49 protein-coding genes and 4 tRNA genes (2 of these 53 running past the window's edge) are annotated in these 57,671 nt (G+C 38.0%); 33 read left to right on the top strand and 20 right to left on the bottom strand.

The window, feature by feature from the left end; genetic code table 11:
• Positions 1-369, bottom strand: the 5' end (the start) of a protein-coding gene (gene cysS, locus A9501_RS00820) for a cysteine--tRNA ligase (protein WP_065264546.1). 1,011 nt of this gene lie to the left of the window's left edge; only the first 369 of its 1,380 coding nucleotides appear in the window; it begins with the start codon at positions 367-369; the stop codon falls past the left edge of the window.
• A gap of 102 nt (positions 370-471) precedes the next feature.
• Here cysS and A9501_RS00815 point away from each other — a divergent pair, with 102 nt between their 5' ends.
• From A9501_RS00815 to gdhA, 12 genes are all read left to right on the top strand, one after another.
• Positions 472-981, top strand: a complete 510-nt coding sequence (locus A9501_RS00815; protein ID WP_065264545.1) for a peptidylprolyl isomerase — start codon at positions 472-474, stop codon at positions 979-981.
• Positions 982-1,035: 54 nt separating this feature from the next.
• Positions 1,036-1,824: a TatD family hydrolase gene (locus A9501_RS00810; protein ID WP_065264544.1), complete on the top strand. Its 789-nt coding sequence runs from the start codon at positions 1,036-1,038 to the stop codon at positions 1,822-1,824.
• Positions 1,825-1,935: 111 nt separating this feature from the next.
• Positions 1,936-3,063 (top strand): acyl-CoA dehydrogenase family protein, encoded by a 1,128-nt coding sequence (locus A9501_RS00805; RefSeq protein WP_065264543.1) that lies wholly within the window; start codon positions 1,936-1,938, stop codon positions 3,061-3,063.
• Between the two features lie 13 nt (positions 3,064-3,076).
• Positions 3,077-3,883, top strand: a complete 807-nt coding sequence (locus tag A9501_RS00800) for a phosphate/phosphite/phosphonate ABC transporter substrate-binding protein (protein ID WP_046938913.1) — start codon at positions 3,077-3,079, stop codon at positions 3,881-3,883.
• Between the two features lie 53 nt (positions 3,884-3,936).
• Positions 3,937-5,106: a cobalamin-independent methionine synthase II family protein gene (locus tag A9501_RS00795; RefSeq protein ID WP_065264542.1), complete on the top strand. Its 1,170-nt coding sequence runs from the start codon at positions 3,937-3,939 to the stop codon at positions 5,104-5,106.
• Positions 5,099-5,563, top strand: a complete 465-nt coding sequence (locus tag A9501_RS00790; protein WP_065264541.1) for an OsmC family protein — start codon at positions 5,099-5,101, stop codon at positions 5,561-5,563. The genes A9501_RS00795 and A9501_RS00790 overlap by 8 nt, the downstream gene beginning before the upstream one ends.
• A gap of 248 nt (positions 5,564-5,811) precedes the next feature.
• Positions 5,812-7,839, top strand: coding sequence for a BCCT family transporter (locus A9501_RS00785; RefSeq protein WP_065264540.1), 2,028 nt, complete (start codon positions 5,812-5,814; stop codon positions 7,837-7,839).
• A gap of 128 nt (positions 7,840-7,967) precedes the next feature.
• Positions 7,968-8,198, top strand: a complete 231-nt coding sequence (gene tatA / locus A9501_RS00780; protein WP_048954155.1) for a twin-arginine translocase TatA/TatE family subunit — start codon at positions 7,968-7,970, stop codon at positions 8,196-8,198.
• A 2-nt stretch (positions 8,199-8,200) separates the two neighbouring features.
• Positions 8,201-8,761, top strand: a complete 561-nt coding sequence (gene tatB / locus A9501_RS00775; protein ID WP_065264539.1) for a Sec-independent protein translocase protein TatB — start codon at positions 8,201-8,203, stop codon at positions 8,759-8,761.
• A 9-nt stretch (positions 8,762-8,770) separates the two neighbouring features.
• Positions 8,771-9,541 (top strand): twin-arginine translocase subunit TatC, encoded by a 771-nt coding sequence (gene tatC, locus A9501_RS00770; RefSeq protein WP_065264538.1) that lies wholly within the window; start codon positions 8,771-8,773, stop codon positions 9,539-9,541.
• 52 nt (positions 9,542-9,593) lie between these two features.
• Positions 9,594-10,616, top strand: coding sequence for a porphobilinogen synthase (gene hemB, locus A9501_RS00765; protein ID WP_065264537.1), 1,023 nt, complete (start codon positions 9,594-9,596; stop codon positions 10,614-10,616).
• 208 nt (positions 10,617-10,824) lie between these two features.
• Entirely contained in the window at positions 10,825-12,174 is a 1,350-nt protein-coding gene (gene gdhA / locus A9501_RS00760; RefSeq protein ID WP_065264536.1) for an NADP-specific glutamate dehydrogenase, read from the top strand.
• Positions 12,175-12,258: 84 nt separating this feature from the next.
• Here the strand turns inward: gdhA and gshAB are convergent, their stop codons facing one another.
• The 8 genes from gshAB to A9501_RS00720 all read right to left on the bottom strand — a co-directional run bounded on the left by gshAB (position 12,259) and on the right by A9501_RS00720 (position 23,550).
• Positions 12,259-14,547 carry a bifunctional glutamate--cysteine ligase GshA/glutathione synthetase GshB gene (gene gshAB / locus A9501_RS00755; RefSeq protein WP_065264535.1) on the bottom strand — a complete coding sequence of 763 codons (2,289 nt, stop codon included), beginning with the start codon at positions 14,545-14,547 and terminating at the stop codon, positions 12,259-12,261.
• 173 nt (positions 14,548-14,720) lie between these two features.
• Entirely contained in the window at positions 14,721-15,434 is a 714-nt protein-coding gene (locus tag A9501_RS00750) for a TerC family protein (protein ID WP_005637559.1), read from the bottom strand.
• 97 nt (positions 15,435-15,531) lie between these two features.
• On the bottom strand, positions 15,532-17,361 hold the full coding sequence (gene uvrC / locus A9501_RS00745) for an excinuclease ABC subunit UvrC (protein WP_065264534.1): 1,830 nt from the start codon (positions 17,359-17,361) through the stop codon (positions 15,532-15,534).
• 1 nt (position 17,362) lies between these two features.
• Entirely contained in the window at positions 17,363-18,127 is a 765-nt protein-coding gene (kdsB, locus tag A9501_RS00740; RefSeq protein WP_065264533.1) for a 3-deoxy-manno-octulosonate cytidylyltransferase, read from the bottom strand.
• Between the two features lie 3 nt (positions 18,128-18,130).
• Entirely contained in the window at positions 18,131-18,304 is a 174-nt protein-coding gene (locus A9501_RS00735) for a Trm112 family protein (RefSeq protein ID WP_179855771.1), read from the bottom strand.
• Positions 18,305-18,308: 4 nt separating this feature from the next.
• Positions 18,309-19,307, bottom strand: a complete 999-nt coding sequence (gene lpxK / locus A9501_RS00730; RefSeq protein ID WP_065264532.1) for a tetraacyldisaccharide 4'-kinase — start codon at positions 19,305-19,307, stop codon at positions 18,309-18,311.
• 72 nt (positions 19,308-19,379) lie between these two features.
• Positions 19,380-21,143 (bottom strand): lipid A ABC transporter ATP-binding protein/permease MsbA, encoded by a 1,764-nt coding sequence (msbA, locus tag A9501_RS00725; protein WP_065264531.1) that lies wholly within the window; start codon positions 21,141-21,143, stop codon positions 19,380-19,382.
• Between the two features lie 40 nt (positions 21,144-21,183).
• Entirely contained in the window at positions 21,184-23,550 is a 2,367-nt protein-coding gene (locus A9501_RS00720; RefSeq protein WP_065264530.1) for a DNA internalization-related competence protein ComEC/Rec2, read from the bottom strand.
• Between the two features lie 258 nt (positions 23,551-23,808).
• Between A9501_RS00720 and dksA the strand changes: the two genes are divergently transcribed.
• The 8 genes from dksA (at position 23,809) to glnE (ending at position 34,057) form a co-directional block, all read left to right on the top strand.
• A complete protein-coding gene (dksA, locus tag A9501_RS00715; RefSeq protein WP_005627987.1) occupies positions 23,809-24,246 on the top strand; it encodes an RNA polymerase-binding protein DksA in 438 nt (145 codons plus the stop codon).
• 163 nt (positions 24,247-24,409) lie between these two features.
• The gene (gene pcnB, locus A9501_RS00710; protein WP_373554062.1) at positions 24,410-25,852 is read left to right on the top strand and encodes a polynucleotide adenylyltransferase PcnB; all 1,443 of its coding nucleotides are present in this window, start codon (positions 24,410-24,412) and stop codon (positions 25,850-25,852) included.
• An 8-nt stretch (positions 25,853-25,860) separates the two neighbouring features.
• On the top strand, positions 25,861-26,343 hold the full coding sequence (folK, locus tag A9501_RS00705) for a 2-amino-4-hydroxy-6-hydroxymethyldihydropteridine diphosphokinase (RefSeq protein ID WP_065264529.1): 483 nt from the start codon (positions 25,861-25,863) through the stop codon (positions 26,341-26,343).
• A gap of 75 nt (positions 26,344-26,418) precedes the next feature.
• Positions 26,419-26,895 (top strand): tRNA (adenosine(37)-N6)-threonylcarbamoyltransferase complex ATPase subunit type 1 TsaE, encoded by a 477-nt coding sequence (gene tsaE / locus A9501_RS00700; protein WP_005635434.1) that lies wholly within the window; start codon positions 26,419-26,421, stop codon positions 26,893-26,895.
• Positions 26,896-26,902: 7 nt separating this feature from the next.
• Positions 26,903-28,273, top strand: a complete 1,371-nt coding sequence (locus A9501_RS00695; protein ID WP_065264528.1) for an N-acetylmuramoyl-L-alanine amidase — start codon at positions 26,903-26,905, stop codon at positions 28,271-28,273.
• Positions 28,274-30,163, top strand: a complete 1,890-nt coding sequence (gene mutL, locus A9501_RS00690) for a DNA mismatch repair endonuclease MutL (protein ID WP_065264527.1) — start codon at positions 28,274-28,276, stop codon at positions 30,161-30,163.
• 7 nt (positions 30,164-30,170) lie between these two features.
• Positions 30,171-31,106: a tRNA (adenosine(37)-N6)-dimethylallyltransferase MiaA gene (gene miaA / locus A9501_RS00685; RefSeq protein ID WP_065264526.1), complete on the top strand. Its 936-nt coding sequence runs from the start codon at positions 30,171-30,173 to the stop codon at positions 31,104-31,106.
• A 5-nt stretch (positions 31,107-31,111) separates the two neighbouring features.
• The gene (glnE, locus tag A9501_RS00680) at positions 31,112-34,057 is read left to right on the top strand and encodes a bifunctional [glutamate--ammonia ligase]-adenylyl-L-tyrosine phosphorylase/[glutamate--ammonia-ligase] adenylyltransferase (protein ID WP_065264525.1); all 2,946 of its coding nucleotides are present in this window, start codon (positions 31,112-31,114) and stop codon (positions 34,055-34,057) included.
• Positions 34,058-34,077: 20 nt separating this feature from the next.
• Here the strand turns inward: glnE and recN are convergent, their stop codons facing one another.
• Positions 34,078-35,754, bottom strand: a complete 1,677-nt coding sequence (gene recN, locus A9501_RS00675; protein ID WP_065264524.1) for a DNA repair protein RecN — start codon at positions 35,752-35,754, stop codon at positions 34,078-34,080.
• A gap of 110 nt (positions 35,755-35,864) precedes the next feature.
• The gene (locus A9501_RS00670) at positions 35,865-36,755 is read right to left on the bottom strand and encodes an NAD(+) kinase (RefSeq protein ID WP_065264624.1); all 891 of its coding nucleotides are present in this window, start codon (positions 36,753-36,755) and stop codon (positions 35,865-35,867) included.
• Between the two features lie 100 nt (positions 36,756-36,855).
• On the opposite strand from A9501_RS00670, the gene grpE reads away from it, so the two are divergent.
• The 4 genes from grpE to A9501_RS00650 all read left to right on the top strand — a co-directional run bounded on the left by grpE (position 36,856) and on the right by A9501_RS00650 (position 41,748).
• Complete coding sequence (gene grpE / locus A9501_RS00665) at positions 36,856-37,452, top strand: nucleotide exchange factor GrpE (RefSeq protein WP_140449484.1); 597 nt, start codon at positions 36,856-36,858, stop codon at positions 37,450-37,452.
• Positions 37,453-37,769: 317 nt separating this feature from the next.
• Positions 37,770-39,893: an anaerobic ribonucleoside-triphosphate reductase gene (nrdD, locus tag A9501_RS00660; protein ID WP_065264522.1), complete on the top strand. Its 2,124-nt coding sequence runs from the start codon at positions 37,770-37,772 to the stop codon at positions 39,891-39,893.
• A gap of 117 nt (positions 39,894-40,010) precedes the next feature.
• Positions 40,011-40,871: an acyl-CoA thioesterase II gene (tesB, locus tag A9501_RS00655; protein ID WP_065264521.1), complete on the top strand. Its 861-nt coding sequence runs from the start codon at positions 40,011-40,013 to the stop codon at positions 40,869-40,871.
• A 10-nt stretch (positions 40,872-40,881) separates the two neighbouring features.
• Positions 40,882-41,748 (top strand): ferritin-like domain-containing protein, encoded by an 867-nt coding sequence (locus A9501_RS00650; RefSeq protein ID WP_065264520.1) that lies wholly within the window; start codon positions 40,882-40,884, stop codon positions 41,746-41,748.
• A gap of 192 nt (positions 41,749-41,940) precedes the next feature.
• Here A9501_RS00650 and trxA read toward each other — a convergent pair whose 3' ends face one another.
• Both trxA and A9501_RS00640 read right to left on the bottom strand, forming a co-directional pair.
• Positions 41,941-42,264: a thioredoxin gene (gene trxA, locus A9501_RS00645; RefSeq protein ID WP_048954178.1), complete on the bottom strand. Its 324-nt coding sequence runs from the start codon at positions 42,262-42,264 to the stop codon at positions 41,941-41,943.
• 149 nt (positions 42,265-42,413) lie between these two features.
• The gene (locus A9501_RS00640; RefSeq protein ID WP_065264519.1) at positions 42,414-43,523 is read right to left on the bottom strand and encodes a methionine biosynthesis PLP-dependent protein; all 1,110 of its coding nucleotides are present in this window, start codon (positions 43,521-43,523) and stop codon (positions 42,414-42,416) included.
• Positions 43,524-43,768: 245 nt separating this feature from the next.
• Here A9501_RS00640 and A9501_RS00635 point away from each other — a divergent pair.
• From A9501_RS00635 to A9501_RS00620, 4 genes are all read left to right on the top strand, one after another.
• Positions 43,769-43,844 (top strand) — tRNA-Gly (locus tag A9501_RS00635).
• Positions 43,845-43,850: 6 nt separating this feature from the next.
• Positions 43,851-43,924: transfer RNA gene (locus A9501_RS00630), tRNA-Cys, on the top strand.
• 27 nt (positions 43,925-43,951) lie between these two features.
• Positions 43,952-44,038, top strand: a tRNA-Leu gene (locus A9501_RS00625).
• A 50-nt stretch (positions 44,039-44,088) separates the two neighbouring features.
• Positions 44,089-44,164: transfer RNA gene (locus A9501_RS00620), tRNA-Lys, on the top strand.
• A gap of 145 nt (positions 44,165-44,309) precedes the next feature.
• On the opposite strand, the gene A9501_RS00615 is transcribed toward A9501_RS00620, so the two are convergent.
• A complete protein-coding gene (locus tag A9501_RS00615) occupies positions 44,310-44,930 on the bottom strand; it encodes a YagU family protein (protein ID WP_065264518.1) in 621 nt (206 codons plus the stop codon).
• 197 nt (positions 44,931-45,127) lie between these two features.
• On the opposite strand from A9501_RS00615, the gene A9501_RS00610 reads away from it, so the two are divergent.
• Positions 45,128-46,177, top strand: a complete 1,050-nt coding sequence (locus A9501_RS00610) for an AI-2E family transporter (protein WP_048954180.1) — start codon at positions 45,128-45,130, stop codon at positions 46,175-46,177.
• Positions 46,178-46,239: 62 nt separating this feature from the next.
• Here the strand turns inward: A9501_RS00610 and xerD are convergent, their stop codons facing one another.
• The 3 genes from xerD to proC are packed head-to-tail and all read right to left on the bottom strand — an operon-like array spanning position 46,240 to position 49,145.
• Positions 46,240-47,133 (bottom strand): site-specific tyrosine recombinase XerD, encoded by an 894-nt coding sequence (gene xerD, locus A9501_RS00605; RefSeq protein ID WP_005636429.1) that lies wholly within the window; start codon positions 47,131-47,133, stop codon positions 46,240-46,242.
• Positions 47,134-47,163: 30 nt separating this feature from the next.
• Positions 47,164-48,330 (bottom strand): 3-phenylpropionate MFS transporter, encoded by a 1,167-nt coding sequence (locus A9501_RS00600; protein WP_065264517.1) that lies wholly within the window; start codon positions 48,328-48,330, stop codon positions 47,164-47,166.
• Entirely contained in the window at positions 48,330-49,145 is an 816-nt protein-coding gene (proC, locus tag A9501_RS00595; protein WP_065264516.1) for a pyrroline-5-carboxylate reductase, read from the bottom strand. Before proC ends, A9501_RS00600 begins: the two co-directional genes overlap by 1 nt.
• 65 nt (positions 49,146-49,210) lie before the next feature.
• Between proC and rdgC the strand changes: the two genes are divergently transcribed.
• A complete protein-coding gene (gene rdgC / locus A9501_RS00590) occupies positions 49,211-50,119 on the top strand; it encodes a recombination-associated protein RdgC (protein ID WP_065264515.1) in 909 nt (302 codons plus the stop codon).
• Between the two features lie 28 nt (positions 50,120-50,147).
• Here the strand turns inward: rdgC and brnQ are convergent, their stop codons facing one another.
• Positions 50,148-51,458 (bottom strand): branched-chain amino acid transport system II carrier protein, encoded by a 1,311-nt coding sequence (gene brnQ / locus A9501_RS00585; RefSeq protein WP_065264514.1) that lies wholly within the window; start codon positions 51,456-51,458, stop codon positions 50,148-50,150.
• Between the two features lie 234 nt (positions 51,459-51,692).
• On the opposite strand from brnQ, the gene nhaA reads away from it, so the two are divergent.
• Complete coding sequence (gene nhaA / locus A9501_RS00580; protein WP_065264513.1) at positions 51,693-52,856, top strand: Na+/H+ antiporter NhaA; 1,164 nt, start codon at positions 51,693-51,695, stop codon at positions 52,854-52,856.
• Between the two features lie 38 nt (positions 52,857-52,894).
• Here nhaA and A9501_RS00575 read toward each other — a convergent pair whose 3' ends face one another.
• Entirely contained in the window at positions 52,895-53,356 is a 462-nt protein-coding gene (locus tag A9501_RS00575; protein ID WP_065264512.1) for an Lrp/AsnC family transcriptional regulator, read from the bottom strand.
• Between the two features lie 118 nt (positions 53,357-53,474).
• Here A9501_RS00575 and rarD point away from each other — a divergent pair, with 118 nt between their 5' ends.
• Positions 53,475-54,353, top strand: a complete 879-nt coding sequence (gene rarD, locus A9501_RS00570; RefSeq protein WP_065264511.1) for an EamA family transporter RarD — start codon at positions 53,475-53,477, stop codon at positions 54,351-54,353.
• Positions 54,354-54,503: 150 nt separating this feature from the next.
• Positions 54,504-55,922 (top strand): sucrose-specific PTS transporter subunit IIBC, encoded by a 1,419-nt coding sequence (locus A9501_RS00565; protein WP_065264510.1) that lies wholly within the window; start codon positions 54,504-54,506, stop codon positions 55,920-55,922.
• Between the two features lie 103 nt (positions 55,923-56,025).
• Here A9501_RS00565 and uvrA read toward each other — a convergent pair whose 3' ends face one another.
• Positions 56,026-57,671 carry the 3' portion of an excinuclease ABC subunit UvrA gene (gene uvrA / locus A9501_RS00560; protein ID WP_065264509.1) on the bottom strand. It continues 1,186 nt past the right edge of the window, so 1,646 of the gene's 2,832 nt are visible here — the last part of the coding sequence; its start codon lies beyond the right edge, outside the window; the stop codon is at positions 56,026-56,028.

The following is a 57,671-nucleotide window of genomic DNA, read 5'->3' as shown; positions in this document are numbered from 1 at the left end:
TTCAATAATTTCTGGAATATGATGGGTTGCACGAGGTTCAAAATCAGGGCGTAAGACATTAAGTGCATCAAAATCTTTATACATTTCTTGCACCATACGATCTACAAGTTGATCGCAAGTTTCTTTGTTTTCTAATGCACGTTTAATGATTTTATCGTCCACATCAGTGATATTACGCACATAAGTTAAATCGTAACCCAAAGAACGTAAATAACGAGCAATCACATCAAAACACACAAAAGTGCGTCCATGACCGATATGGCACAAATCATAAACAGTGACGCCACAAACATACATTCCCACTTTATTTTCGTGGATAGGTTTAAAGATTTCTTTTTCTCTCGTTAAGGTATTGAAAATTTTTAGCATTTTTAAGCTCGTAAAATGAAATAAAAACAAACCGCACTTTTATAGCACTTTTACCTCGATTGTGGAATAATACGACCCTTAATTTTTCAGAAGGAAAACAAAATGGTTACGTTACACACAAACTTTGGCGACATTAAAATTAAATTGGATTTTGATAAAGCTCCGATTACTGCAGAAAACTTCTTAAATTACTGCAAAGACGGCTTTTATAATAACACAATTTTTCACCGTGTTATTGATGGCTTTATGATTCAAGGCGGCGGTATGGAAAGCGGTATGCGCGAAAAAGCAACCAAAGCACCAATCCAAAATGAAGCAAACAATCGTTTAAGTAACAAACGTGGAACCATTGCAATGGCTCGCACTTCAGATCCACATTCAGCGACCGCACAATTCTTCATTAACGTGGCAGACAATGATTTCTTAAATTATCGTTCAAAAGAAATGTTTGGCCGTGAAGTCGTTCAAGAGTGGGGCTATGCGGTATTTGGTGAAGTGGTTGAAGGTATGGATGTTGTGGATAAAATCAAAAAAGTGAAAACAGGCAACAAAGGCTTTCATCAAGATGTTCCAACTGAAGATGTAGTGATTACATCGGTTTCAGTAGAATAATGGTGAATGGCGGATGAATTCCGCCATTTTTTATCGACCTAAAGGACAATGCTCATGCCTTTCTTCGACACTCACACGCATCTTGATTATCTCCAACAATTTACTGGGGAGCCTTTGTCACAGCTTGTTAATAATGCTAAGCAAGCCGATGTGCAAAAAATACTGATTGTGGCAGTGAAAGCAGCTGATTTTAAAACAATCCAAAATATGACCGCACTTTTTCCTGATAATTTGTGCTATGGGCTTGGGCTCCATCCTCTTTATATTCAAGAACACACCGAAAATGATTTGATTCTGTTAGAACAAGCCTTAAAAAATCGTGATGCAAATTGCTCGGCGGTGGCAGAAATTGGTTTGGAACGTGCGATTCCTGATTTGCTCACCTATGAACTTTGGGCAAAGCAATGCCATTTTTTTGAAAGCCAACTTTATTTGGCAAAGCAATTTAATTTACCCGTCAATATTCACAGCCGAAAAAGTCATGATCAAATTTTTACTTTTTTAAAACGTATTCCATTATCTAAACTTGGCGTGGTACACGGTTTTTCAGGAAGCTACGATCAAGCAAAACGCTTTGTTGATTTAGGTTATAAAATCGGGGTTGGCGGCACTATCACTTATGAACGCGCCAATAAAACTCGTCAAGCGATTGCAAAACTACCACTTGACGCCTTAGTGTTGGAAACAGACAGTCCTGATATGCCAGTATTTGGTTTTCAAGGCCAACCTAATCGACCAGAACGTATTGTGGAAAGTTTCAAAGCCCTTTGCTCCTTAAGAAATGAACCTGCTGAATTGATTAAAAAAGTCACATGGGAAAATGCTTGCCAGATTTTTTCTTGATCCACGTCACATTACTGAAATTATTTTGAATTAAATACTAGAAAAAAGAAACCTAGCATAATAATATCCGCCTCGTAGAAAGTTTTTCTCAACACACAATAAGGATATATTATGTCGCAAATCTATACTCAGGTGAGAAAGTTAGCGGAACAGTTTATTGAGCCTTACGCCGACGAACTCGATCAAAAAAAAGAATTTCCTGTTCAGGCATTTAAGGAATTAGGTAAAGCTGGTTGGTTTTCACTTTTAATTCCAAAAGAATACGGCGGAATGGGATTAACCCTAAAAGAACACGCTGAAGTCTGCATGGCGTTAGCTGAAAGTTCAGCCTCTGCTGGTCTCTGTTACATGATGAGTAACGTTGCAGTGAATTGCTTAAATCTATTCGGCAGCGATCAACTCAAACAAAAAATCTTTTCTGACATTGTTCAAAATCAAACCTTTGCCGCACTCGCCTATAGTGAATTAGGCACAGGTACTCACTTCTATATTACCGATGCAACCGCACAATTTAATGCTGAACATGCAGTATTCAATGGCTTAAAATCCATGGTGACATCTGGCAATTATGCCTCTTATTATTTAGCACTTTTGCCTTCCGAAAATGGTGAAACTATTGATAACTGGGTGCTTCCACTTAGTACTCAAGGCTTAACTTTTGAAGCTAATAGCTGGAATGGCTTAGGTATGCGTAGCAATGTCTCTTGCTTTATGCGAATGACCGATATGCCATTAGATCGTAGCTGGCGCATTGGCGAAGTTGGCGCAGGCGCAGAACAAGTATTTGGTGGCATTGCACCAGCCTTTATTTGTGGTTTGGCAGCTGTTTATAGCGGCGTCTGTAAAGCAGTGCTTACTGAAGCAATTAAACATTCAACACACCGTAAATACACATCGGGCACTGCATTAGCTGAAATCGAAACCGTGCAAATTCACTTAGCTAAAATCTATGCAAATACGAATGCGGCTGTATGTGCTACGCGAGATGCAGCTCGTGCAGCCACAGAAGGTGATGCCGATGCATTGGCTAAATTATTAGCTGCCCGAATTATCGCGAGCGAAAACGCGATTACTCTTGCACAAATTGGTATGCGTATTGGCGGTGGTAAGGCCTATAACAAAATGGGGCCAATGGAACGCTATTTACGCGATGCATTAGCAAGTCAAGTGATGGCCCCAAGTGTCGATGTGCTAAATATTTGGTTAGGTAAAGCCATTACAGGTCAACAAATTCCATAAAGTGCGGTGAAAAATGAGTGAGAAATTAAAAATTGGGGCGGTAATCTACGCCCCACAAGTGACAGTGATTTGGGGAATTATTGCAGACTTTTTCGAAAAAGAAGGCTTCCCTATTGAACCCGTGTATTTCAAAGACTACAAAGGACAAGTTGATGCGTTACTCAATAATGAAATTGATGTAGCATGGAACTCTCCCCTAGCGTGGTTAGATGGTTACTTGCGTAGTGGTGGTAAAACCTTAAATGGTGCAATGCGTGATACCGACCAAGATCGTCAAAGCTATTTAGTTGTTAATGATCCAACTATCCAATCGATTGAAGATTTAAAAAATAAAACTATTGCTTTTGGTGCAATTGATTCCCCACAAGCGCGATTAATTCCTATCGAGTTTTTACATCAACATGGCTTGGAATTTGGTCAAGATTATGTAGAAAAACGCTTTGATGTGGGTGTTGGTTTGCACGGCGATCATGTAGGCGGTGAATTAGATGCAGCTAATGCATTAAAAGATCGCCAAGTCGCGGCAACATGGATGTTAGATTTCAACTTTGAACGTTGGACAAAAGATGGCACGCTCGATCCTGCAACAGTTCGAGTACTCGCAAAAACACCATCATTTGACCATTGTATTTTTAGTGGACGCGTGGGATTAGATGAAACCAAATTCAATGCATTCACCGAAACCTTGTTCAAAATGGATTACAACAATCCAGAGCATAAAGAAATGATGGATTTGGAAGGATTAAAACGTTGGGTTGCGGGCAGAACAAAAGGTTTTGCTCAATTACAAGCTGCCAATGAATATTTAAAATTCTTTTAAGATCAATATGTCATGATGGGCGTGCGATAAACGCCCATCATTGTGGATTTTCTATGAAACCTTTCACAACTTCCCTTTTAGGCTCAATGCCTCGTAGCCAAGCACTTTTGATGGCACGTAAAAAGCACGCACTCGGCAAAATAACTACAGCTGAGCTTGAGCAAATCGTTGTTCAAGAAACAAAACAAATTATCGAACTTCAACAACGTACTGACATTGATGTTATCACGAGTGGTGAATTACTTCGTGACAATTACCTTTCTTTTATTGCACAAAAAATTCAAGGCGCGACCTTAATGAGCATGAGTGAAATGCTCGATCACATTAAAGAAAAGCAAATTTTTGAGTCAATGCTAGAAACCTTGGATGTTCCCGCACTTTCCATAAAAAATGCTATTTGCGTAGGAAAAATCAGCTACAAACAATCTTTAGTAGCAGATGAAATGTTGCTACTGAAAAATCTAACTAAGCAGCCAATTAAAGCAACCTTGCCAGGACCTTACTTAATGGCTCGCTCCATGTGGCTTTCGTCTGTGTCAGGGCAACATTATTCATCAAAAGAAGAAATGGCAAAAGATGTTGTTGCTATTTTAAAGCAAGAAATTGATCATTTATGTGAACTAGGCGTAAGTGTTGTTCAATTTGATGAGCCTGTTTTGACAGAAGTTATTTTTAGCCATCATCAAACACGTTCATTTATGTGTGCGGCGTTAAGCGAAAAACAAGATTTTGCAGCGGAACTACAGTTTGCGAAAAGTTTAATTACTCAAATCTTTGAGTATGCAAGAAATAAAAATATCAAAACCGCATTACATGTATGCCGAGGCAACTGGAGCAAAGATGAAAGCGTATTACTGCGCGGGCCTTATACATCACTAGTGGATTTATTTGAATCGGCATTACCTGATATTTTAATGCTCGAATTTTCTACGCCAAGAGCAGGAGAATTAAGTTCGTTATTAGAAAGTGAAATCTTAAGACAAAAATGCATTTTAGGCTTAGGCGTCATCAATCCTCGTTCTGATGAGGTAGAAACCGTAGATCAGATTGTTCAACGAGCAGAAAAAGCCTTAAATTACCTTCCACCAGAGCAAATTTGGCTAAATCCAGATTGTGGATTTGCCACTTTTTCTAACCGCCCTTTAAATGTATTTGACATTATTGAAGCCAAACTTAAGGTATTAAATGAAGCAAAATCAATATTGAGGGAACGTTATGTATAACGTACCTGAAAGTGAATGTTTTACAGCGAAATATCGAGCCGTATTACGCGGAGAAGAAATTAAATTATTCACACCGAATGACAGTATTTCTCTCTATTCACAAGTCAATTTTGATAACCAATCGTTACAAAAAAGTGCGGTGGATTATTTCGCTGTTTCTATTTTAGGGGGCATTTTGAGCAGTGTAAAAGCACATTTTGCTCAACAACGAGCCGATATTGTAGAAATGGAAGGAAAAATTTGGCTCAATCTCGCCAATCCTCTAACCTTACTGGGTGTTCGCGGTTATAATGAACAACCCCAAATAACAGATTGTAAAATCAAGATTTTTATTTCATCTGATTTAGATGATCAAACATTTGATCACCTCACTCAAACTGCATTAAGAAATTGTTTTATCTATAACACATTAAATAAAACGTTTTCTTTTACCGTCTTGTTTGAGCAAGTGTTGTAATTCATTATATTAGTCAAAAATACAACTTAAACACCATCGATATTTTTATAAATTGAAATAATTATTACTTTTTGATATAATAAACGAATTTTTGGAAACAATCCTTCATATTCTACTGAGCGTTTCCTTCAAAATCGCACTTCTCCGTGCTATCATTTGCGATGGTTCCATCTCACCATTTAGGGCTTAAGGCCTTATTTTATTTAATCTGATTTTATTTTTATTCACTTAATTTTAAGGGGGAAGCGTTGTCTTTATCTAAATTTATGGAAAAGCAAACGTCGTTCAATCCTTTAGTGATTGGTGCAACGTTATTTTTTGTGGTGTTACTCGTTGCGATGATTTTAATCGCTCCGGAACAAACGCAAACTTTATTAAATACCGCCAAATCGGGCATTTTTGCCAACTTTAGTTGGTTTTACGTCTTAGCATTCTCAGTGTTTTTGGGCTTTTTAGTCATTTTATCAGTCAGTAGCCTAGGTAATATCAAATTAGGCAATGATGAAGAAGAGCCTGAATTCGGTTTTCTCTCTTGGTTAGCAATGTTATTTGCTGCCGGTATGGGGGTAGGGTTGATGTTCTTTGGTGTCGCGGAGCCGTTAACGCATTACTTATCTGACATTACCACTGGTAGCGCTGAGCATAAGCAACAAGAAGCCTTGTTACACACCTTATTTCACTGGGGAATCCATGCCTGGGCGGTGTATGGCACGATTGCGTTGTCATTGGCTTACTTTGGATTCCGTTATAAATTGCCTTTAGCATTACGTTCTTGTTTCTATCCGCTATTGAAAGAGCGTATTAATGGCAAGTTAGGCGATCTTATCGACATTATGGCGCTACTTGCCACCTTATTCGGTATTATCACGACATTAGGTTTTGGGGCATCACAATTGGGTGCTGGCTTACATCAATTAGGATGGATTAGTAAAAATAGTTTCAGCTTGCAAATTGTTGTAATTGCTGTGGTGATGAGTTTAGCCACATTTTCCGCGATTTCTGGTATAGGAAAAGGAGTCAAAATCTTAAGTGAGCTGAATTTAACATTAGCTTTCTGTTTATTGATTTTCGTATTAGTAGCAGGGCCAACACTTTATTTGTTATCCGCTTTTAGCGACAACATCGGAACTTATCTCAGCAACTTAGTACAATTAAGCTTCAAAACCTATGTTTATGAACAAGAGCATACTGGTTGGTTTAGTGGTTGGACGATTTTGTATTGGGCATGGTGGTGTTCTTGGGCACCATTTGTTGGCTTGTTTATTGCTCGAATTTCTAAAGGACGCACGATTCGCGAATTTATTTTCGGGGTATTGGTGATTCCTAGCATGTTCGGTATCTTGTGGTTTACCGTATTTGGTAATACGGCCATTTGGTTGAATGATGGTGAAGCTGCAGGTACGTTAGGACAAATGATTTCCTCGCCTGAAACGTTGCTCTTTAAATTCTTAGATTATTTACCGCTTTCTGGTGTGACTGGTTTAGTAAGTTTGGTGGTGATTTCTTTATTCTTTATCACCTCGGCAGACTCCGGTATTTATGTATTAAATAACATTGCATCACGCGATAAAAGCCTTGCAGCACCTCGTTGGCAGGCCGTGATGTGGGGTGTATTAATGTCAGTCGTCGCGATTGTTTTAATGCAATCAGGTGGCTTAGCTAATCTACAGGCAATGACCTTGTTAGTGGCGTTACCTTTCGCAATGTTGATGTTATTGATGTGTTTTAGTTTATGGAAAGGCTTGAATGCGGACAAAAAATATTTTGATACCAAAGTTAATCCAACCAGTATTTTCTGGACAGGGGATAAGTGGAAAGAACGTTTGGAACAAATGATGAACCAAACGCAAGAAAAAGATATTTTACGTTTCCTTAAACATACGGTATTACCAGCTATGCGAGAATTACGCCAAGAGTTGATTAGCAAATATGATTTGAGCGTACAAATTAACACGTTATTTGATCAAGATGAGCCTGCAGTCGAGTTAGTCATTCAGAAAGAGTTGATGCGAGACTTTATGTACGGGGTAAAATCTATTGGTCGCGAGGTATCAGAGCAATTAATTAATGATGATAACTTGCCACATATCCAACATAGTATGACCTATGAGCCATACACCTATTTCTTTGATGGTCGAGTGGGTTATGATGTGCAATATATGGATCAAGACGAATTGATTGCTGATATGTTGAAACATTATGAACGCTACTTAAGTTTGTTAGATGATGTGGGACAAGAATTGATGGCGCACGAGCAAACAGAACTGGCTGAATAATAAGACTAAAGTGCGGTTGAAAATAACCTTCTTTTTGACCGCACTTTTAAAATTACCTCTTGAGGCAAATGCATAAAAAGAGTATATTCAAGCCCAAATTTTCAATTTAATTCTAACGGAGTTTTTCTATGTTTGGTTTATCCCCAGCACAAATGATTATTTTATTAGTCGTGATTTTATTAGTATTTGGTACTAAAAAGTTACGCAATGCGGGCTCTGATCTTGGTGCAGCAGTAAAAGGTTTTAAAAAAGCAATGTCTGATGACGAGCCTAAAAAAGATGCTGAGTTTACCCAAATTAAAGACGCTACGACAACCTCTGAAAAAACTGAAACTGTAAAAAATAAAGAACAGGCATAACCGTGTTTGATATTGGTTTTTCCGAACTTGTTTTATTGATGCTGGTGGGCTTAGTGGTGCTAGGCCCTAAGCGTTTGCCCGTGGCTATTCGTACAGTTATGGGTTGGGTAAAAACCATTCGCGGCTTAGCTGCCAATGTGCAAAACGAATTAAAACAAGAACTAAAATTACAAGAATTACAAGATAGCATTAAAAAAGCTGAATCTTTAAATTTACAAACACTTTCTCCAGAATTAAGTAAAACGGTAGAAGAATTAAAAGCACAAGCAGATAAAATGAAATCCGAGCTGGAAGCCAAAGCTGCTGAAGCAGGCACGACAGTAGAAGAACAAATCAAAGAAATTAAAAATGCGGCAGAAAATGGGGACAAATCCAAAGATGCTGTAGTAGCACTGGATTCATCAGAAATTTTGCCGAAAGAAGAAAATCAACTTACTGATTTAACCACGCTTGATGCTCACGAGCAGGCAGAACTCACAGAACGCCTATCTGATTACTATCCCCCAGATGATATTGAAGTCATACCTGTATCGAAATCTCAATCGAAAAAATCTGAATTATAGGGAATTTGTATGAGTAATGTGGATGAATCTCAACCCCTAATTACACACCTTGTTGAATTAAGAAACCGTCTTTTACGCAGTGTGATTTGCGTTGCATTGGTATTTGTTGCGCTCGTTTATTTTTCAAATGATATTTATCATTTTGTTGCAGCTCCCTTAACTAACGTTATGCCAAAAGGCGCAACAATGATCGCAACAAATATTCAAACGCCCTTCTTTACGCCTATTAAATTAACGGCAATAGTCGCAGTATTTATTTCCGTTCCTTATTTGCTCTACCAGGTTTGGGCATTTGTTGCACCAGCTCTATACCAACATGAAAAAAGAATGATTTACCCATTGTTATTTTCAAGCACTATTCTTTTTTATTGTGGGGTGGCTTTTGCTTATTATGTAGTGTTTCCTTTTGTATTTAGCTTTTTTACCCAAACTGCACCTGAAGGTGTCGCAATTGCCACAGATATTAGTAGTTATTTAGATTTTGCATTGGCATTATTTTTAGCTTTTGGCGTCTGTTTTGAAGTCCCAATTGCTATTATTTTACTTTGTTGGACAGGTGTAACAACGGTAAAGGCCCTTTCTGAAAAACGCCCTTATATCATTGTAGGTGCATTTTTTATTGGAATGATTCTAACCCCACCAGATGTATTTTCACAAACGCTACTTGCTGTACCAATGATTCTTCTATTTGAATTAGGTTTATTAGTTGCTCGTTTTTATCAGCCAAAAGAAGATGAAAGTGCGGTTGAAAATACTGAAGAATCAAATAAAATGGAATAATAATTGGGGGGCATCGCCCCCTTTCTCATTATATAAGAAAAAGGACTATAATATGACTCAACAAATTTTTACAGGATTTCCTACCCGCCGCCTACGTCGTTTACGTAAACATGATTTTAGTCGTCGTTTAATGGCTGAAAATAAACTCACCGTAGACGATCTTATTTATCCGGTATTTATTCTTGAAGGTAAAAACTATCGTGAGGCTGTTCCCTCTATGCCAGGTGTTGAACGTCTAACTATCGATCAACTTCTTATTGAAGCAGGTTTGCTAGTTAAATATGGTGTTCCTGTCATTTCATTATTTCCTGTAATTGAACAAGATAAAAAATCTCTAATGGCAGAAGAAGCCTATAATTCAAACGGTCTAGTACAACGCGCAGTTCGAGCATTAAAAAATGCTTATCCAGAATTAGGGGTATTAACAGATGTTGCACTTGACCCTTATACAAGCCATGGACAAGATGGAATTATTGATGAAGACGGCTATGTTCTTAACGACATCACCTCTGATATTCTCATCAAACAAGCTATTTCTCATGCTGAAGCAGGCGCTGATATTGTTGCGCCAAGTGATATGATGGATGGTCGTATTGGCCGTATTCGACAAGCATTAGAAGAAAAAGGATTTATTAACACACAAATTATGGCATATTCTGCCAAATATGCTTCTAATTATTATGGACCATTTCGTGATGCTGTCGGCTCATCAGGTAATTTAAAAGGCGGTGATAAAAAAACTTATCAACTTGATCCTGCAAATGGAGATGAGGGTTTACAAGAAGTCGCATTAGATCTACAAGAAGGCGCTGACATGGTCATGGTAAAACCAGGTATGCCATACTTAGATATGGTGTATCGCGTAAAAACACATTTTGGCGTACCTACTTTCGCTTATCAAGTTTCAGGTGAATACGCAATGCATATGGCAGCCATTCAAAATGGCTGGCTAAAAGAAAAAGAATGTATTATGGAATCACTACTTTGCTTCAAACGAGCTGGTGCCGACGGAATTTTGACTTATTTTGCAAAACAAGTCGCAGAATGGCTTTATTTAGAAGGGAAAAATAAGTAAAACCATAATATTATGATTAATAATTTAGATTTCATCTAAAAAAAAGCAAGAAAATTTAATTTTCTTGCTTTTTTTATTCTCTTTTTATCTTTTTATCACAATAAATATTGCAATATTAAGTCTCTCGTTACATATTGTCACTAAGCCCCATCTAGAGGGTGATTCAAATACATACAGAAAAATACAACATCAATAGAGGAAACACATTATGACAATAATTACATCATTAGACGAATTTCTTGGGAAAATCGCTCAAAGAGATGCTCACCAACCTGAATTTTTACAGGCTGTTCGTGAAGTCTTCACTTCAATCTGGCCTTTCTTGGAAGCAAACCCTAAATACCGTTCAGAAGCTTTATTAGAGCGTTTAGTTGAGCCAGAGCGAGCATTCCAATTCCGTGTGGCATGGACTGATGATAAAGGCCAAGTTCAAGTAAACCGAGCTTTCCGCGTGCAATTCAACAGTGCAATTGGTCCTTTTAAAGGGGGAATGCGTTTTCATCCATCCGTTAACTTATCGATTTTAAAATTCTTAGGTTTTGAACAGATCTTTAAAAATGCCTTAACCACATTGCCAATGGGTGGTGCGAAAGGGGGATCAGATTTTGATCCTAAAGGAAAATCAGATGCTGAAGTGATGCGTTTCTGTCAAGCTTTAATGGCTGAATTGTATCGTCATGTTGGCCCAGATACCGATGTGCCCGCCGGTGATATTGGTGTAGGTGGTCGTGAAGTAGGCTATCTTGCAGGCTATATGAAAAAATTATCAAACCAAGCGGCTTGTGTCTTTACCGGTCGTGGTCTTTCATTCGGTGGGAGCTTAATTCGTCCAGAAGCAACCGGTTATGGATTGGTTTATTTTGCCCAAGCAATGCTTGCTGAGAAAGGGGATAGCTTCCAAGGTAAAACGGTTTTAGTTTCCGGTTCAGGTAACGTGGCACAATATGCGATTGAAAAAGCGATGGAGCTTGGTGCGAAAGTCGTAACCTGTTCAGACTCAGCAGGTTATGTGTATTTGCCTGAAGGATTTGATCGTGAAAAATTAGAGGCTTTATTAGAGCTCAAAAATGTAAAACGTGGTCGAGTAGAAGAATTTGCAAAACAATTTGGTCTTCAATATTTTGCAGGCAAACGCCCTTGGGAAGTGAAAGCCGATATAGCTCTTCCTTGCGCAACCCAAAACGAATTAGAGATTTTAGATGCGAAAGCCTTGATTAAAAATGGTGTGAAATTAGTCGCTGAAGGTGCAAACATGCCAACTACTATCGAAGCAACAGACGCATTCTTAGAGGCTGGTGTATTATTTGGCCCAGGTAAAGCAGCTAATGCTGGTGGCGTAGCGACCTCTGGCTTAGAAATGGCACAAAGTTCCCAACGCTTATATTGGACAGCGGAAGAAGTTGATGCCAAATTGCATCGTATTATGTTAGATATTCATGCTAACTGCAAAAAATATGGTTCTATCGCAGGTCAACAAAATATTAACTATGTAGTAGGAGCTAATATTGCAGGTTTTGTTAAAGTTGCTGATGCTATGTTGGCACAGGGTGTATATTAATTCAACACATACAACATAAATGTTTCTTATCAACCGCACTTTAATTAGTTAAAGTGCGGTTATTTCTTATCACTTAATTTGATACTACATTTCTATATCTGGAAACAACATTTTAATGACGTTTTTAGTCAATCTTCTTGATTTACCTTGATAAGGGAAAATATGCATCATCATCATTGGATTAAAATTAGCTTCAATCACTCCCCAGGAGTTTAAGGATGGTTCAGCTTGTTTTGTTAAATCAGGAATAATTAAATCGACCCCGCAAACTTTAGCCCCCATTGCATGAGCAACTCCTACAGCAATCTGTTTATAACTCTCGTGCATTTTATCAGTCATATCAATAGAATCCCCTCCCGTACTGATATTAGAATTAGCACGTAACTGCACAATTTGGCCAGCCTGAGGTACACTATCTGGTGTTAATCCTTGTTCTTTTAACTGTAATAATTCTATGTCACCTAAAGCGATCTTTTTGAGAGGTGAGCGAGAACCATCTCCCCGTAAAGGATCTGAATTTTTTATCTCGACCAATTCACGCACCGTATTCTTTCCATCACCTATAACATTTGCAGGTACACGCAACAACACTGCAAGCGTTTCATCCCCCAAAACAAAGAAGCGATATTCTGTACCAATTAAATAATCTTCAACCATCACTTCTTTATCTTCGCGAAAAGCAATCTCAATCGCTTTGACAAAATCCTCTCTATGTGTCACACCCTGTTTGAAAATTGTGATGCCTAAACCATAATTTGTGGATTTTGGTTTAATAACAACAGCGCGTCCTTCAAATAAAGCATAATGTGCAACGGCCTGTTCAATCGATGTAAATTCCAAGCTTTTTGGTACATTAAAACCAGCCTTTGATAATACTTTCTTTGTCACTACCTTATTTTCCATAATCAATGGAGAGATATATTGATCATGGCTAGTCATATTACCATTTTTAACATATTCAAGGTGTTCACCAAATTTAAGCGCAAGAAATTGATCATTCTCATCTAAAATTTCAGTCGTAACACCTTTTTGAATTAGGTCAAATAATAAAGCTTGAGTGGAGAGTTCCATATTATCAAATGCAGATAAAGCATAAAAACGTTTAAAAGCTTGAGCTTTATATTGCTTCGCAAGTTTTACCCCCAAAGCTTTATAACTTCCCTCCTGCTCAATCGCTTTGAGCAATTTCCCATTTACTGTTAGACTTGGTTCTGCCAATTGCACCAATTTTTCTTCCGAAATTTTAACCGCTCTTTCATCTGCATTGATAATTTTCAACATATCAATAATTTGGCTTAATATTGCTTCACCTTCTTCTCTAAATGCTGTTTGCTCACGAGGGTCTTCAAGAGATACTTGATATAATCTTTGTTTACCAAGCTCTACTTCTTTTTGACCACTTGTCTCATCAAGCCATAACATTCCTAATAAGAAAATATGAATAAATTTTGCATCATCTAGACTGATACCATATGGCTCAAGTGGATTCAAATCAAACAAACGAAATTCTGCATATTGAACGCCTTTTTCTAGCAATTCACGAGCTTTTTTCGAACCTCGTAAACGAACATTAGAATAAAATTCTTTTTCTGCAATCAAATGACCAGATTTAACTTGAAACTCTAATGTTTCTACATAATTTTCAAGGTTATCATGATTCACCACAACATTAGATGAATTAACGTAACCATAGGGACTAGAACGTAAACTACGTACTAACTGCCCCTCTTTCAAAGGAAAATTCAGTACGCCATTTCGAGAAAAATAATTTGCTTCCACTGTCGGACTTGCAGCAAGTAAATAAACTAAAATCCACTGATAGCGTAGAAAATTATTAGCTAATTTCATATATAGGGCATTTTGAAAATCTTTAAGATGAGCATATTCATCTTGCAACAAGAATATAGCTTTCACAAATTCAGATGACAGTTGGAAATTGTAGTGAATTCCACTTACCATTTGCTTGTATTTACCATATTGTTTAGACAGATGCTCACGATATTTAACATCTTCTTGTTTATCAAGCTGCGCCTCTTGAATCTCATTTTCTGGTGGTAATCCTGCTGGCATACTAAATGGGAAAATGTATTCATTTTCAGGTAAAGAACGCCACACCACCTCATGAATTGCAGAAAGCCAACGAAGGCTATCTTCCAGTTTAGCATTTGGTGGCGTAATCAACTCAAGCTGACTCTCGGCAAAATCTGTTTGAATATAGGGATGATAAGAACGATTACCAAATACACGTGGATGGGGGGTCGTCACAATATTTCCCTTATCGTCAATACGTTGACTTTCCTTTTCTAAACCAAATTGACCTTGCTGAAAAAGTAAACCTAGTTGATATTGTTTAACCCATTGTTGTAATTTCATTATGTACCCTTTCAAATAAAACTTTTGTTGAAATAATATCACACTAAAATAGTCTGCTTTATGTTGAAATGGAACTGAATAGATGATTTAGTTATATAAAAATTAACTAAATAAACTAAAAGGGCCAAGTTCCTCAAATAACAGAACTCAGCCCTTAAATTATTTTTAATCTTCTATTTCATCCGTTTTCTCATTCGAATATTTATCATTTCGACCACAACAGAGAATCCCATTGCAAAATAAATGTAACCTTTCGGAATGTGAATATCCAAACTTTCTGCAATTAAGCTAATTCCTACTAAAACTAAGAAAGCTAAAGCTAGAATTTTCAACGTTGGGTGTGTATCCACAAAATCGCCGATTGGTTTTGCCGCAAACATCATCACGCCAACGGCAATAATAATCGCCAAAATCATAACAGGAAGATGGCTTGCCATACCTACTGCTGTAATTACGGAATCTAAAGAAAATACAATATCTAGCACTGCAATTTGAATTAATACGCCAAAATAACTCACTTTGTTTTTGCTTTCAGATTCATGGTGTTCTTGATGATTTATCGCCTCTTTAATTTCTCCAGAACTTTTTATAATCAGGAATAAACCACCGATTAATAAAATCAAATCACGCCCAGAAATTTCTTGATTAAACACAGTAAATAACGGTGCAGTAAGCTTCATCATCCACGCTAGAGACATTAAAAGTAAAATTCTTGTCAGCATTGCCAAACCAAGTCCAACAATACGACCAGACTGGCGTTGGCGTTCAGGTAAACGTCCAACTAGGATACTAATAAAAATAATATTATCGACCCCTAAAACGATCTCCAAAGCAGCAAGTGTCGCAAGTGATATCCACGCTTCAGGATCAGTAATCCATTCAAACATAATTTTTCCTATAATAGAGTTAAATAAATCCGAAAGTGCGGATCATAATGGCTTTATGATGAAAAGCAATCGTTATTTACATTTAAGATATAATTGATTAATCATTTTTGAGCGTTTCAAAAATCGTTTCGGCAAGTTTAAGCGAAATTCCAGGTACAGAGGCTATTTCATCTAAGGTCGCCTTTTTCACACCTTGTAAACCACCAAGATATTTCAGTAAAGCCTGACGACGTTTAGCACCCACACCTTCAATGGTTTCTAAACCACTTTGTGTAAAGGCTTTTTGACGTTTTTTACGGTGCCCGCTTATTGCGTGATTATGGCTTTCATCACGGATGTGTTGAATCAAATGCAATGCCAAACTATCATCAGGCAAATGAATTTCGCGGTCTTGTTTGCTGATAATCAGTACTTCCTGCCCTGCTCGACGATCCACACCTTTTGCCACGCCAATTAAGTGCGGTCTATTTTTATCCCATTTTACTTGAAGATGTTGGAACACATTCAATGCACGATTTAATTGCCCTTTTCCACCATCAATAAAAATAATATCGGGAATTTTATCTTCTTCTAAATCACGCTCATAACGTTTCTGCAGGGCTTGTTCCATCGCAGCATAATCATCCCCTCCAGTAATCCCTTCAATATTAAAACGACGATAATCAGATTTTAGTGGACCTTCTTGATTAAAAACAACACAAGATGCTACTGTTTGATTTCCCATCGTGTGGCTTATATCGAAACATTCCATACGCTTAATTTCAGGAAGATTTAACAGCTCGCACAACGCTTGATAACGCTCTGACATTCGTGAAGATTGTTTAAGTTGTACATTTAAAGCCGCTTTAGCATTAACCTGTGCGAGCTGTAAATATTTACTCTTATCGCCTTTTACACTTTCTTGAATCGTTACTTTTCTGCCCGCTTGATCAGTAAGAAGTTGCTCAAGCTCTGATTTTTCAGCTAATTGACGATCGACAATAATACTATTCGGGATACTTCGTCCTTGATGACCTTGTAAATAAAATTGCCCTACAAAAGTTTCTGTAAGTTCCGATAAATCCGTATTTGCGGGTACTTTTGGGAAATAACTGCGATTGCCGAGCACTTTTCCTTGACGAATAAACATCACTTGTACACAGGCTAAACCGTGTTGGTAAGCAATAGACATAATATCCATGTCATCTAAACGCTCATTGGATACAAATTGTTTTTCAATAACCGAACGTACCGCCTGAATTTGATCACGATAACGAGCCGCCTGTTCAAAATCTAAATTTCTGCTTGCCTGCTCCATTTTACCGATTAAATAATCTAACACCTGTTGATCTTTGCCTTGCAAAAATAAGCGCGCTAATTCAACTTGCTGATTATATTCTTCATCAGAAACATATCCCTGAACACAAGGCGCAGAACAACGCCCAATTTGATATTGCAAACAAGGACGAGAGCGGTTGGAATAAACTGAATTTTCACATTGTCGAACTGGGAAAAGTTTTTGCAAAAGTGATAACGTTTCACGCACGGCTCCCGCGTGAGGATAAGGCCCGAAATATTCACCTGCAAATTTTTTAGACCCACGATAGGAAGTGATTCTTGGATGACGTTCTTTGGTTAATAAAATAAATGGGTAAGATTTATCATCACGCAATAATACGTTATAACGAGGCTGATAAAGCTTGATAAAATTATGCTCTAGCAGTAAAGCTTCTGTTTCAGATGAAGTTAGCGTGGTGTCAATATGATGAATTGATGCCACCAACGCCTCTGTTTTTTTACTGATCAGATTTTTACGAAAATAGCTTGAAAGACGTTTTTTTAAATCCTTTGCTTTCCCAACATAAATAACCTGATCTTTATCATCATACATACGATAAACACCAGGTTCGTGAGAGACATCCGCTAAGAACTTTTTAGCATCAAACATTTTAATTCGCCGCTAAAATTGCCCGCACTTTTTCCAAATCTTCAGCAGTATCCACCCCCACTGCAGGCACTTCTTTCGCAAGCTCCACATGAATGCGTTCGCCGTTATATAACACACGAAGCTGTTCAAGTTTTTCTAGATTTTCAAGTTGAGTTGGTACCCATTGCACGTATTGCTTTATGAACCCCGCACGATATGCGTAAATGCCAATATGACGTAAGTAAGCATCCGCAAGCTGTACTTTCTGAACATCCTGTAAATTCATAAACTGATCACGATCGTAAGGAATAACCGAACGGGAAAAATACAGTACATAGCCATCTTTATCTGTTAACACTTTCACTGCATTTGGATTGAATAATTCCTCAGCATCATGAATTTTTACCGCAAGGCTTGCCATGTTTACGTTAAATTTTGCTAAATTATCTGCTACTTGTCGCACAATAATGGGTGGAATCAAAGGCTCATCGCCTTGAATATTGACAATAATTTCATTGTCAGGAATCGCTAATTTTTCTACAACTTCCGCTAAACGTTCTGTACCAGAATTATGATTAACCGAAGTCATGCATACTTCCGCGCCAAAACTTTTGGCTACATCAGCCACATTTTCATTATCGGTGGCAATAATCACTCGGCTCGCCCCTGACTGCAATGCTTTCTCAAATACATGTTGAATCATTGGCTTACCCGCAATATCAGCAAGAGGTTTTCCTGGCAAACGACTTGATGCAAAACGAGCGGGGATAATCACGGTAAATGACATAATTTATTCCTTATTCTTTAATATTTCAGCTTTATCGGCAAACAACACTGGCACACCATTTTTAATAGGATAAGCAATCTGTTCATAACAACAAATTAATCGTTGATTTTCTTGATCATATTGCAATCGAGCTAAACAACGAGGGCAAGCAATCACTTCAAGCAACTGAGGATTAATCTTTTCAGACATTTCTGTATTGCTCCACAAGTTTGTCTATTTTTGCCCAAAAGAGCGGTAAATTTTCACTTTGTTTTTCAGCCTCAATAATCTCCGCATCCACAGGGACATACCACCAATTATCTTTGGCAAAAGATTGGCATTTTACGGCATCTTTTTCCGTCATAAAGAGCGGTTGATTTTCAGCAAGTTTTTCTAATTGAGAGGCTTCAAAATGTTGATGATCTTGAAATGCTTGAGTTTTCTGTAACTGAATCCCTAACTTTTCTAACATAGTAAAAAAACGCTGTGGATTGCCAATCCCTGCGATGGCAACACCTGTTTGAAATTCATTTAATTGGCGTTTTTCATTGGTTTTTAAATTAATCGCAAAATGAGGCACGAGACGCATAACCGCATCTGAATACTGATTTTTTCCACCATTAGTGATCACAAAATCTACGGATTTTAATCGATTTGGCAATTCACGCAATGGGCCTGCTGGCAATACAAAACCATTTCCCAATGCGCGCTCAGCATCCATTACAACAATTTCCAAATCACGCTTTAATTTATAATGCTGTAAACCATCGTCAGAAATAATAATATCGCACTCTGCTTGGCTTAAGAGTAATTCAATCGCTTGCTGCCGATTCGGGGAAATCACTACTGGCGCATTGGTACGTTTCGCGATCAATACAGGCTCATCACCACCTTCAATCGGACGCGTATTTTCAGTAACGAATAACGGATACGTTTTAGATTTACTTCCATAACCACGAGAAATCACACCTGCGCGCAAACCTCGTTTTTTTAATTCTTCCACAAGCCAAACAACCACGGGCGTTTTGCCATTTCCACCAACAGACAAATTTCCCACAATTATCACTGGTTTTGGTGCGCGATAAGAAGACTTGAGCCCCAAAGAGAATAAGGCGCGACGAATTTGGCTAATCAACCAAAACAATAAAGAAAAAGGCGATAAAAGCCAAATAAGTTTGGAGTTGGAATACCAGAAGGGCATAGAAAATCCTTTCTAATAAGTGCGGATAAAATAACGCGAGTTTTTCAACTCGCGTTTTCGATAATCAATAAATTAGCCACTAAACTGCATACTGTGTAATTGTTTATAGGCACCATTTTGTTCAAGCAATGCCTTATGGTCACCGCGCTCACGAATTTCACCATGATCAATCACAAGAATTTCATCCGCATTTTCAATGGTTGATAAACGATGAGCGATTACGATAACAGTACGATCTTTCTTCAATTCATCTAATGCAGATTGAATTGCTCGTTCTGATTCCGTATCTAGTGCAGATGTAGCTTCATCTAAAATTAATACTGGCGAATTACGCAATAAAGCACGAGCAATCGCTAAACGTTGACGCTGCCCACCAGATAAGCTCGCACCGTTTTCACCAATGACCGTATCAAAACCTTGTGGTAATTTTTCGATAAACTCTAAAGCATAAGCCGCTTTTGCTGCAGCGATAATTTCTTCACGAGAATACTTATCTTGTGCTGCATAAGCAATGTTATTCGCAATGGTATCGTTAAATAAATGGACTTGTTGAGAAACCACAGCGCAGTTTTCACGTAAATTGGATAAACGATAATCTTGAATATTTACACCATCCAGTAAAATTTCACCTTGCTCAATATCGTAAAAACGGGTCACTAAATTAGCAATGGTTGATTTACCCGATCCAGAACGTCCAACCAAAGCAACGGTTTTTCCTGCAGGCACGCTAAAAGAAATATTATTTAATGCAAGTTCCTCTTTTCCTTGATATGCAAAACTCACATTTTTAAATTCCAACGCACCTTTCGATGGTTCAGCTTGATAAGTGCCGTTATCTTTTTCTGGCTCCAAATCTAAAATGGCAAATAAAGTTTGGCATGCTGCCATTCCACGTTGGAATTGAGAGTTTACGTTCGTTAAAGATTTTAATGGACGCATCATCGCCAACATAGATGAGAAAACCACCGTAAAAGAACCCGCACTTAGGTTATCTTCTGCAATCAACGGAGTCGTCGCTAAAAACAATACTACCGCCAAAGCAAGAGAAGCAATAATCTGTACCACAGGGTCGGAAATGGAATCTGCGGTGACCATTTTCATACCTTTACGACGCATATTGTTACTCACTTTATTAAAACGCTCTTCCTCTACAAGCTGACCCCCAAACGAAAGTACGACTTTATGTCCTTTCAACATTTGCTCGGTCGTTGCTGTTAATTCTCCCATTGAATCTTGTAAATTCTTACTCAACTTACGGAAAATTTTTGAAACAATAGTGATCAACACCGCAATAATTGGCCCGATAACAAATAAAACAAGGGTTAATTCCCAGCTTGTATAAAACATTACGGCCAATAGCGAAATAATATATGCCCCTTCTCGCACAATAGTAATCAAAGAGCCTGAAGAAGAACTTGCAATCATCTCAGAATCATAAGTAATACGAGAAAGTAATTTGCCTGTTGAATTTCTGTCAAAGAAACTCACTGGCATAAACATCAAATGCTTAAACAAGCGACGACGCATTGTCATGACAACTTTGCCTGATACCCATGCTAAACAATAATTAGAAATAAAGTTAGAAACCCCACGCAAAAAAATCATTCCCACGACGACCACAGCCATCATTTTCAAAAATGAATGATCCGCCTTACCAAATCCATCATCTAGCAAAGGTTTTAATAAATAAATAAGACCTGAATCTGCCAAAGCATTAAGCACCAATGCGATAGCAGACACCAATAAACCCGCTTTAAAAGGTTTAATTGTTGGCCATAAACGCTTAAAAGTTTGTAAGGTTGAAAAATCATTTTCTTGTAATTTTTGCTCTTGCATAATCGCTATCTAATGGTAAAAATTGCGCGCATTGTACCTTTTATTCGCTCGAGAATCCAATTACATGCGCATACCAAGGGGAAAATTCTGTGCGTGCTTGTTGGATTTCTAATCGGTCTTTAAAAAAATTTACCCTTACTTGCCCTGAAATAGCGGTATTTTTCGCCACACTTTTATAACGATGTAGCCTTTCCATAACCGAATAATGAGGGAATTTCCACGGATTCCAACGCCCACTAGAAATAATCGCTATATCTGGTCTAACCTGGGAAAGTAAATATTCACTTGTCGATGTTTTACTCCCGTGATGCCCTACTTGTAACACATCTATTTTTCCTAAAGTGCGGGCAAAAATTTGCTCATTTTTTATTTCAGCATCGCCAGTTAGCAAAACGCTATGCTTTCCATCATCGACTAAAATCACACAAGAATGGGGATTATCTGCTCGCTCCACAATAGAATGTGGTGAAAGTATTTGAAAATGTAGCCCTTGCCAATCCCAATGACGCCCAGCAGTACAAAAAGTGCGGTGATTTTCCCCATAGTTTTTTCGTGAAGGAGTAATAAATTCCATGTTGGGATACGCCTTTAAAATTGTCGAAGCACCACCTGCATGATCGTTATCGTCGTGGCTCAAAATCAACTTTTCCAAAGTAATCCCTTCTCTTTGCAAATAAGGCAAAATTTCTAATTCAGCCATATTCCCCCCTTGCCATGCTGAGCCTGTATCATAGAGAATCCCTTTACCATTTTTAACAATCAGCGTTGCTAATCCCTGCCCAACATCCAACGTATCTAATTGCCAATTCGGCTTGCTCAATTGTTTAAACAACAAAATCATAAAACAAAGCGACATAATGCCGAAAGAACATCGCAAAACGTTGATTCGATCATTTTTTAGCAAAGATTTACTGATATTTAATGTAAAAAATCTTGCTCGTTTTACTTGCCTGGTTGATGATGAAACTTCAGGTTCTCGGTAAATACTCGAAATAATTAACATAAACATTCCACAACAAAGTGCGGTTAAAATCAGCGCTAAATTAAATGAAACATTAAACCAATTTCCTTGAAAAACAGAAATTAACCAAGTGATTCCTTCGGCTAACTTGTTTGCTAGTTGCCAAGAAAAACAAGCTCCGTTAGTAAAAACAGCAAATAAAATCAAGGGCACAAGAAAAAAGCTATAAAGTGGTATGGCAATAAGATTGGCTAAAAATCCACTCAGCGATAAGCCATTAAATAGAAAAAGTTGCAAAGGCGTAAAAAAGAGCAATAACCCAAATTGCAAATGAAATAAACTCAAAATCCACCGCACTTTTGGTGAAAAGGGTCGATTTTTCCATTGAAAAAGAGAAAAAGGCACATAACGATACCAGACGATCAAACAACCAACTGCACCACAAGAAAGCCAAAAACTGACCGAAAGCGGCATTAATGGATCGCAGAAAAGCAAGAATCCGACAACCAATGTAAAAAGCTGAAGAGGCGAATAATGTCGCCTCATTATTTGAATAAAGAAAACAAAAACAAGTGCTGAAATGGCACGAAAAGTGGGCACGCTAAAACCAGCCAAATACGCATAAATTAAAGCAAATAAAACACCAAAAACTAAAGGAAAATAAGGATGAATAAAACGGGTGGGTAAAAATACTTGCACAACACGCGCCAAGTAAAATCCAATCCCCATAGCCAACCCAATATGTAAGCCAGAAATAGCAATAAGATGTGCGGTATTGGTTTGTTGGTAAATTGACCAAGTGTTTTTATCTAACCAAGCTCGTTCGCCAAAAGCTAACGCGTTCAATAAACCTTGTAGAGATAATCCTTCCGTTTGCTTCTTTACTTGTTGCAATTTTTCTGCTCGCAATGATGAAATATCAGCAATTTTCACCGCACTTTTTACGGTTCCAACAGCCGTAATTCCCTTTGAAAAATACCATTGTTGCCGATCAAATCCACCAAAATTTAATCTCGCAGAAAGGGGGCGTAAGGAAATTTCCGCTTGCCAAATTTCCGATAATTGAGGCACCTCTTTTGCTTTCCAATTTAAAAAAATTCGTTGCTCTCGTAAGTTATCCGCCAATGTTGCCGTGGCAATAAGAGTTTGATAATCCTGTTGGTGCAAAATTTCTTGGACCTCAAACGTCACCACTTGTTTTTGAGCGGTAATACTTTGTGCTTGTTGTAACAAGCTAAGCGCTGAATGATGTGTATAACCGAGAGAAACAACAAAAAAAGCAAGAAAAACGAAGAAATTTCTATGCAAAAAAATAAAAAGAAAAATCAAAGCAAGCGCAATGACGAGAGCAAGTTGCCAAGTCAATAGCCATGACTGCGGTAGAAATAACAACGTTAAATCCGCAACAATCAACAAGATAACTAAAGTTATTAAGTTTAATTTCATTTTTATCGCAATTTTAGGCTTGTCGTTCTAAGCCTAAAATAGATTCATCTCAATGAGCAAAAGGTTGATGACGTTTCTGCGATCTATATCGCAAAAATAAATGTTTCAGGAAAATTTACTTGCTAAAACAAACAACTTCTGATATTTATACCGCCCTCAAAATTGGGTTCCTCAAAGTGCTGTCAGGAACAAACTAAAATAACAAGACAGGAAGTCGTGAAGTTCACGCTTAAATTCTGTATGTATTAGGAGTGAGAGATGTCAAAAGCATCGTTGAGCTTGCTAGATTTAGCAGGCGTAAAGCCTTATCAAATGAAAAAAGATGAAGAATATATGAGTGAAGATCAAATTCTTCATTTCAGAAAAATTCTTAATGCTTGGCACGAGCAAATCGTGGAAGAAGCTTCTCGCACCGTTGCACATATGCAGGATGAAGTGACCAATTTCCCCGATCCCGCAGACCGAGCAACTCAGGAAGAGGAATTCAGTCTAGAATTACGTAATCGTGATCGCGAACGTAAACTAATGAAAAAAATTGAAGCAACCTTGAAAAAACTTGATACCGATGATTTTGGTTACTGTGATTGTTGTGGTGAAGAAATTGGCATTCGCCGTTTAGAAGCACGCCCAACAGCAGATCTTTGCATTGATTGCAAAACTTTAGCTGAAATCCGCGAAAAACAAGTCGCTGGTTAATTCATTCTATTGAAAAATACAAAAGTGCGGTTAAAATTAGCCGCACTTTTTTGCATTTAAAAATGCGGAAAAATCCCCTTGCCTTTTTCTTTACAGAAAAAGAGCTAAGTCATTTATTTCCAGCTAAAAAACGGAGTAAATTATTCTTACTTATATCAAAAATTTGTTTGGCAAGAAGACAAAAAAATCAAAAGAGGTTGCCAAAACAAGTGCTCATTCTAAACGAGTTGAGCGTTCTAATAATCAAATGCCAAAAGCGCGGGCAAAAAAATCAGAACAAACACACCGCTACGATAAAAATGTGATTAAAGCGGCTCAATTTGATATTTCACCGCGTGATTTTAGCCGTAATGCACTCACCGTAGTGGAAAAACTACAACGTCAAGGTTTCGAGGCTTATATCGTCGGAGGATCTATCCGCGATTTATTGCTCGGTAAAAAACCAAAAGACTTTGATGTTGCAACAAACGCCCGTCCTGAGCAAATCCAAAATATTTTCCAACGCCAATGCCGTTTAGTGGGTCGCCGTTTCCGATTAGCACATATTATGTTTGGTCGAGATATTATTGAAGTTGCCACTTTCCGTGCCAATCACAGTGATGCTCGCAATGAAAATCAAGCGAAACAGAGCAATGAAGGCATGTTACTGCGCGATAATGTTTACGGCACGATCGAACAAGATGCAGAACGCCGAGACTTTACGGTCAATGCGCTGTATTACAATCCGCAAGATAATACCTTACGTGATTATTTTGATGGTATTCAGGATCTCAAAGCGGGAAAACTACGCTTAATCGGTGATCCAGTTACGCGTTATCAAGAAGATCCTGTGCGCATGCTACGCTCCATTCGTTTCATGGCAAAACTTGATATGTTCCTTGAAAAACCGAGCGAACAACCAATTCGTGAACTTGCGCCTTTATTAAAAAATATTCCGCCAGCTCGCTTATTTGATGAGAGTTTAAAATTATTACAAGCAGGACAAGGGGTAAAAACCTATCGTTTATTACGCCAATATGGTTTATTTGAACAACTTTTCCCTGCATTAAGCCCATATTTTACAGAGAAAGAAGATAGTTTTGCAGAACGCATGATCGTCACCGCGCTTACTTCTACGGATGAACGTGTTGCGGATAGACTTCGTATTAATCCTGCATTCTTATTTGCAGCATTTTTCTGGTATCCATTACGCGAAAAAGTGGAAATTTTGAAAAATGAAGGCGGTCTAAATAACCATGATGCTTATGCTTTGGCGGGGAATGAAGTTTTAGATTTATTCTGTCGCGCTTTGGCTGCACCACGTCGTCATACTGCGGTCATTCGTGATATTTGGTTCTTACAACTGCAATTATTAAAACGTACCGGTTCTACACCAATGCGCACTATGGAACATCCAAAATTCCGTGCTGGCTTTGATTTACTGGCTATGCGTGCAGAAATCGAAGGTGGCGAAACGATTGAATTAGCCAAATGGTGGCACGAATATCAATTCAGCAATGGTGAACAGCGTGAACAGTTAGTACACGAGCAACAACGCTTACATCCCAAACCAAAGAAAAAATACTACCGTCCACGCCGTCGTAAAACAACCCGCTCAGCAGAATAAGGGAAGAGATGATTACTGCATATATTGCTCTTGGTAGCAATTTAAACACACCAGTAGAACAATTACATTCTGCGCTTAACGCGATAAGTCAGTTACCAAACACGCATTTGGTAACGACGAGCTCTTTTTATAAAAGCAAGCCGCTCGGCCCACAAGATCAACCCGATTATGTGAATGCCGTTGCAAAAATTGAAACCAAACTTAGCCTGCTTGCACTATTAGATGAATTGCAACGCATTGAAAATGAGCAAGGTCGAGTACGTTTACGCCGATGGGGTGAGCGTACATTAGATTTGGATATTTTGCTCTACGGCAATGAAATCATTCAAAACGAGCGCTTAACGATTCCCCATTATGATATGCATAACCGTGAGTTTGTCATTGTGCCGTTGTTTGAAATTGCATCGGATTTGGTCTTACCGAACACTCAACCACTAGCAGATTTGGTCAAGCAATTTGATGACCATAAAATGATAAAATTAAATCCCTAGAAATTTCACCACACTTTTATGAACCTCAAAAGTGCGGTAGAATCTGCCCACATTTTTCTTCATTCATGACCAGTTATGGAAAGCTTAACACAATATATCCCTGATGAATTTTCTATGCTCCGCTTCGGCAAAAAATTCGCGGAAATTCTTTTAAAATTGCATACAGAAAAAGCAATTATGGTTTATCTTAACGGTGATCTTGGTGCAGGAAAAACAACGCTAACGCGCGGAATGCTGCAAGGTATCGGTCATCAGGGTAATGTAAAAAGCCCAACTTATACGCTGGTTGAAGAATACAATATTGCTGGCAAAATGATTTATCATTTTGATTTATATCGTTTAGCAGATCCCGAAGAACTCGAATTTATGGGGATTAGAGATTATTTTAATACGGATAGCATCTGCTTAATTGAATGGTCTGAAAAAGGCCAAGGCATATTGCCGGAAGCGGATATTTTAGTAAATATTGATTATTACGATGATGCACGAAATATTGAATTAATCGCACAAACAAACTTAGGTAAAAATATTATAAAAGCATTCTCTAATTAATTTATTTATGAAAACAAAAATTTTATTTTTTCTTTTTTTCTCAACGTTTAGCTTCTCTCTTTTTGCAGCCCCAATTACGATTGCGATTGACCCAGGTCATGGAGGAAAAGATCCCGGTGCAATCAGCCGAAACTTGGGCATTTATGAAAAAAACGTCACCCTTTCGATTGCAAAAGAGTTAAAAGCCTTACTCGATAAAGATCCAAATTTTCGTGGCGTATTAACACGAAGCGGTGATTACTATATTTCCGTGCCTGAACGTTCAGAAATCGCACGTAAATTTAAAGCGAATTATCTCATTTCCATTCATGCGGATTCATCTGAATCACCTGAACGTCGCGGTGCATCAGTCTGGGTGTTGTCAAACCGTCGAGCCAATGATGAAATGGGTCAATGGTTAGAAGACGATGAAAAACGCTCCGAATTACTCGGTGGCGCAGGAAAAGTGCTTTCACACAATAACGATAAATACCTAGATCAAACTGTGCTTGATTTACAATTTGGTCATAGCCAACGTACTGGTTATGAACTTGGTAAACATATTTTAAGCCATTTTTCAAAAGTGACGACCTTAAGCCGCAGCGTTCCTCAACACGCAAGCCTTGGTGTTTTACGTTCACCTGATATTCCTTCCGTATTAGTGGAAACAGGTTTTCTATCAAATTCTGATGAAGAACAAAAACTTAACTCCCCAGCTTATCGCCGTCGTATCGCCTATATGATTTATGAGGGATTAGTGGTTTTCCGTGGCGGAAAAGCCAAATCTTTCATAAGTGATGATATTGTTCAGAATAGCAAACAAAGTGATACAAAAAATAGTGAAAAAAATGACCGCACTTCCGATAAAAATACCAATGAGAACGTACTGAAAGATAGTGGCCTTCGCCACACAGTCAAAAATGGGGAAAGTTTAGGAAGCCTTGCGAATAAATATGATGTCAAAGTAGCAGACATTGTGACGTTAAATAAATTAAAACGCGAAGCTCTTTGGATTGGTGAAACCATAAAAATTCCAGATAATGGAAAAACTCAGAAAGCACAAGATGACAAAATAAATTCCTCAAAAAATAAAGAAAGTGCGGTGAAAAAGACTGAGAAAACGACTGAAAAAAACAACACTCCAAAAGTAGAAAAATCAGAAAATAAGACGGATAAAAATAAATCCTCAAATAAAACGAAAAAAGAGGAAACCTCATCTACTAAAAAATCTGATGAGAAAAAAGAAATTCCGCTTTACCATGTCATTCAAAAAGATCAGACAATCTATGCTGTATCGCGAGAATACAATATTTCAGTCAACCAAATTTTAAAACTAAATCCAAAATTAAAAGATGGTAAAGCCCTGAGCGGACAAAAAATTAAATTAAGAGAAAAATAAATGCCAATTAAAATTCTTTCCCCACAACTTGCTAACCAAATTGCTGCTGGTGAAGTGGTAGAACGCCCTGCATCTGTGGTGAAAGAATTAGTGGAAAATAGCCTTGATGCAGGTGCAAATAAAATCCAAATCGATATCGAAAATGGTGGGGCAAATTTAATCCGAATTCGTGACAATGGCTGTGGCATTCCAAAAGAAGAGTTAAGCCTGGCGTTAGCCAGACATGCTACTAGCAAAATAGCCGATCTTGACGATCTAGAAGCCATTTTAAGTTTGGGTTTTAGAGGCGAAGCATTGGCAAGTATCAGCTCGGTATCACGCTTAACGCTCACCTCTCGCACAGCAGAGCAAACTGAAGCTTGGCAAGTTTATGCTCAAGGCCGTGATATGGAAACTATAATCAAACCCGCATCACATCCTGTCGGCACAACAGTTGAAGTTGCCAATCTTTTTTTCAACACACCAGCCCGCCGAAAATTTTTGCGCACAGATAAAACAGAATTTGCGCATATTGATGAAGTCATTCGCCGCATTGCTTTAACAAAATTCAATACGGCATTTACGCTAACGAATAATGGGAAAATTATCCGTCAATATCGTCCTGCTGAAACGCTTAATCAGCAACTAAAACGTGTTGCCGCTATTTGCGGGGATGATTTTGTCAAAAATGCCTTACGAATTGATTGGAAACACGATGATTTACACTTATCGGGCTGGGTAGCCACACCAAATTTTAGCCGAACTCAAAATGATTTAAGTTATTGCTATATTAATGGTCGAATGGTGAGAGATAAAGTGATCAGCCATGCTATTCGACAAGCCTATGCACAATATTTACCAACCGATGCTTATCCTGCATTTGTGTTGTTTATTGACTTAAACCCGCATGATGTGGATGTCAATGTTCATCCAACCAAACATGAAGTGCGCTTTCACCAACAACGCCTCATTCATGATTTTATTTACGAAGGCATCAGCCATGCGCTAAACAATCAAGAACAGCTTAATTGGCACACAGAGCAAAGTGCGGTAGAAAATCACGAAGAAAATACGGTGCGTGAACCCCAAGCGAATTACAGCATTCGTCCTAATCGTGCAGCTGCGGGGCAAAATATCTTTGCGCCACAATATCATGAAAAACCACAGCAAAATCAAGCGCACTTTTCTAACACAGCAGTGTTGCCAAATCATGTAAGTACTGGTTATCGAGATTACCGTTCTGATGCACCGAGTAAAACTGAGCAACGTTTATATGGTGAATTATTACGCACATTACCGCCTATAGAGCAAAAGGATATATCGAATACAGCACAACAAAATATTTCAGATACAGCTAAAATCATCTCAACTGAAATAATTGAGTGCTCATCACATCTACGCGCCCTTTCACTTATTGAAAATCGCGCGTTGTTATTACAACAGAACCAAGATTTCTTTTTGCTTTCATTGGAAAAATTACAACGCTTGCAATGGCAATTAGCTTTACAACAAATACACATTGAACAACAGCCTTTATTGATTCCCATCGTGTTTCGCTTAACTGAATCACAATTTCAAGCATGGCAACAATATTCAGATGACTTCAAAAAAATTGGCTTTGAATTTATCGAAAATCAAGCACAATTACGCTTAACCTTAAATAAAGTGCCAAGTTTATTGCGTACACAAAATCTACAAAAATGCGTGATGGCAATGCTGACTAGAGAGGAAAATTCATCACCATTTTTAACCGCACTTTGCGCACAATTAGAATGCAAAGCCTTTAATGCTTTAGCGGATGCACTTAATTTATTGAGCGATACAGAACGTTTACTAACGCAAACAAATCGCACGGTATTTACCCAGTTGCTAAAACCTGTTAACTGGCAGCCTTTATTAAACGAAATTTAGATTCTTCATGAAACCAACCGCAATTTTTTTAATGGGCCCAACAGCCTCCGGTAAAACAGATTTAGCCATTCAACTACGAAGCTCGCTTCCAGTCGAAGTGATTAGTGTGGATTCAGCGCTCATTTATAAAGGAATGGATATTGGCACAGCGAAACCATCAAAAGAAGAACTTGCCCTTGCGCCTCACCGTTTGATTGATATTTTAGATCCATCAGAAAGCTATTCCGCAATGAATTTCCGCGATGATGCACTACGCGAAATGGCAGATATTACTGCACAAGGCAAAATTCCATTATTAGTGGGCGGCACGATGTTGTATTATAAAGCCTTAATCGAAGGGCTTTCTCCCTTGCCTTCTGCTGATGAAAATATTCGTGCAGAGATCGAACAAAAAGCAGCTCAACAAGGTTGGGCAGCATTGCATACAGAACTCGCCAAAATCGATCCTATTTCTGCCGCCCGAATTAATCCGAGTGATTCTCAACGAATCAATCGTGCTTTAGAAGTTTTTTACATCACAGAAAAATCACTCACAGAACTGACGGAAGAAAAAGGCGAAGCCTTGCCTTATGATTTTGTGCAATTTGCAATTGCGCCGCAAGATCGTCATATTTTGCATGAGCGCATTGAACAACGCTTTCATAAAATGATTGAATTAGGCTTTCAAGCAGAAGTGGAAAAACTTTATGCGCGTGGTGATTTAAATATTAATCTACCGTCAATTCGCTGCGTGGGCTACCGTCAAATGTGGGAATATTTACAAGGCGATTACGATCACGAGGAAATGATTTTCCGTGGTATTTGCGCAACGCGCCAGCTAGCTAAACGCCAGCTCACTTGGCTACGAGGTTGGAAAACGCCAATACAATGGCTGGATAGTTTACAACCTCAACAAGCGAAAGAAACCATATTACGTCACTTAGATTTCTATCAAAAAGGTTAGAAAAAATGACCGCACTTTCTGCCCTCATTGAACAAAAATTACAATCTCTTGGCACAATTCTGTGCCAATCTTTTCCAGAACTTTCCCCAGAAAAAATTCACGACGCCATTCAAAAAAATTTAAACCATCCTGAACTGCCTATTTACCAATTAGGCTATGCTATGGCAATGTCTGACTTTGTGGAAAAAGTCTTGCAAAAATACCCGCACTTAGTGAAACAATGGTGGGATAAAGCGCCCTGTTTTGCAGATTGCTCTGCCTATACTGAACGTTTGAATAGAGAGTTAGCCAATGTACATGACGAAACCGCACTCTATCAAACATTACGCCAATTCCGTAACATTGAAATGGCAAAATTAAGTTTTTGTCAAAGTTTGAATCTTGCCACTGTAGAAGAAATTTTTGTTCAGCTTTCACAACTTGCAGAAAGTTTAATTATCGCTGCCCGAGATTGGCTTTATCATCAAGCCTGTGCGGAAATGGGTACGCCAATGGATGAACAAGGCAATCCGCAACAACTTTATATTCTAGGAATGGGGAAACTAGGCGGCTTTGAACTCAATTTTTCCTCGGATATTGATTTAATTTTCACTTATCCATCACAAGGGGAAACGTCCATTGAGAATACGAATGCTCGATGTTCTGTGGATAATGGAAAATTTTTTACGCGTTTAGGGCAACGCCTTATTTCTGCCTTAGATGAATTTACCTCTGATGGTTTTGTATATCGAACCGATATGCGCTTGCGTCCATTTGGTGACAGCGGTGCGCTTGTTCTCAGCTTTGCGGCAATGGAACAATATTATCAAGATCAAGGTCGAGATTGGGAACGCTATGCAATGATTAAAGGGCGAATATTGGGCGCACAAACAAAGGATCCCAACGTTTCAAAATTGCAAAAAATGTTACGCCCCTTTGTGTATCGTCGCTATATTGACTTTAGTGTGATCCAATCTTTACGCGAAATGAAAGGCAAAATTGAGCGAGAAGTGCGCCGTCGAGGTTTGAAAGATAATATTAAATTGGGTGCAGGGGGGATTCGTGAAGTCGAATTTATCGTACAAGTGTTTCAACTCATTCGAGGCGGGCGAGAAATCAATCTGCAACAACATTCACTCTTAAAGATCTTGCCTGAAATTACCAAACTAGGATTAATTACCGAACAACAATTCCACGACTTACGTGAAAGTTATATTTTTTTACGTCGCGTAGAAAACATTCTACAAGCTATTAACGATCAACAAACTCAAACACTACCAACCGATGAAATAGATCAAATTCGTTTAGTAGAGGCATGCAAAACATTCACCTGTTTAAATAAAAATAATCAAACCATTGAAAAACATTATCCAATAGAAAATTGGGACGATTTTTACCGCAATTTGCAACAAAAACAAGAAAAAGTGCGGGCGGTATTTAATCAATTAATCGGTGATGAACAAGATGAGCCTTCACAAATTGATAGCCAATGGCAAGATTTTTTAGAATCAGATTTTGAGGATATTGAACAAACATTATTAGAGAGTAGTATATCAGAAAATAATATTGATGAAGTTTTAGAAAAGCTTGCCCAATTCAAAGACAGCCTAAATCACAGAGTGATTGGTTCGCGTGGGCGTGATGTTTTGAGCCATTTAATGCCAATAGTACTTGCACTCATTTTTGAACAAGAAAATTACCGCACTTTGCTCCCCCGAATTCTGAACATTATTGAAAAAATTTCGAGTCGCACGACTTATTTAGAATTATTATTGGAAAATCCTCGTGTACTTCAGCAAGTTATTGAGCTTTGTACACAATCTCAACTTATTTCAGAACAACTGGCTCGCCACCCTATCTTATTAGATGAATTGCTTAATACAGAAGCGCTACGCCATCCATTGCCATTTACCCAATATCCCGCGGAGTTACATCAATATTTGCTTCGTTTACCACCTGATGATGAAGAACAGCTTATTGATGCTTTACGTCAATTTAAACAAGCAACCCTATTAAAAGTGGCCGCGGCAGATATTTTAGGGGCACTACCGGTGATGAAGGTAAGCGATCATTTAACCTATCTTGCTGAAGCGATTATTGAAGTCGTTGTGAATCTAGCTTGGAAACAAGTTTCCTCTAGATTTGGCATACCTGAACATTTACAAAATGATGAAAAAGGATTTTTAGTGATTGGTTATGGAAAACTGGGTGGTATTGAACTCGGTTATAAATCTGATTTAGACCTGGTATTTTTGTACGATACCGTAGAAAGTCAAACAACAGGTGGCAAAAAAGTGATTGATAGCAATCAATTTTACCTGCGTTTGGCACAAAAGATTGTGAGTATTTTCAGCATAAATACTTCCGCTGGCGTACTTTATGAGGCAGATATGCGCCTACGCCCTTCTGGCGATGCTGGATTAATTGGCTGCTCTCTTTCTGCATTTGCCCATTATCAATTAAATGAAGCTTGGACATGGGAAAAACAAGCTCTTGTGCGTGCTCGCCCTGTATTTGGTGAATCATCTCTTAAAGCTAAATTTGAGCATATCCGCCAACAAGTACTTTCTGCATCACGAGATATTGAGCAATTAAAGCGCGATGTTGTGGAAATGCGAGAAAAAATGTTCACGCATTTGTCCCATTCAAAAAATGGTGAATTTAATCTTAAAACAGATCACGGTGGTATCACTGATATTGAATTTATCGCTCAATATTTAATGCTTGCCAATGCCCCACAAAACCCACAATTGACAAAATGGTCAGACAACGTACGTATTTTCGATGATATGGCAGAGGCTCAAATTATTAGCCAAACAGACTGCGACACATTAAAACAATGTTATGTTGATTTACGCAATGCTATTCACCATTTAAATTTGGTAGGTAAATCCTCCGTTGTGGATGAAACTGAATTTGTCAAAGAGCGGTCATTTATTCAAACATTTTGGGATAAGCTATTTAGTTCATAAAATAGTAATTAAATCCCATTTTAATGAACTAAATCTAACATTTCCTGTGCATTGGCTAAGGCTAATTCTGTAATTTCACTTCCGCCCAAGAGTCTTGCCAAGGCTGGTACACGTTCAGCTTGTGAAAGTGCGGTCATTTGTGTTTCAGTTTTATTATCCACAGTAAATTTTTCTACATTGAACTGATGGTGGCCATGACAAGCAACCTGTGGCAAGTGAGTTACGCATAATACTTGGCAACGTTCACTTAATTGACGTAAAAGTTTTCCGACAACACTTGCTGTTTTTCCGCTAATGCCCACGTCCACTTCATCGAAAATTAACGTTGGAATAGCCGATTGATCAGAAGTTAAAACTTGAATAGCCAAAGAAATACGAGAAAGCTCCCCACCAGAGGCAATTTTAGCTAACGGTTGAGGTTGTTGACCTAAATTACTACGCAAAGTAAAAATCACATTATCCGCACCGTTTGATCCCACTTTATCTAAATCCGTATTCAACTCTACATAAAATTCTGCATTTTCCATTGCAAGTTGTTTTATCGACTGCGTGACATTTTGCGCTAAGCGGGTTGCAGATTGCTGACGACTCGCAGTTAATGCGCTAGCCGTTGCTTGCATTTGTTCAAATGCGAGTTTTTCTTGCTCAATCAACATCTCTTCACTTTCAGAAAAATCTAAAAGTGCGGTTAATTCTGCTTTTAATTTTTTGTGATGTTCCACAAGATCTTCAGGTTTAACTTGATGTTTACGAGCAAGTTGTAAAGCCTGACTAATTCTCTGTTCAATTTCCTGTAAAAGTTGAGGAGCTTGTTCGATATTACTTGATAAATTTCGCACTTCACTGGTTGCTTCTTGCACTTGAATCAACGCATCGCTCAACATACTTTGCACTTCAGCATATTGCGGATCAAGTTCAGCCAATTCATCAATATATTGTGTCGCACGATAAAGCAAGCTATCGATATTTACCGTGTCATTTTCACTTAAAATTTGTAGGGCTGATTGAGAAAGTTGGGTTAGCTGTTCGCTGCTAGATAAACGACGTTGTTCATCTTCTAATTCCAAATATTCATTTGGTCGAAGATTAAATTCATCTAATTCATCCACTTGATACTGTAAAAGTTGTTTACGTGCCTCATTTTCTGCCACTTTTTGTTGAAAGGTTTTAACTTGATTTTGAAGATTCTTCCATGCTTGATAATCTTCACGCATGTTCACAAGTAATTCAGGATGAGAGGCAAAATTATCAACTAACTGAAGCTGATAGTCATTTTTTAGCAATAATTGAGAAGCGTGCTGCCCATTAATATGAACAAGATATTGACCAATTTCTTTTAATTGGGACGCGGATACAGGAGTACTATTAATAAAAGCTTTAGAGCGTCCGTCGGCATTAATCACACGACGCAAAATACACTCAATGGGATTATCTGGATCTTGCAATTCTTGCTCATTCAACCATTTATAGGCAGGATTATGCGATTCTAGTTGGAAAGTTGCACAAATTTCTGCACGTTCTTGCCCTTCGCGTACCATTGATGTTTCAACTCTTTGTCCGAAACATAAACCTAAAGCATCAATAGCGATAGATTTTCCGGCACCAGTTTCCCCAGTAATAACAGACATTCCTTTCGCCAATTCGATATCAAGCTGGCGAACAATCGCAAAATTATTGATAGTAAGTTGAGTAAGCATAGCAAAATCCTTTAACTGTATATCAATCATATTACAACTGATTTAATTTACAGTAAAGGATTTTTTTACAGTATTTTACTTATACATTTCCACTAGGCTTTTTATAAAAATCAAAATGATTTCAACCAACCTAATTTGGTACTTAATACATTGTAATAATTATAATTTTTTAGATGAAGCAATCGGAGTTTATGCTCACTTTTTTGAATATGAACCACGTCATCAGGCGTAAAAGGTAAGGCTATTTGACTATCACACCCCACTTCCAATTGAGATGTATTGTGCTCAGCAAAACGAATCGATATTTTACTATCACCATCAATAACAAGAGGACGAGAAGTTAATGTATGTGGAAACATTGGCACTAGCGCAATGGCATTAAGGTTTGGTGTCAAAATCGGGCCACCAGCGGAAAGAGAATAAGCCGTAGAACCTGTTGGAGTAGAAACAATTAATCCATCAGAACGTTGTGAAAATGCAAACTTATCATTGATATATACATGAAAATCGATCATATGTGCAATTTTCGCAGGGTGAATAACCGCCTCATTCACTGCATTACCTGTCGACACAATTTCACCTGAACGCTCAATTTTTGCTTCTAATAAAAAACGTTCTTCCACGAAGAATTCTCCACGCTCTAAACAAGCTTCAAGTTGAGCATAAGCATTTTTCGGGTCAATATCTGTTAAAAATCCCAAATTACCACGGTTGATACCAATCAATGGAATATCATATTTTGCTAATACGCGAGCACGGCCCAACATATTACCATCCCCACCAATCACGATAACCAACTGTGCTTGGCAACCAATTTCATCAAGTGTTGCAAGATTTTCTGCAGGAAGCCCCAATTTTTCAGCAACATCTTTTTCCATCATTACTTGATAGCCACGTTCCGTTAACCAGTGAAACAAATTTTTGTGCATTTGTAGGTTAATGTCATTTCGAGGTTTTCCTACAAGCCCAATGGTTTTAAAGGAACGATATAAATTATTCATAAAATAAACCGCACTTGAATTTAACATTTTCGTCATTATATAGTTTTTTGTTAGACTATAGCTAACGACTATGGCGAATTTTGTATTTACGGAGAAAAAAATGTCAGAACAAGAACAAAAAATTGAAACCCCAGAAGTAGAAAAGCAAGAAGACGCTGTTGTGGAAGAAACACAACAAACAGAGCCTTCTCAAGAACTTGATCCTTTAGAAGAAGCTATTGCGCGAGTGCAAGAGCTTGAAGAACAGCTAAAAACTCAAATAGAAGAAGCGGCAAACAAAGAACAGGATATTTTACTTCGCTCTCGTGCTGAAATTGAAAATCTTCGTCGTCGTACTGAACAAGACGTAGAAAAAGCACATAAATTCGCATTAGAAAAATTCTCAAAAGACATTTTGAATACTATCGATAACCTAGAGCGCGCACTTGCCACTCCAGCAAATAAAGAAGATGAAAGCGTAAAAGCCTTATTTGACGGCGTAGAACTAACCTTAAAAGAATTAGTTTCAACCGTTGGTCGTTTTGGCGTGGAAGCTGTGGGGGTTGTCGGTGAAGCATTTAATCCTGATTTACATCAAGCCATTTCAATGCAACCTGCTGAAGGCTTTGAAAGCAATCAAATTAGCGTCGTATTGCAAAAAGGCTACACCTTAAATGGTCGAGTCATTCGCCCAGCGATGGTAATGGTGGCAGCTTAAGCCATAAGATAAAAAAGAGCGGTCGATTTTTCGGCCGTTTTTTATATCCATAAATAAAAATTATATGATTAATTTTATTGTTCCCCCTCCCCTTCCGTTTTAAAAATGAAAACTTTGATCTCGCTCACAAAATCAAAAAATATTTGAGAAAAGTTATCAACAACTTAATTTGATATTTTTCTAATAAAATCAATCTCTAACAAAATCCTCGTATGATAAAAGGCCTAAAAACACTACATATTGTGTGTTGATTATCTTTTTAGATCTATATATAGTGCACTCCGCATTTCAAAAACACTATATATTGGAGCTATATCATGAGTAACTTTGGGGTCATCAAGCGCGATGGTTCTCGTGCGGAATTTGAGATTCAACGTATCATCAATGCCATTAAAAAAGCCGCAAGTGCGGTCAATATTTCCGATGAATTTTATTGCCACCAAATTGGGCAAGAAGTAGGAAATGAAATTTTCACCCATCATCAAGGCGAGATTGATATTAATCAGATTCAAAAAATCGTTGAAGATAAATTGATGGCAAGTCGTTATCCCGAGGTTGCTCGTGCATATATCGAATATCGTCATGATCGTGATTTAGCTCGCGAAAAACGTAGTCAGCTAACAAAAGAAATTGAAGGTTTGATTGAACAAAGCAACGTAGAATTACTTAATGAAAACGCCAATAAAGACGCGAAAGTGATTCCAACACAACGTGATTTGCTTGCTGGGATTGTGGCAAAACATTATGCCAAACACCATATTCTTCCACGCGATGTGGTGGAGGCTCACGAAAAAGGTGAAATTCATTATCACGATTTAGACTACGCACCGTTCTTCCCAATGTTTAACTGTATGTTAGTTGATTTAGAAGGGATGCTTTCTCGTGGTTTTAAAATGGGTAATGCGGAAATCGAACCCCCTAAATCTATCGGCACCGCAACGGCAGTGACAGCACAAATTATCGCCCAAGTGGCCAGCCATATTTACGGCGGCACAACCATTAACCGTATTGATGAAGTACTTTCCCCTTATGTACAAATCAGTTACGAAAAACACCTCAAACATGCCCAAGAATGGAACGTGCCTGATGTTGAAGGTTATGCAAAAGCATTAATTGAAAAAGAATGTTTCGATGCCTTCCAATCTTTAGAATATGAAGTCAATACACTGCATACGTCGAATGGACAAACACCCTTTGTTACCTTTGGTTTTGGTTTAGGTACAAGCTGGCAATCCCGCTTAATTCAGAAAGCTATTTTGAAAAATCGTATTCGTGGACTCGGAAAAAATCATAAAACGCCAGTCTTTCCAAAACTCGTTTTCACCATTAAAAAAGGCCTGAACCAAACTCAAGGCGATCCGAATTACGATATCAAACAACTCGCATTAGAATGTGCATCAAAACGTATGTATCCAGATATTCTCAATTACGATCAAGTTGTCAAAGTAACGGGCTCTTTTAAAGCTCCAATGGGATGCCGTAGCTTTTTAGGAGCATACGAAGAAAACGGCCACGAAATTCACGATGGGCGTAATAATCTGGGTGTGGTGAGTTTGAATTTACCGCGTATTGCGTTGGAGTCTAAAAACGAAGAAGATTTCTACCGCACTTTAGATGAACGTTTGGCTATTGCGAAAAAAGCATTAATGACGCGAGTTGCCCGCCTTGAAAATACCAAAGCTCGCGTTGCCCCCATTCTTTATATGGAAGGCGCATGCGGAGTGCGGTTAAAAGCGGATGAAAATGTGGCACAAATTTTCAAAAATGGACGCGCCTCTATTTCGCTTGGCTATATTGGTATTCACGAAACTATTAATGCGCTCTATAACAAAGGGCATATTTTTGATGATGAACAATTACGCGAAAAAGGCATTGCAATTGTTCGCCACCTTAGCGAGGCAGTTAAACGCTGGCAAAAAGAAACAGGCTATGCCTTTAGCCTTTACTCCACGCCAAGTGAAAACTTATGCGACCGCTTCTGCCGTCTAGACACCAAAAAATTTGGCGTGATTGAAGGCGTAACGGATAAAGGCTACTACACGAATAGTTACCACTTAGATGTCGAAAAGAAAGCGAATCCTTACGATAAACTAGATTTCGAAATGGCATATCCCCCACTCGCTAGCGGCGGTTTTATTTGCTACGGTGAATATCCAAATATTCAACACAACTTAAAAGCATTGGAAGATGTGTGGGATTATAGCTACGATCGCGTGCCTTACTACGGAACAAACACACCGATTGACGAATGTTATGAATGTGGTTTCACCGGTGAGTTTGAATGTACCAGTAAAGGTTTTGTCTGCCCGAAATGTGGCAATCACGATAGCACAAAAGTTTCTGTCACTCGCCGCGTATGTGGCTATCTAGGCAGCCCTGATGCTCGCCCCTTTAATGCGGGAAAACAGGAAGAAGTGAAAAGAAGAGTTAAACACCTTTGATTAACACTCTAGCAAAAGCACGCGTTTTTTAATGCGTGCTTTTTGTTTCTAGCTTTGGCATTCCCCAAAATCTCCGCTAAAATAACCGCACTTTTTCTTATCCTCAAGGAAAGCAATATGTCAGATATTCTCAATAACCTCATTCATCTTCTTAAACTTGAAAAAATTGATGATTTAATCTTTCGTGGAGAAAGCCAAGATTTAGGTTTTCGCCAAGTATTTGGCGGGCAAGTTGTGGCTCAAGCATTATCAGCAGCAATGCAGGTCGCGCCTGAAGATCGCATTTTACATTCTTGTCATGCCTATTTTCTTGCTCCGGGAGACAGCCAATATCCGATTATTTACGATGTGGAAACCTTGCGTGAAGGGCGTAACTTTTCTGCATTACGCGTGAAAGCCATTCAACATAAAAATACCATTTGTCATGTAACCGCTTCTTTCCAAGTGCCTGAAAAAGGTTTTGAACATCAAAATACGATGCCAAATGTTGGTACACCTGAAGACTTTACAGATGAAAATGTGATGCTACAAAAAGTGGCTCAAACCTTGCCAGAACCACTCAATGAAAAATTTGCCGCAGAGCGTCCATTTGAGGTACACACCAAATATTTGAATAACCCATTTAATGGGACAAAATTGCCAGCCGAGCAATATTCTTGGTTTAAAACCAATGGTGAAACGCCGCTTGATATAAAAATTCAGCAATGTTTATTGGCTTATTTTTCCGATTTTCACTGTATTTTGACCGCACTTCATCCGCACGAAAAAGGCTTTTTACAAAAAGGAATGAAAGTGGCAACCATTGATCACAGTATTTGGTTCCATCGTCCGTTTGATTTAAATCACTGGCATTTACACGCAATTGAAAGCAACAATGCCTTTGGAGGGCGAGGCTTAGCACGTGGGCAAATTTTCTCGCAAGATGGTCAATTAATCGCGACAACACAACAAGAAGGCTTGATCCGTTTTAACGAATAAGAGAGAAAAAATGACCGCACTTATTACACAATTTTGGCAACAAGTTGAAACCGCACTAAAAACAGCTAATCCACAAGAAAAATGTCGTTTAGTTAATGATCTCTACGATAATCTTCTGCCGCAAATTCAGTTGATAAAATTAGACGATTTTCCCGAAGTCGTGCCGCAAGATAATATTGCCGCTTTTCCTGAAAAACCACTCTTAGTTGCACCAAAAGATGTGCCAAAACGTTCTTTTGCCACAGAAGAAGGCTATGCTGCCACATTGCACGCTATCGCACATATTGAGTTTAATGCGATTAATTTAGGCTTAGATGCGGCTTGGCGATTCGGGCGTAATGCACAAGAAGAACTTGGCGAAGGTTTGGCTTTTGTGAAAGATTGGCTGCGTGTCGCTCGTGAAGAAAGCACGCATTTTTCCTTAGTCAATGAACATTTGAAAACATTGGGTTATCAATATGGTGATTTTGAAGCTCATGCTGGATTATGGGAAATGGCGCAAGCTACCGCTCACGATATTTGGGAACGAATGGCGTTAGTTCCTCGTGTATTAGAAGCAAGAGGCCTCGATGCAACACCTGTTCTGCAAGAGAAAATCGCACAACGTAAAGATTTTGCCGCAGTGAACATTTTGGATATTATTTTGCGTGATGAAATTGGCCATGTGTATATCGGCAATCATTGGTATCACGCACTTTCTAAAAAACGGGGTTTGGATGCGATGAAATGCTTTACGGAGCTTTTACACAAATACCGTATTGTGATTTTTAAAGGTGTCATTAATACCGATGCTCGTATTCAAGCGGGTTTCACGCAGCATGAGTTAGATTGGATTTATGAAGTGGAACAAACATTAAAATCTTACATGAAAAAATAAATATCTTGATGTCTTAAACTTTTTTCGTTAGTGCTATTTCTTATTTCCTCATAATGATCTTCAAACTGGAAAACAGAACGCTCAACCCAGTCATCATAAAATAACTACAACAAACAACCATTCAAATTAAAATGAGTGGTGATATAAAAAAGCCATACAATTTGTAACTGTATGGCTTTATAGAACATAAAATTAAATGTGTTGATTAATAAAATTTGCCAATTGTGTTTTTGGTAATGCTCCAACTTGAGTAGCAACAACTTGACCATTTTTGATCAATAATAATGTTGGGATACTACGGACACCAAATTGTGCTGGCGTTGTTTGGTTATCATCCACATTCATTTTTACAATTTTTACTTTACCTGCAAATTCAGGAGCAAGCTCATCTAAAACTGGCGCAATCATTTTACAAGGACCACACCACGGTGCCCAAAAATCTAATAATACAGGGATATCTGAATTCACAACGATACTTTCAAAGTCAGCATCATTAATATGTAATACTTCGCTCATTTTTATTTCCTTATTTTATGAATAATGTTCAAAACAAGAACATTTTTGATTTACTAGTGAAATGAAGAATAACACTGTTTTAACAAATGTAAACTTATTGTTTTAATTGTCAAAAACTAAATAGCAAGTAAAATCTCACTTCATCCTCATTATTTCAAATTAGAAAATGCCTGTAATAAATCAGCCTTAATATCTTCTACATCTTCAATACCGACAGAAAAACGCAGCAAGGTATTCGTAATTCCACGGGCTACACGCTCAGATTCTGGAATATCCATATGGGTTTGCGTTGCTGGATAAGTAATAAAACTTTCTGTGCCGCCTAGACTTTCAGCAAAAGTAATCAATTTGATGGATTTTAAGAATGTATTAACCCAAGCTTCATCTTGCAAACGGAAAGATAACATCCCCCCTTTATTTGGATAAAGCACTGATTCCACTTGTGGTTGAGCTTTTAAAAATTCAGCAATAGCTTGCGCATTTTCTTGATGGCGTTTCATGCGCAAAGAAAGTGTCTTCATACCACGAATAGTCAGCCAAGAATCAAAAGGTGAAAGCACCGCACCTGCACCATTTTGAATATAAGCAATACGATCACAAAGCTCTTGTCCTTTCGCAACAATTAAACCAACAAGTGCATCATTATGACCAGCAATATATTTAGTCCCGCTGTGAATCACCACATCTGCGCCTAAATCTAATGGGCGAGAAAGCACTGGCGTTAAAAACGTATTGTCCACGATCAACATCAAGTTATGTTTTTTCGCAAGTTTTGCAATTTCAACCACATCACATTCTTCCATTAAAGGATTTGATGGGGTTTCAATAAAAATCGCTTTCGTATTTGGGTTAATTGCCGCCTCAATTTCAGAAGTAGATGCTGTATTGACATAAACAGGCTTTACACTATTGTTATTTTTATAAGAGAAATCTAATAGTCGATAAGTACCACCATACACATCGCTAGAAACGATCCATTCATCTGGGCCAGTGAAAAGCGTCATCAAAACTTGAATTGCAGCCATACCAGAAGAAAAAGCAAAACCACGATCTCCATTTTCTAATTTAGCTATCGTTTCTTCTAATACCGTACGAGTTGGGTTTTTAGTCCGCGTATAGTCAAACCCTGTACTCTCACCAATTCCATGATGCCCATAAGCCGTAGAAAGAAAAATTGGCGCAGAAACTGAACCAGTTCGCTTATCACTTCGATTACCGGCTTGCGCTAATAAGGTATCAATTGCATATTGTTGTATCATAACATCCTCTAAAAACAATAAAAATTCACCGCACTTTCATGCTATAAAATATACTGAACATTTTGGCATAAAGGGGAAAGTGATAAAAGTGGAAATTATATAATTGCATAAATTTCTATTTATTCATCATTTTGTGAGAATTATTTAAACAAAGTGAATCTTTTTTAAACGGTTAAAAAAAATTTTTTACTCTATGATTGACAGCTTTTTAAATTTCCGTAAAATGCGCACCACTAACAGCGAATGCGGGAATAGCTCAGTTGGTAGAGCACGACCTTGCCAAGGTCGGGGTCGCGAGTTCGAGCCTCGTTTCCCGCTCCAATTCGTGGCGTGTTAGCAAAGCGGTTATGCACTGGATTGCAAATCCATGTAGCTCGGTTCGACTCCGGGACACGCCTCCATAATACGCAAATGTTAGTTGTCTATATGCCCGAGTGGTGGAATCGGTAGACACAAGGGATTTAAAATCCCTCGCCTTTCGAGGCGTGCCAGTTCAAGTCTGGCTTCGGGCACCATTTAAACACCAATCCAAAGATTTTAAAATTTACTTTAAAATCATCTAATTGGGTCGTTAGCTCAGTCGGTAGAGCAGCGGACTTTTAATCCGTTGGTCGAAGGTTCGAATCCTTCACGACCCACCAATATTAAAAACTTACAACGCTTAAAATTTTATCTTGCGATTACACAAAAAATACTAAATATATTATTCATATTCTATTTAAAATGAAAAAAAATAACTGCACTTAGTTTCCTAATATACAGTTATCTTCGTATTAGCCAGAGAAATTAACGTACCTGACCTAATGGAATTTCAGCATCCGGTTCATTTGTAATCCGATTACGTAAATCACGACGAATCACTTCAATAGTCCAGAACCAGAAAATATGTCCCACTAATTCAGAAATATGTTCATATAATGGCCACTCTGCAACTGGCGGTGTTAAACCTAATGCAGGGAAAGTAATATAGTGAACACAAATATTGGCAATAATACCAGCTCCGATACCCTGCCAAAATTTAATTTTAGGGAAGCGTTCTGCAACTATACAATAACCAATAGCAAATACTAAAGAGAAAATAATATGCGTGACACCAATCCAGTTAAATGCATGATCCGCAAATGTAAATGCAGCTTGAGTCGGGTCAATACCAATGTAATCACGTAAAAAAACATGTGGTGGATTTAGAAATGCACGTGAACATACAGAAAGAATTTGGTCTTGACTTAAACCAGTCACATCCACTTTACAAGCTGCAGCAAAGAAATCAATTGGGCTGCGTGGTGGAAATGGATGCTCAGCTCCCCATTTTACAAATGCAGAAATAATTCCTGCGATGATGCCTACAAAAATAGCTACGCCATAATGACGACGATTTGCAGGGCTTTGAGTAAAAATACCTGACATATTTTGCTCCGAAATTAAGAAAAAATAACCGCACTTGCTATACAAAACTCAGCCATAACCAAAATGCGACACAAATTTTGTTTTAATAACAAAATTTAGGTAGAAATGTTAAAGAATTTAAAAGATTAGTCAAGTGCCAACTATAAACAACAAATAATTTCACTTATAATGACCCAAAATATTCATTGAGAAGTACTATGTTAGAAATGTTAAGAAATTGGTATATACGCCGATTAAGCGATCCTCAAACAATGGGGTTACTTGCTATTTTATTGTTTGGCTTCCTTGCTATTTATTTTTTTGGAAATCTAATCGCACCGCTGCTTATTGCTATCGTATTAGCTTATTTGCTCGAAATGCCAATTCGTTTCTTAAACTTACGTTTACGCTTTCCAAGGATCATGGCCACTATTCTTGTCTTTGGTAGCTTTATCAGTATCGCTACCATATTCTTTTTAATTCTTGTACCAATGCTTTGGAATCAAAGTATTTCCTTATTAAGCGATTTACCAGCGATGTTTAATAAACTCAATGAATGGTTACTTAATCTACCAGAGCATTATCCAGAACTCATTGATTATTCTATGGTAGATTCCATTTTTAATTCCGTACGAGAAAAAATTCTTGGTTTTGGTGAATCAGTGGTGAAACTGTCGTTAACATCAATTATGAACTTAGTTTCTCTCGGTATTTATGCTTTCTTAGTACCACTAATGATGTTCTTCATGTTAAAAGATAAAAAAGAACTTTTACAAGGGGTGAGCCGCTTTCTGCCAAGAAACCGTCATTTAGCTTTCAAGGTTTGGATAGAAATGCAACAACAAATTTCTAATTATATTCATGGTAAATTATTAGAAATTTTGATTGTAACTTTAATTACTTATATTATTTTTCTTATTTTTGGCTTGAATTATCCACTTCTCTTGGCATTTGCTGTAGGGCTTTCAGTGTTAGTGCCTTATATTGGAGCTGTGCTTGTCACCATTCCTGTTGCCTTGGTCGCATTATTCCAATTTGGTGTAAGCCCAACATTTTGGTATATCATCATTGCTTTTGCCATAAGTCAACTTTTAGATGGCAATTTACTTGTTCCTTATTTATTCTCTGAGGCAGTAAACTTACATCCATTAGCGATCATTATTTCAGTATTAATTTTCGGTGGATTGTGGGGGTTCTGGGGCGTATTTTTTGCTATTCCACTAGCAACTTTAGTGAAAGCAGTTCTAAATGCTTTACCTGAAGATTAATATGAAATATTCAGATAAAGGAATAATTTAAAACAGTTTATTTCATTACTACGCGTTTTTAATTACCCTCTAGGATGAAATCTTTCATGCAATCGTTTCAATCGCTCTTTTGCCACGTGAGTATAAATCTGTGTTGTGGATAAATCTGTATGCCCTAGCAACATTTGCACCACGCGTAAATCCGCACCGTGATTCACTAAATGAGTGGCAAAAGCATGGCGAAGAACGTGGGGGGAAAGTGCATCAGCATCAATATCCGCGAGAATGGCATAATGTTTTACACGATGCCAGAAAGTTTGACGAGTCATTTGCTGTGCGCGCTGACTTGGAAACACAACATCAGAACTCTGCCCATTTAATAGCACAGGGCGACCATAAAGCATAAATTGACGAACCCAATAGGCAGCTTCTTCCCCCATTGGCACAATACGTTCCTTATTCCCTTTACCAATCACTCGCACCACGCCTTGTTGCACGCTCATGTTTTCAATTGTAAGCGAAACTAACTCCGTGACACGAAGCCCAGTTGCATAAAGCAATTCTAACATTGCTTTATCACGCAACTCCAAAGGCACTTCAACATCTGGCGTATTGAGTAAATCTGACACTTGTTGCTCAGTTAAATATTTTGGTAGGCGACTGGGTAATTTAGGCGAACTTAGCACCGCACTTGGATCATCCACTCGGTATTTTTCCCGATATAAATATTGGAAAAGTTTACGCATTGCACTTAACATTCGCGCGGTGCTCGTGGCTTTGTAACCTTTCTCCAAGCGTTCACCTAGAAAACCTTGCAAATCAACAGCATCTAAGGTTTCCAAAGACAAGTCGTTTTTATCCAACCAATCACAAAGTGCGGTTAAATCCAAACGATAAGATTGAACGGTATTTTCTGAAAGCCCTTTTTCAATCCAATATTCATTAAGAAACAAATCAATGAGCGCTAGATTTTTCATATTACTTTTCTACAAGGAAAGCGATTCATCCTATTTATGCTGAACAATCAAAAAGGCATTTAACTTACGTGGAATCACAAAAAATGCGGCTGCCGCAATGATACTCATAAATAAAAATGTCATCGCCGGCGACGTTGGATAAATCGTGCCTGCAATCGCAGTGAAAATGGCAATTAGCACCCCATTCGATAAGCCATTATACAAACCTTGCAACTTCGCAATATGACTTTGCGGTTGCGTGGTGATATAGCGAACAATCGCATAATGGCAAACGGCATAAGTCAAACTATGCATAAGTTGCAATAAGAATATCAACCAAAAATCTTCAACATATCCCATTACAGCCCAGCGTCCGATGCACGCAAGCGCAGAAATATAAAGCAGCACACTGATAGAAATATTTTGAAATAAGCGACGAGAAAAGAAAAATAATACAATTTCTGCTAATACCCCAATGCCCCAAAGTAAGCTAGTTTGTGAAACAGAAATTCCAATGCTTGTCCAATAAATCGTGCTATACACATAATAAGCCGCATGAGAGCCTTGAATAAGCCCCACTGCAATCATGACCCGCAATGTAATAGGATTTTTCAGTAACGCAATAAAACTAATATTATTTTGAGCGCCACCTTCAGGTATCTCATCTTTTGGGGGAATGGTTGGTTTTAAAAGCTGAATGATAGTATAGAAGGATAAAAGTGCGGTTAAAATCCACACGATATTTTGCTCGCCAACACAGCCAATCATGCCACCGAACACAACTACACCAAGAATAAAAGCAGCAGAACCAATCAAACGTACTTTACCGTAATCCAAGCCTATTTGTCGTTGCCAAGTGGATGCCAACGAATCTCCAATCGGCATTCCTGCTGAATTCACAGAGGCATATAAACCAATAGCAATAAACAACAACCAAAAATTATGTGCAACTAAACTCATAGCCACCATAATAATGGCCGATGCTAACGCCAATAGGCGTAAGGAATTAATAATATGATTGGCTTTTTTAATCAGCGATGAAAAAAATAATCCGCCCGCAAATCGGAAAATATAAGCACTCCCGATCACCAAACCAATCATTTCTTCACCATATTGCTGCGATTTCAACCATGCGGGGAAGAAAGGCAAAAATATGCCATAAGCGCAGTAGTAACCTAGAAAGCTCAGTGCGAGCCAATAAAAAGGACGAACTTGCATCAGAATAACGTTTCCATTTCTTGTGAACGAGACAAACAAGCCTGCATAGCTTGCTCTATTGTTTGATTAAAATGTTGTGCATCAAATACCGCTAACGCTGCCGCAGTGGTGCCACCTTTCGAGGTGACATTTTCACGCAAAGTTGAAAGCGCAATTTTCGGATTTTCTGTCACCATTTTTGCTGCACCAAGCATGGATTGCTGCACTAATTCACGGGCAATTTTCTCATTAATATTCATTTTGATTAAGACTTGCTGCATCGCTTCCAGCATCAAAAAGAAATAGGCTGGACTACTTCCTGAAGCGGCAGTTACTGCGTGCATTTGGGCTTCATCGCCCATCCAAACGGTTCTTCCCACTGCCCCCAACAAATCTTGTGCAAAAGTGCGGTGATTTTCGCTCGTATTTTTCGGTGCGAATAACCCCGCCATGCCTTCCCCCACAAATGCGGGCGTATTTGGCATGACGCGCACTATCGATTTTATACTTGGAATTAATGAGTTCAAGCGTTCAGTTGAAATCCCCGCAGCAATGGAAATTAACAATTTATCGGAAAAATCCACCGCACTTAGTGGCGAACAAACTTCAGCCATCATTTGAGGTTTTACCGCAAGCAACACAACTTCCGCTTCGGTTGCACTTTCCACATTATTTTCTGAAGTTGCCACACCAAGATTGGCAAAAAATGCTCTTTTTTCCTCATTCGGATCATTCACAATAATTTGCTCGGCAGGATAACCTTGTTTCAACAGGCCAAGAATAATCGCCTGTGCCATATTGCCGCCACCAATAAAGGCAATCAATTTGTGTTGCATCGTTTTTCCTATTTTTATGGGCTATAATGCTATACATTCTACCCTATATTGAAGGAAGTGTTACGATGTGGTTCAAAAATTTAATGACTTATAGACTGACTAAACCGCTAGATTGGGATCTTGCACAGCTACAAACTCAACTGGAAGATTGTCAATTCCATCCTTGCGGTACTCAAGATCAAAGTAAATTTGGCTGGTCAGCCCCATTACGAGGAAGTGATTTACTCTATTTTTCTGTAGGAAAGCAAATTCTATTAGTGGCGAAAAAAGAAGAAAAAATCTTGCCGGCAAATGTGGTCAAACGTGAATTAGATGAACGCATTGAAAGCCTTGAACAAAAAGAAAATCGCAAACTTAAAAAGGTAGAAAAACAAACATTAAAAGATGATGTCGTGATGAATTTATTACCTCGTGCATTTAGTAAAAATCAGCATACGGCGCTATGGATTGATACGGAAAATAATCTTGTTCATGTTGATGCAGCATCGAGTAAACGCGCGGAAGATGTGCTCGCATTACTGCGTAAATCCTTAGGATCGCTCCCTGTTGTGCCTTTAGCCTTTGCTAATGAACCCAGCACGATTTTAACAAATTGGATCCTTCAAGATAGTTTACCGCATTGGTTAATTGCATTAGAAGAAGCCGAGCTTCGCGGCAGTCAGGAAGACAGCGTTATCCGTTGCAAAAAACAACCTTTAGAAAATGAAGAAATTCTCGCACTTCTGCAAGATGGCAAAAAAGTAGTAAGTAAATTAGCCTTAGAATGGGAAGACACCTTAACTTTCGTTTTTAACGAGGATTGCAGCCTCAAACGTTTAAAATTTGCAGATAGTGTACGGGAAAAAAATGATGATATTCTGAAAGAAGATTTTGCACAGCGTTTCGATGCTGATTTTGTACTGATGACTGGTATTTTAGCCAAACTCACCGAAAATTTATTAGGTGAATTTGGCGGAGAAAAAACTAGATTATAAAGATATGCGGCTAAAAAATGCCGCAATTTTATTTTTTTATGTTAGTAAATAACTTTCCTATAAAAATGCTCACTACAAGCATTACGAATGCTGGCACTAACCATGCCATTCCTTCTGATGAAAGAGGAAAATCTTTCAATAATGTGTTAATGCTTTCAGGTAACATTTGTACATTATTTAAACTATCACATAAGCTAAAGCATAGCGTGACAATTAAAGAACTATAGTAAGTCAATTTGATTGATGGTAATTTATCACGTAAAAATTGCAAAAACACTAATACAATCGCTATAGGATAGATCAATAATAGGGCTGGAATCGTAATACGAAGCAAATCAGTTAAGCCATATTGAGAAACAGTAATTGTCATTGCAGTAAAAATTGCTACCCAAAACGGATAAGAAAAACGTACTGAAAATTTCGCAAAATAATCAGCAGCAGCACTCGTTACACCAACAAGAGTAGTTAAACTTGCTAGTACGATAATTCCCGCCATAATCCAAGTACCTGCTGAACCAAACAATGCACTCACATAACGTGAGAAAACTTGTCCACCATTTGTTACACCTTCAGCAACCGAGGCACTTGTTGCACCAAGGTAAAAGAGTGAAAAGTATAATCCAGCAAGCAAAATGACTGAAACAAAACCTGCTGAAATGGTATATTTCACAATATCTTTTGTATGAACCACATTTTTTGCGGCAAGTGCACGTGAGACAATTCCTCCAAATGCAATGGCAGCAAGCACATCCATAGTTTGATAACCACTTGTTAAACCGATGAATAAAGCCTGACCTGACTCATAAGCTTTTGTGGGAGCCTGAATCTCGGATAATGGAGAAATAAAAACTGTCACCGCTACCACAACTAATAACACCAATAATGCAGGCGTCATAAATTTACCTACACTTGAAATAATCGTGTTTGGACGAATCATAAATCCCATCGCGATTAAGTTAAAAACAAGAGAAAAAACAAATCTAACTGTTGAATTATCCTCCATCAATCCTAAAGGTAACCATGCCATTTCATAAGCAACATTTGTAATTCGCGGCATGGCAAAGGTAGAACCAATTGTTAAATATAAAATAACAAGAAAAGCAGTCCCTGCCCATTTAGGTAAATCTTTCGTTAATTCTTCTCCTCGCCCTAAAATAGAAACAATAACCAATGTAATAAAAGGCATAAAAACACCAGTTAACACAAATCCAAAAGAGGCGCTAGCCCAATTGTACCCGGCAGTAAAACCTTCCATTGGTGGAAAAATAATATTCCCTGCTCCTAAAAATAAAGCGAAGATCATCATCCCCAAAACAATAATATCTTTACGTGAAAACATAATTTCTAACCCTAAAATCGATAGGCGTGCATTCTACAATAATTTATTACAATGCACATAAAATCCCTATTTAATAATACGAAAAATGAGATATTCATCACAATATAATTCATATTATCAGCAATTCATACAAAATGCTGGCAAAATCTTTCTCTCGTTCCCCATTTCATATAAAAATATGCTAGTATGCGCCCTTTGTTAATTTTTTGTTATTGATTTTTGAAGGGGGATTACGTGTTACAACTTATCCAGCGATTTTTAAAATTAGAATCTGCCGGTGGAATTTTATTACTTTTATCTGCTGTGGCTGCAATGTTATTGGCCAATTCACCATTAAGTGAACAATATAATAACTTCTTAAATTTACCCGTAAGCATACAAATTGGCCATTTTGCAATCGATAAAACATTAATTCATTGGATCAATGATGGCTTTATGGCTGTATTTTTTATATTGGTCGGTATGGAAGTCAAAAAAGAATTATTTGAAGGCTCACTTTCTAGCTACCAACAAGCTATTTTCCCTGCTATAGCCGCAATAGGAGGAATGATTATTCCCGCTATCGTATATTGGTTCATTGCTAAACAAGATCCTAGTTTAGTGAATGGTTGGGCGATTCCTATGGCAACAGACATAGCCTTTGCTCTTGGCATTATGGCGTTGCTAAGTAAACAAGTTCCACTTCCACTCAAAATTTTCTTGCTAGCGCTCGCTATTATAGACGACTTAGGTGCTATCGTTGTCATAGCCCTATTCTTTTCACATGGATTAAGCGTGCAAGCACTCTTCTTTTCAGCTATCGCTATTATCGCATTAGTTTTATTAAACCGATTCAAAGTTTCTGCACTATGTGCCTATATGGTTGTTGGGGCAATTTTATGGGCTTCCGTTTTAAAATCAGGTGTTCATGCAACATTAGCTGGCGTAATTATTGGCTTTTGTATCCCATTGAATGGGAAAAATGGTGAAAAACCACTACATGATTTTGAACATATCCTCGCCCCTTGGTCGTCATTTATTATTCTGCCTCTATTTGCTTTTGCTAATGCCGGGGTAAGCTTTGAAGGACTCGATTTCACAATGCTCTCTTCCCCGTTATTATTAGCTATTGCACTTGGCTTAATTATAGGCAAGCCAGTAGGTGTTTTTAGCTTTAGCTATATCTCCGTAAAATTAGGTTTAGCCAAATTACCTAACGGTGTTAATTTTAAACAAATTTTTGCCGTTGCGCTTTTGTGTGGAATTGGCTTTACAATGTCAATGTTTCTCGCAAGCCTTGCATTTGAGGCTGACGCAGGTGAAACTATAAATACTCTATCAAGATTAGGTATTTTATTAGGATCAACTATTTCTGCCATCATCGGCTATTTTTGTTTAAAACAAACGACGAAGCCTTAGCATTATAATTGCAAAGTGCGGTGATTTTTCACCGCACTTTATAACACAATACCACTATCCGCCTTTGTAAAATTCATTACAAATAAACTTTTGAAAGTACGCACATGATACTCCCCTGTTAAAACACGACGAGTAAACGCATGATAACTTTCCATATCTTTAACATGTAATAGCAACATAAAATCATAATCTCCAGAAATTTCATAACAACTGACAACATCTGATTCTTGTCTCATTTTACGCTCAAACTGCTCTTGATAATAAGAATGTTGATTGTTCATTTCCACCATCACAAATACACTAATTGTCCGTCCTACAGCTTTAGGAGAAACAATAGCCACTTGTTTAATTATCACGCCTTTTTCTATTAAAAATTGAATTCGTCGTTGGCAGGTTGCAATAGAACTATTAACATTTACGGCCAATTCTTTTAAAGGTATCGTTGCATCTTGTTGTAATGCATTTAGAATATCTCGATCTAATTTATCAAGGGAATTCATAAAAATTTTCTCACAAATCGGGCCAAATGGATAAAATTTATCACAAAACCTCATAAATTGAGAATTTTTATTTCTATAACAACCTATAATAATTTCATCTTCAATGATGGAGTTTTCAATGAAATTAATGACTCAAGGCATATTGCTTTGCATCTTTTCTCAACTTTTATTTGGTGTCCTTTATTTATTCAGCTTATGGTTACAACCATTAAGTGGAACTGACGTTTTCGCGTGGCGAATGGTAACAATGATATTTGGTCTATTATTGATTTTATTTCCAACAATTGGTTGTAAATCAATTTTACATTTAATAACCAACATACTTGGCTATAACTGGAAACGTTGGATACTTTTCTTACTCGGTACATTTGATGCTGGAAGTCAATTTTGGCTATTTATGTGGGCACCGCTTAATAATGAAGGTGTAAATATTGCTATGGGATACTTTCTTTTTCCGCTTGTGATGGCTCTATTTGGAAGAATTTGGCTTAAGGAACAATTATCATCCACTCAAAAAATTGCTTTATTACTTGCCGCTTGTGGTGTATTCCATGAACTCTGGCATACACAAAGTTTTTCATGGACAAGCCTTTGGGTTTGTGCAGTATATCCCTTCTACTATTTAAGTAGAAAAGCCATGAAAATTCCTGCCTTGCAAGGCATTACCCTTGATGTCATCTTAATATCCATTCCTTCTATCATTTATTTATCTTACCAAAGCGATAGTTTGTCTTTGATGCTTCATAATTTTCACTACTGGTACTTATTACCAGCACTAGGAATTGTCAGTGCAGTTTCACTTTCTGCAAATTTAAAATCTAGCCAGCAAATTCCTGTTAGCATTTTTGCCGTATTAAGCTATATCGAACCAGTCTTATTATTTTTAGTTGCAGTATTTATTTTAAATATTCCAATGACGATAAGTGACTACTTCACCTACATTCCTATTTGGCTAAGCTTAGGCTTGTTAGGATTAAATGGATTAATAAAAAAGTGAGATAATTATTAATTACATTATATGATTACTTACTATCAGCTTTGTTCCTTTATAACAATAAAATTCCCCTTATAGGATCATTTCACTCTAGCCTGTTTTAATCCTTTCGGCTAAAATCGCGCCATTTCTATTTAAATGAGGAGAAAATCTATGAACTTCCCGAAAATAGCTGAACAAGTGATTGAAAAACTTGGTGGTAAAAATAACATTGCTACAGCAGCTCACTGTGCAACACGTTTACGTATCGTATTAAACGATGAAAGCAAAGTGGATAAAGAAGGTATCGAAGCAATTGAAGGGGTAAAAGGCCAATTCTCTGTGGCGGGTCAGTACCAAATTATTTTTGGCTCAGGTACGGTCAATAAAGTTCATGAACAACTTACAAAACAACTTGGTATTGGTGATATAAGTAAAGCTGAAGTTGCAGAAGCTGCCTTAGGGCAACAGAATTTACTACAACGTATAGTAAAAGGTTTAGCCGATATTTTTGTCCCAATTATTCCAGCTATCGTTGCTGGAGGTCTATTAATGGGACTTTATTCAATGCTAACCTCTATCGGTTTCTTTTGGGATAATCATTCTGTTGTCACAAAGTATCCTGAAATATCTGATTTAGTTGATTTCATCAATACAATTGCAAATGCACCGTTTGTATTCTTACCTGTATTACTTGGTTTTTCAGCAACACGTAAATTTGGTGGAAATCCCTTCTTAGGCGCAGCATTAGGTATGCTTTTAGTCCATCCTTCATTATCTGATGGCTGGAATTATGCAAAAACATTGATGGAAGGAAATATTAAATACTGGAATGTATTTGGTCTTGAAATTGAAAAAGTTGGCTATCAAGGAACAGTTATTCCAACAATTATCTCGGCTTGGGTATTAGCAACATTAGAAAAGAATTTCCGTAAATTTATACCATCTTATTTAGATAACTTAATCACCCCAATGTTTTCACTTTTTATTGCGGGTTTCCTTGCATTTACGGTAATTGGTCCATTTGGTCGAGAGGCTGGCTCTCTTATTTCAGCTGGATTAACTTGGTTATATGATACATTAGGTTTCTTTGGTGGAGCGATTTTCGGTACTTTATATGCACCAATTGTCATTACAGGTATGCATCAAACCTTTATCGCAGTAGAAACTCAATTGCTTGCCGAAATCACACAAACTGGAGGAACATTCATCTTCCCAATTGCAGCAATGTCAAATATTGCACAGGGCGCAGCTTGTTTAGGTGTAGCCTTAGCATTAAAAGATGCCAAAATTCGTGGATTAGCTGTACCTTCAGGTATTTCTGCATTATTAGGTATCACAGAACCCGCTATGTTTGGCGTAAATTTACGTTACCGCCAAGCATTTATTGCTGCGATGATTGGCTCTGGGTTAGCTAGTGCATTTATTGCATTCTTTAACGTAAAAGCGATTGCATTGGGTGCCGCTGGTTTCTTAGGTATCCCATCTATCAAACCGGACAGTTTGGCAATGTATAGTATAGGAATGGTTATTTCGTTTGTTGTGGCATTCAGCTTATCTTTCTTATTTGTAAGACGTGCACATACTAAATAACCTCATTACATCAAACAAATCACAATAAGAATCAAAAAGATAAATTTCTGCTAGAAATATATCAAAAAATAACCGCACGTCAGATCAAAGTGCGGTTATTTTCTTAACGTTTTTCCAAAATTGGTTTAAGGAATCTGGCAGTATGAGATCCTTCGACTTTAGCAACTTCTTCAGGCGTGCCAGTAGCAATAATTTGTCCGCCACCGCTTCCCCCTTCAGGGCCAAGATCGACAATCCAGTCTGCCGTTTTAATCACATCAAGATTGTGTTCAATGACGACAATAGTATTTCCTTGATCGCGTAATCGATGCAGTACTTCAAGTAATTGCTTAATATCAGCAAAATGCAAACCAGTCGTTGGCTCATCTAGAATATACAAAGTTTTACCTGTATCACGTTTAGAAAGCTCCGTAGCTAGCTTAACGCGCTGCGCTTCACCGCCTGAAAGTGTTGTAGAAGATTGACCTAATCGAATATAGGATAATCCCACATCCATCAAGGTTTGTAATTTTCTTGCAATCATTGGAATCGCATCAAAAAACTCGCGAGCCTCTTCCACCGTCATATCTAAAACTTGATGAATCGTTTTACCTTTGTAACGAATTTCTAAGGTTTCGCGATTATAGCGTTTACCTTTACATTGGTCGCAAGGGACATAAACATCCGGTAAAAAATGCATTTCAACTTTGAGTACACCATCGCCCTGACAAGCTTCACAGCGTCCACCACGTACGTTAAAGCTAAAACGTCCTGGATTATAACCACGCGCACGCGCCTCTGGCACTCCTGCAAAAAGTTCACGAATCGGAGTAAATAAGCCTGTATAAGTGGCTGGATTTGAACGTGGCGTGCGTCCAATAGGGCTTTGGTTAATATCAATAACTTTATCGAAATGCTCTAATCCCTCGATAGATTGATAAGGTGCGTAATCCGTCTTTTCCGCTCGATTTAACACATTTTGCGCAAGTGGAAATAAAGTATCATTAATGAGTGTTGATTTTCCTGAGCCTGATACACCACTTACGCAAGTAAACAAGCCAACGGGAATATCTAAATTTACATTTTTTAAATTATTGCCTGATGCCCCTTTAAGTTTGAGCCATTTTTTCTTATCAAGTGCGGTGCGTTTTTTAGGAATTTCGATTTTATCTGCGCCCGACAAGAATTTCCCTGTGATGGAATTTGGATTCAGCATAATTTCATCGGCATTTCCTTGCGCAATAACTTGCCCACCATGCACGCCAGCACCAGGCCCAATATCTATAATATGGTCAGCAGCACGAATCGCGTCTTCATCGTGTTCCACGACAATTACCGTATTACCAAGATTACGCAGATGAATTAATGTGTTAAGTAAGCGTTCATTATCACGTTGGTGCAAGCCAATAGAAGGTTCATCTAATACATACATCACACCAACAAGCCCCGCACCAATTTGGCTAGCAAGGCGAATACGTTGTGCTTCACCACCTGAAAGAGTTTCAGCAGAACGAGAAAGAGAAAGATAATTCAAACCAACATTGACTAAGAACTGCAAACGCTCGCGGATTTCTTTAAGAATTTTTTCCGCAATTTGCGCTTTTTGACCTGTTAAAGAAAGTGCGGTGAAAAATTCGAGCGTTTCACCAATACTTTTTTCCGCGATCATCGGTAAATTCGTTTTTCCAATATACACATTACGCGCTTCTGGTCGTAACCGAGATCCTCCACAGTCTGCACAAGGTCGATTGCTAATATTTTTTGCTAATT

This window comes from Haemophilus sp. CCUG 66565 (assembly GCF_001679495.1).
GTDB classification, from domain to species: Bacteria; Pseudomonadota; Gammaproteobacteria; order Enterobacterales; family Pasteurellaceae; genus Haemophilus; species Haemophilus haemolyticus_K.
The sequence above is the reverse complement of the archived record's forward strand: the minus strand, read 5'-3'. Positions and strand labels throughout refer to the sequence as shown.

Coding starts and splice junctions, on each gene's coding strand:
- A9501_RS00815 (WP_065264545.1), top strand. CDS start 472: ATGGTTACGTTACACACAAACTTTGGCGACATTAAAATTAAATTGGAT.
- A9501_RS00805 (WP_065264543.1), top strand. CDS start 1,936: ATGTCGCAAATCTATACTCAGGTGAGAAAGTTAGCGGAACAGTTTATT.
- A9501_RS00790 (WP_065264541.1), top strand. CDS start 5,099: ATGTATAACGTACCTGAAAGTGAATGTTTTACAGCGAAATATCGAGCC.
- trxA (WP_048954178.1), bottom strand. CDS start 42,264: ATGAGCGAAGTATTACATATTAATGATGCTGACTTTGAAAGTATCGTT.
- gshAB (WP_065264535.1), bottom strand. CDS start 14,547: ATGAAATTACAACAATGGGTTAAACAATATCAACTAGGTTTACTTTTT.
- tatC (WP_065264538.1), top strand. CDS start 8,771: ATGAGTAATGTGGATGAATCTCAACCCCTAATTACACACCTTGTTGAA.
- proC (WP_065264516.1), bottom strand. CDS start 49,145: ATGCAACACAAATTGATTGCCTTTATTGGTGGCGGCAATATGGCACAG.
- A9501_RS00575 (WP_065264512.1), bottom strand. CDS start 53,356: ATGAATTCCCTTGATAAATTAGATCGAGATATTCTAAATGCATTACAA.
- A9501_RS00600 (WP_065264517.1), bottom strand. CDS start 48,330: ATGCAAGTTCGTCCTTTTTATTGGCTCGCACTGAGCTTTCTAGGTTAC.
- A9501_RS00565 (WP_065264510.1), top strand. CDS start 54,504: ATGAACTTCCCGAAAATAGCTGAACAAGTGATTGAAAAACTTGGTGGT.
- A9501_RS00650 (WP_065264520.1), top strand. CDS start 40,882: ATGACCGCACTTATTACACAATTTTGGCAACAAGTTGAAACCGCACTA.
- A9501_RS00795 (WP_065264542.1), top strand. CDS start 3,937: ATGAAACCTTTCACAACTTCCCTTTTAGGCTCAATGCCTCGTAGCCAA.
- A9501_RS00720 (WP_065264530.1), bottom strand. CDS start 23,550: ATGAAATTAAACTTAATAACTTTAGTTATCTTGTTGATTGTTGCGGAT.
- uvrC (WP_065264534.1), bottom strand. CDS start 17,361: ATGTTTGATGCTAAAAAGTTCTTAGCGGATGTCTCTCACGAACCTGGT.
- A9501_RS00640 (WP_065264519.1), bottom strand. CDS start 43,523: ATGATACAACAATATGCAATTGATACCTTATTAGCGCAAGCCGGTAAT.
- gdhA (WP_065264536.1), top strand. CDS start 10,825: ATGACAATAATTACATCATTAGACGAATTTCTTGGGAAAATCGCTCAA.
- A9501_RS00750 (WP_005637559.1), bottom strand. CDS start 15,434: ATGTTTGAATGGATTACTGATCCTGAAGCGTGGATATCACTTGCGACA.
- kdsB (WP_065264533.1), bottom strand. CDS start 18,127: ATGTCATTTACCGTGATTATCCCCGCTCGTTTTGCATCAAGTCGTTTG.
- A9501_RS00670 (WP_065264624.1), bottom strand. CDS start 36,755: ATGAATAATTTATATCGTTCCTTTAAAACCATTGGGCTTGTAGGAAAA.
- nrdD (WP_065264522.1), top strand. CDS start 37,770: ATGAGTAACTTTGGGGTCATCAAGCGCGATGGTTCTCGTGCGGAATTT.
- A9501_RS00810 (WP_065264544.1), top strand. CDS start 1,036: ATGCCTTTCTTCGACACTCACACGCATCTTGATTATCTCCAACAATTT.
- glnE (WP_065264525.1), top strand. CDS start 31,112: ATGACCGCACTTTCTGCCCTCATTGAACAAAAATTACAATCTCTTGGC.
- dksA (WP_005627987.1), top strand. CDS start 23,809: ATGTCAAAAGCATCGTTGAGCTTGCTAGATTTAGCAGGCGTAAAGCCT.
- rarD (WP_065264511.1), top strand. CDS start 53,475: ATGAAATTAATGACTCAAGGCATATTGCTTTGCATCTTTTCTCAACTT.
- xerD (WP_005636429.1), bottom strand. CDS start 47,133: ATGAAAAATCTAGCGCTCATTGATTTGTTTCTTAATGAATATTGGATT.
- rdgC (WP_065264515.1), top strand. CDS start 49,211: ATGTGGTTCAAAAATTTAATGACTTATAGACTGACTAAACCGCTAGAT.
- A9501_RS00615 (WP_065264518.1), bottom strand. CDS start 44,930: ATGTCAGGTATTTTTACTCAAAGCCCTGCAAATCGTCGTCATTATGGC.
- folK (WP_065264529.1), top strand. CDS start 25,861: ATGATTACTGCATATATTGCTCTTGGTAGCAATTTAAACACACCAGTA.
- hemB (WP_065264537.1), top strand. CDS start 9,594: ATGACTCAACAAATTTTTACAGGATTTCCTACCCGCCGCCTACGTCGT.
- miaA (WP_065264526.1), top strand. CDS start 30,171: ATGAAACCAACCGCAATTTTTTTAATGGGCCCAACAGCCTCCGGTAAA.
- tsaE (WP_005635434.1), top strand. CDS start 26,419: ATGGAAAGCTTAACACAATATATCCCTGATGAATTTTCTATGCTCCGC.
- tesB (WP_065264521.1), top strand. CDS start 40,011: ATGTCAGATATTCTCAATAACCTCATTCATCTTCTTAAACTTGAAAAA.
- A9501_RS00610 (WP_048954180.1), top strand. CDS start 45,128: ATGTTAGAAATGTTAAGAAATTGGTATATACGCCGATTAAGCGATCCT.
- A9501_RS00800 (WP_046938913.1), top strand. CDS start 3,077: ATGAGTGAGAAATTAAAAATTGGGGCGGTAATCTACGCCCCACAAGTG.
- lpxK (WP_065264532.1), bottom strand. CDS start 19,307: ATGCCCTTCTGGTATTCCAACTCCAAACTTATTTGGCTTTTATCGCCT.
- mutL (WP_065264527.1), top strand. CDS start 28,274: ATGCCAATTAAAATTCTTTCCCCACAACTTGCTAACCAAATTGCTGCT.
- grpE (WP_140449484.1), top strand. CDS start 36,856: ATGTCAGAACAAGAACAAAAAATTGAAACCCCAGAAGTAGAAAAGCAA.
- recN (WP_065264524.1), bottom strand. CDS start 35,754: ATGCTTACTCAACTTACTATCAATAATTTTGCGATTGTTCGCCAGCTT.
- brnQ (WP_065264514.1), bottom strand. CDS start 51,458: ATGTTTTCACGTAAAGATATTATTGTTTTGGGGATGATGATCTTCGCT.
- A9501_RS00695 (WP_065264528.1), top strand. CDS start 26,903: ATGAAAACAAAAATTTTATTTTTTCTTTTTTTCTCAACGTTTAGCTTC.
- msbA (WP_065264531.1), bottom strand. CDS start 21,143: ATGCAAGAGCAAAAATTACAAGAAAATGATTTTTCAACCTTACAAACT.
- tatA (WP_048954155.1), top strand. CDS start 7,968: ATGTTTGGTTTATCCCCAGCACAAATGATTATTTTATTAGTCGTGATT.